This window comes from Streptomyces sp. NPDC042102, assembly GCF_055582305.1.
In genome coordinates this window covers 1-54830 of record NZ_JBVJDL010000003.1, presented here as the reverse complement: position 1 = coordinate 54830, position 54830 = coordinate 1, and the positions used below count along the sequence as shown (strand labels likewise).

The window sequence follows — 54830 nt, the reverse complement described above, 5'->3', positions numbered from 1 at the left end:
CGCCGCGAGGCGTTCGCCCGCAAGACCTACCGCTTCTACGAGGGCGGCAAGGTCACCCGCGACGACCTGCTCGAACTGCTCGCCGCCCCGGGCCGGGTGCCGGCGTACGCGCGGGGCGTCGAGGAACTGACGTACGCCGAACTCGGCACGATCCTGCGCTGGTTCGGCCCCTTCCGGAGCCCCGAGCGGCTGCTGCCGAAGTACGCGTACGCCTCCCCCGGCGCCCTGTACGCCACCCAGCTGTACCTGGAGACGGACGGCTCCGTCGCCGGAGTCCCCGCCGGCGTCCACTACTTCCACCCCGTCGAGCACACCCTCGTCCGCGTCGGGGACGGCACCGGCACGGGCGCCGGACTGCACGTGCACTTCCTGGGCAAGCGGCGCGCGATCGAGCCCGTCTACAGCAACAACATCCTGGAGGTCCTGGAGTTCGAGACCGGCCACATGCTGGGCGTCTTCGACGAGGTGCTCCCCGCGTACGGGCTCACGATCCGCCCCCGCGCCCACGAGGAGGCCGTCAAGGCCGCCCTCGACGTGGCCGCCGAGGACCACTACCTCGGCACGTTCGCGATCGTGCCCCACACCGCCCCGGCCGGCGGCCCGGCCACCGACCCCGTCGAGCTGTACGTCCAGGCCCACCCCGGCCACGTGGTCGGCCTGCCCGGCGGCCTGTACCGCCACGAGGCCGGCGCACCGGGCGGCGACGGGGACACGGGCGCCGAAGGGGGCGGGGTCGGGGACACGGGCGTCGACGGGGACACGGGCGGCCGGGGCGACTTCGTCCGGATCTCCTCCGACATCGTCGAGAAGCGCCACGTCATCGCCATCAACCAGGGCGTGTACGAGGACGCCGCCTTCGGCATCACCGCCGTCAGCCGCGCCGCCGACGAGGACGGCTGGCTGGAGTACATCCACCTCGGCCGCACCCTGCACCGGCTCCAGCGCAACGCCCTGCGCCTGGGCCTGATGTCGTCCGGCTACTCCTCCAAGACCGGCAACCCGCTGCCGTCCGCCCGCCGCGCCGACCACCTCCTCGCGGCCGCCGGCATCGCGCCCGGACCCTCGTACTTCTTCCTCGGCGGCAAGGTCAGCGAGGAGCAGGTCTCCTCCACCGGCATGCGCGAGGACTCCGTCCACATGCGCGGCCCGACGGAGATGATCCGCGACGACCTCGCCCGGCTGCTGCCCGACTACATGATCCCCAACCGGGTGGTCGTGCTCGACACGCTGCCCCTGACCGCCAACGGGAAGATCGACTACGCGGCGCTGGCCGCCCGCGAGGACCTCACCGGCCCCGCCTCCCCGGGCACCGCCCTCGTGCCGCCGAAGACCCCCCTCGAAGAACGGCTCGCGGAGGCCTGGGGCAAAGCCCTCAAGTACGAGGCCGTCTCGATGGACGACAGCTTCTTCGCCTCCGGCGGCAACTCGCTGATCGCGATGACCCTGACCCGCTGGATCAACCGCGAGTTCGCCGTCACGCTGCCCATGCAGACCCTCTTCGACCACCCGCGCCTGGCCGACCTCGCCGGCCGCCTCGCCGACGGCGACGCCGCCGCCCGGCCCGCCTCCCGCCTGGTACGCCTGCACGACGGCGGCCCCGGCGCCCCCGTCTTCTGCTGGCCGGGCCTGGGCGGCTACCCCATGAACCTGCGGTCGCTGGCGCGCGAGGCGGCCACCGGCGGGCCGTTCTACGGGATCCAGGCGGGCGGCATCAACGCCGGCGAGACCCCCTTCGCCACCATCGGCGCCATGGCCGCCGCCGACATCGCCGAGATCCGCCGGATCCAGCCCGAGGGCCCGTACACGCTGTGGGGCTACTCCTTCGGCGCGCGCGTCGCCTTCGAGACCGCCTGGCAGCTGGAGCAGGCCGGGCAGCGGGTCGCGGACCTGCTGCTGATCTGCCCCGGCAACCCCGAGGTGCGCGCCGCCGACGGCAGCGCCTACGGCCGGCGGTCCTCGTACGACAACCCCGGCTACCTGACGATCCTGTACTCGGTGTTCGCGGGCGCCCTCTCCGGCCCCGGACTGGAGCGCTGCCTGGCGACCGTCCGGGACGAGGACGGCTTCGTGGACTTCGTCGCCGGCCGCTACCCGGACCTGGACCCGGAAGTGATCCGCCGCATCACGCGGATCGTCGGGGAGACGTACGAATTCGACTACACCTTCCACGAACTGGCCGAACGCCGGCTGTCCGCCCCCGTGACCCTGGTCCGCGCGGCGGGCGACGACTACTCCTTCATCGAAGGCAGCTCCGGCTACAGCGCCGAGCCGCCCCTCGTCCTCGACCTGTCCGCCGACCACTACCAGGTACTGAAGGAGGGCCAGGGCCTGGCGGAACTGGTGACGGCGATCAGCACCCGCACGAACACCCGTGAGATCTCTTCGGACTGACCGATGAAAGGAAACCCGCTCATGCCGCACGTCCACGTCCAGCACTACCCGAAGGACGACCTGACGCCCGAGCGCCTGAAGGCCTTCGACGACGCGGTCACCGCTGCCGTCACCGACACCTTCGGCGTCACCGAGGACAAGGTGTCCATCGCGCTCGAAACGGTGGCGCCGCAGGACTGGCGCGACCAGGTCGTGGCCGTGTTCGCCGCGCGCCGGGAGCTGCTCATCAAGGCCCCCGGTTACTGGAAAGAGGCGTGAGCCCGTTGAGCCCGTCGAGCCCGTTGAGCCCGCGCATGAGCCGTGTCGCGCCTCCGGTGGAGTACACCGAGGAGGTCCACGAGGCCCTCCACGAGGGCCGGGCGGTCGTGGCCCTGGAGTCCAACGTCATCACGCACGGCCTGCCGTACCCGGACAACGCCGCCACGGCCCGCAAGGTCGAGGACGCCGTCCGGGCCGGCGGGGCCGTGCCCGCGACCGTCCATGTCGACGGCGGCGCGATCCGCGTGGGCATGACGGACGCGGACATCGAACGGTTCGCCGCCCTGCCGGGCATCCCGAAGGTCTCCAGCCGGGACCTTCCGGTGGTGCTCGCCCGGGGCGGCCCCGGCGCCACCACCGTGGCCTCCTCGGTGGCGGCCGCCGAACTCGCCGGGATCCGCTGGTTCTCCTCGGCCGGCATCGGCGGCGTCCACCGGGGCGCGCAGGAGACGTTCGACATCTCCTCGGACCTCGTCCAGTTCACGCGCTCGCGGGTGGCGGTGGTCTGCGCCGGCGCGAAGATGATCCTGGACCTGGGCCTGACCCTGGAGTTCCTGGAGACCCACTGCGTGCCGGTGGTCGCCCACCGCTCCGACGACTTCCCCGCCTTCTACTGCCGTACGAGCGGCCACCGCGCGCCGCACCGGATCGACGACGAGGCCGTCCTGGCCCGGGCGGTGGCCACCCACTGGGCGCTGGGCAGCCCGACCTCGTTCCTGATCACGACCCCGGTCCGGGAGGCCGACGCCATCGACGCGGCCGAGGTCGAGGCCGCGATCGGCGAGGCGGTGATGGCCGCCGACCGCGACGGCGTCGCCGGCCAGGGCCTGACGAAGTACCTTATGCGCGCGGTCGACGCGGCCACCGGTGGGCGCTCCGCCCGCGCCAACATGGCGGTGCTGGCGACCTGCGCCGAGACGGCGGGCCGCCTGGCCGCCGCGTACAGCACGGCAGGGACGGACTCATGACGAGCACGGCACGCACCCCTCTCACCCCCCTCACCCTCACCGCGGACGAGATCACGGCCACCGCCGACATCCGCCTGGCGGTCTTCGACCTGGACGGCACCCTGGTCGACACCCCGCGGGCGATCGTGAACACCTTCGAGGCGGCCTTCGCCGAACTGCTGCCGGCCGGAGAGGCGCCGGCCGGGAAGAGGCCTTCCCCCCTGGCCATCCGCGCGACGATCGGCCTGCCCCTGCCCCGGGCCTGGTCCACGCTGCTGGAGCTGCCCGAGTCCGACCCGCTCGTCACCGCCGGCGTCGAGGCGTACCTGCGGCTGTTCCGCGAGCTCGTGCTGCCGCGCTCGCGCGAACTGCTCTTCCCCGGTGTCGAGTCGGGACTGGCGCGGCTGCGGGCGCGCGGGGTCGTCCTCGCCGTCGCCACCAGCAAGCTCCAGGCCAGTGCGGAGGCACTGCTGGAGGCGGCCGGGCTGCGCGGGCTGTTCGCGGTCGTGGTCGGCGCGGACCGGGTCAGCCGCCCCAAGCCAGACCCGGAGTCCGGCCAGGTGATCCTGGACCGCCTCGGCCTGCCGGCCGCGCGCGCCGTGATGGTCGGCGACACCACGCACGACCTGCTGATGGCGCGGGCGGCGGGGATGCGGTCGGTCGCGGTGACGTACGGCATCCACCCGGCGGACCGGCTCGCGCAGGCGGAACCGACGTGGGTGGCCCACACGTTCGACGAGGTGATCGGCGCGATCGTGTCGGCACGTTGAGGTACGGCAACGGGGGCGGGGCCATGGTGACGGTGGACGTCGACCTGCGGAAGCTGACGGAGCGGGACCTTCCGGCCGTCTGGGAGATGTCGACCGACCCGGTCGCCCTGCGGATGGCGGCGTTCACCGCCCCGGATCCGTACGACCGGGCCGCCTTCGACGCGTTCTGGACGCGGATCCTGGGTGACCCGGCCGTGGGCGCGCACGCGATCGTGCTCGACGGCTCGATGGTGGGCTCGCTCATGCTCTTCGGCCCGCCCGAGCGGCGGACGGTGGGCTACTGGGTCGCCCGCGCCCACTGGGGCCGGGGCATCGCCACGGCGGCCCTGCGCGAACTGCTCGCGCGGGAGCCGCACCGGCCGCTGTACGCGCGGGTGGCGACGGACAACGCGGCATCGCTGCGGGTTCTGACCGAGTGCGGCTTCGTAGTGACAGGTACGGAAACGAACTGGGCGCACGGACGGGGCGCGGACACGGAGGAATACATGCTGAGTCTTGGAGCGGTGACCCTGACCCCGTGGTCGGACGCCGACTTCCCGCTGCTGGAGCGCCTGAACGCGCCCGACATGACCGTCCACCTGGGCGGCCCGGAACCGGCGGACCGCCTCGCCGACCGCCAGCGGCGCTACGTCGCCCTGAGCGCGGCGGCTCCGGCCGCGGGCCGGATGTTCCGGGTGTCGCTGACGGAGACGGGCGAGGACATCGGGTCGGTCGGCTACTGGGAGCGGGAGTGGCGCGACGAGGAGGTGTACGAGACGGGGTGGGGCGTGCTGCCGGCGTTCCAGGGACAGGGGCTGGCGGTGGCGGCGGTCGCCGCGGCGGCGGCCCACGCGGCCACCCACGGCACACGGCCGGCGCTGCACGCCTTCCCGGGCGTGGACCACGCGGCGTCGAACGCGGTGTGCCGCAGGGCGGGCTTCACGCTGCTGGGCGAGACCCAGTTCGAGTACCCCCCGGGCATCTTCCACACCAGCCACGACTGGCGCCTCCCCCTCACCCCCTGACCACCACCGGCCCCGGGCCCCCCGCGCCTCAATCGCCGGCGGGGCTCAAAGATGCGGGGGGCTCCGCCCCCGAACCCCCATACGTGCGCTCCGCGCCCGTGCGCTCAAACGCCGCGCGGGCTGGAAATGCCGCTGCGCGGCATCCCATCCGCGGGGCACCCGATCCAGCCTCGCCGGCGATTGAGGCGCGGGGTCCGGGGCGGAGCCCCGAAGCCTGCCCCGCTGGGCAACCATCAGCGCCGCCGGGCAACCCCACCCAGCCCCGCCGGCGATTGAGGCGCGGGGGCGGAGCCCCCGGGGCCGGCCCCGCCGGGGGGACCTGCCGGCCCACCCGGAGGGTCACGGCGTCAGGACCAGCCGGCCCCGAACCCCCGGCTTCGAAAGGTGCGCGTGCGCCTCCACCGCCGCCGTCAGCGGATACGTCTGCCCGACCCGCAGGGTCAGCACGCCGGAATCCACCAGCCGCGCCAGCCGCCCCAGCAGCTCCCCGTCGGCCGCGACCTCCTGCTCGATCACCCGCACGCCCCGCACCGCCGCCGGCCCGCCCCCCGGGCGCAGCCCCACGTACAACCCGCCGTCCCGCACGAAGCCCAGCGCCGCCTCCCCCAGCACCGCCGCGTCCAGCACCCCGTCCACCACCGGCGCGTCCTTCTCCTCGCCCCGCGCCACGAACCCGACGGCCCCCAGCGACCGCACCAGCTCCTCGTCCTCCGCGCCCGCCAGCCCCGTCACCACCAGCCCGGCCGCCGCCGCGAGCTGGACCGCCAGCCCGCCCACGACCCCCGCCGCCCCGGTGACCAGCACCGACGCCCCGGCCGGCAGCCCCAGCAGGTCCACCGCGCGGGCCGCCGTCAGCCCGCTCAGCGGCAGCACCGCCGCCTCCTCCACGCCCACCGACTCCGGCGCCGCCGCCACCGCCGAGGCGTCCAGGACGACGTACTCCGCGTGCGATCCCAGCGGCTTCACCGGCCCGTAGTGCAGGCCCACCACCCGCTGCCCGGCCGTCCAGCCCGTGACGCCCTCGCCCACCGCGTCGATGTCGCCGGCGACGTCCCAGCCCAGCCCGAGCGGACCGGCGTCGCCGCCGCCGAAGACCCCGGCGCGCACCGCCCCGTCCACGGGGTTGAGCCCCGCCGCCCGTACCCGGATCCGCACCTGCCCCGCCGCCGGCACCGGCACCGCGACCTCCGCGATCCGCACCTGCTCCGGGCCGCCGAAACCCTCGATCACGACCGCCTTCATCATGGAATTCTCCCTCTCACACGCTTCGTTCGTTCCGATGCGCACTAACTTAGGGAGAGGTACTTTCCTTTCGTAAGTACGCACTCCAAAGTGCGTACCCCACCCCGGCGTTCGCCGGGCCGTGCCACAGAAAGCAGGCCGCCGCCCATGCCCACCCGCACCGCCGCCGCCCGCCGCGAAGAGGCCCGCAGCGCCTACGACGCCTTCCTCAAGGACTGCCCCACCAGCCAGCTCCTCGCCCGCATCAGCGACAAGTGGGTCAGCCTCATCGTCCCCGCCCTCCAGCAGGCCCCCGGCCCCCTGCGCTACAGCGACCTCGGCCGCCGCATCCCCGGCGTCAGCCAGAAGATGCTCACCCAGACCCTCCGCTCCCTCGAACGCGACGGCATCGTCACCCGTACCGTCACCCCCACCGTCCCGGTCCGCGTCGACTACGCCCTCACCCCGCTCGGCTCCAGCCTCGGCTGCCTGCTCTCCTCCGTGAAGCTCTGGGCCGAGAACCACTTCGACGAGGTCAGCGCCCACCGCGCCACGTACGACGCGTCCGAGACCGAGTCCGGGTCCGCCCCCTGAAAACCCCGCCCCCGGCCCCACCCCCCAATGGCATGCTGAACGGGTGAACGGTCCCGACATCCACCTCACCCTCGCCCCCGAGCTGCGCCTGTTCGCCCCGCCGAGCCGCCGCGCCGACCGCGTGCCGACGCCCACCGACGGCTCGTCCAGCCTCGGCCACGTCGTCGAGTCCGCCGGAGTCCCACTCACCGAGGTCGGCCGGCTGCTCGTCGACGGCGAGGAGGTCCCGGTCAGCTACGTCCCCACCGGCGGCCAGTCGGTCGAGGTGCTCAGCGTCAGCCGCCCCCAGGAGGTGCCCGGCGCGCCGCTCCGTTTCCTCCTCGACGTCCACCTCGGCACCCTCGCCCGCCGCCTGCGCCTGCTCGGCGTCGACGCCGCGTACGACAACGAGGACCCGGGCGACCCCGCCCTCGCCGCCCGCTCCGCCGCCGAGCAGCGCGTCCTGCTCTCCCGCGACCGCGGCCTGCTGCGCCGCCGCGAGATCTGGGCCGGCGCGTACATCTACAGCGACAACCCCGACGAGCAACTGCGCGACGTGCTCAGCCGGTTCGCCCCCGCCCTGACCCCGTGGACCCGCTGCACCGCCTGCAACGGCCCGCTGCACGACGCCGACAAGGACAGCGTCGGCGACCGCCTCCAGGGCGGCACCCACCGCTCGTACGACGTCTTCGCCCAGTGCTCCGCGTGCGAGCGCGTCTACTGGCGCGGCGCCCACCACGCCCGCCTGGAGCGCATCGTCGACGCGTCCGTGGCCGAGTTCGGCGGCGCCCGCGCCTGACCCGGGCCGCCGGGCCCCGGCCGGGCCGGACCAAGCCCGGCCCGGCCCGGCCCATGCCTCTTCAGAAGGCGTACGCGTCGCCCGTGTCCAGCGCCAGCACCACGTGCTCGTTGTTGCCCAGGTTGCGGTCGGTCGCCCCGCCGTTCCACCACGTGTCCACCCGGACCACCACCTCCGAGGGCCGGTCCGCCAGCGCCAGGACCAGCCCGATGTGCCGGCCCTGCCCGTGCAGCGGCATCGCGCCCGTCTCGCACAGCACCTCGCGCAGCCCGGCCCGGGCGCAGCCCTCCGTCAGCCGCTGCTCGGGGGCCAGGTCCGCCGACAGGCGCAGGCGCAGCGTGGCGCCCGGCACCGCCGCCGGCCCGTTGTTCTCGGGGACCAGCCAGACCGCCAGCCGGCCCCGCGTCAGCGACACCCGGCCGTGGTACGCCACATCGGCCTCGGCATCGGCCTCCGCCGGCCCGGCCGCCCCGGCCACTCCGGCCGCCCCGGCCACCCCGGCCAGCCCGAGGACCAGCGACGCGACCACACTTCGTACGACGACGGCTGCTGCACATGCACGCACCGTGACCACCTCCACGCGCGGACGCTAGCCCCACCCGCACCCCAAAAATCGGACCATCACACGAACGAGGGCGCGCCCACCCCCATCCGCACGCACACTCCTCACCCCGCCCCCTCACCCCCCTCATGCCACCCTTGGCCGCATGCTGATCACCCGCTCCGTCGCCCTCTTCGCCCTCGCCGCCGTCCTGGAGATCGGCGGCGCCTGGCTGGTCTGGCAAGGCGTCAAGGAGCACAAGGGCTGGATCTGGATCGGCGCCGGGGTCATCGCCCTCGGCCTCTACGGCTTCGTCGCCACCCTCCAGCCCCAGGGCGACTTCGCCCGCGTCCTCGCGGCGTACGGCGGCGTCTTCGTCGCCGGCTCACTGGCCTGGGGCGTCGTCGCCGACGGCTACCGCCCCGACCGCTGGGACGTCATCGGCGCCCTGGTCTGCCTGGCCGGCATGGCCCTGATCATGTACGCGCCCCGCGGCCGCTGAGGCCCGCCCGGACGGCGTCCTATGCTGACCGGGTATCGATCGCCTGACCGAGGAGAGCGCCCCCCATGACCAGCCGTACCGCCGTCGTCACCGGGGCCAGCAGCGGAATCGGCGCCGCCACCGCCCGGCAACTCGCCGCCGCCGGCTACCACGTCGTCCTCACCGCCCGCCGCAAGGACCGGATCGAGAACCTCGCCGCCGAGCTCACCGCCGCCGGCCACGCCGCCACCGCCCACGCCCTCGACGTGACCGACCGCGCCGCCGTCGACGCCTTCGCGGCCTCCCTCTCCCGCTGTGACGTCCTCGTCAACAACGCCGGCGGGGCCATCGGCGCCGAGCCCGTCGCCACCGGCGACCCGGCCGACTGGCGCACCATGTACGAGGTCAACGTCATCGGCACCCTCAACACCACCCAGGCCCTGCTGCCCGCCCTGGTCGAGAGCGGCGACGGCACGGTGGTCGTCCTGTCCTCCACCGCCGGCCACGCCACGTACGAGGGCGGCGCGGGCTACGTCGCCGCCAAGAACGGCGCCCGCGTCCTCGCCGAGACCCTCCGCCTGGAGATCGTCGGACAGCCCGTACGCGTGATCGAGATCGCCCCCGGCATGGTCCGCACCGAGGAGTTCGCCACCACCCGCTTCCGCGGCGACAAGGAGAAGGCCGCCAAGGTCTACGCGGGCGTCGCCGAGCCCCTCACCGCCGACGACGTGGCCGACACCATCACCTGGGCCGTGACCCGCCCCAGCCACGTCAACATCGACCTCCTGGTGGTCCGCCCGCGCGCCCAGGCCTCGAACACCAAGGTCCACCGCGACCTCTGACACCCCGCCCGGCCCGCCCCGCCCGGCCCCGCCCCGAAAGGTGCCGGGCGGGCCGGGCGCCGGGCGCCGTCAGTCGGCCTCCACCCCCACGGCCTCCAGCAGCTGCGGCTTGAGGCAGTTGCACCCCGCCACCTCGGCCGGCTGCCCGCCCGACGGACCCGCCGCCGGAACCTCGATCACGGCCGTCAGGCTCAGCGTCGCGTCCGTACTGCGCCACCGCTTGCCCTTGGCCCCCAGCAGCGTGCCCACGCCGCTCTTCTCGTCGACCGCGAACGACACCGACGCCCTCCTGCCCTCGGTCCGCTCCTTGCGCACCAGCGCGCAGGCGACCAGCGAGCCACCGCCCTCCAGCTTCAGCACGGGCAGTTCCGGACCGGTCGCCGCCCCATGCGTGAACGTGTACCCGACCAGCCCCGCCGCCCGCTCGTTCATGCGCCGGACCACCTCGTCCGTCAGCGGCCCCGGCGCGAACTCCGTGCTCTCCGGCTTCCCGTCCGGCGCCGTGAAGCTCAGGTAGTCCGCGAACCGGCCGCACACCCCCCGGTCCGCCGCCGCGGTCGGCGACAGCACCGCCGCCCCCGCCGCGTCCCGGCGCACCGCCGCCACCGGGGCCCCGCGCAGCCGCACCTTCACCCCGGCGAACGGCGAGACGTCCTCGGTGTCCAGCGGCACCGGCGCCGCCATGGGCAGCCAGCTCTCCACCGCCGCCTTCCACGGACCGCCGGCCGCCTCCTGCACGAAGTAGTCCACCGCCGTGGCCTGCCCGTCCTCCCGCCCGTCCGGCTTGCTGAACACCGCGAACGACCTCGGGTACGACGGCTGGTCCGCCACCGCCGGAATCGCGAACGACGGCGCCACCAGCCCCGCCACCCCGTCGCTGCGGTCCCCCATCGCCCTGCGCAGCGCGGCATCCGCCTTCCGCTCCGCCCACAGCGCGCCGGTCGTCACCGCGGCCAGGCCCTCGGCGTCCTTCCAGTCCGCGGCGGTACGGCGCTCCCACTCGTACGCGTTGAAGACCTTCTCGGCCTCCGCCTTCGTGATCACCAGCGCGGGAGCCGCCGCGGCCGACGGCTTCGCCGCCGCACCACCGCCCCCGCCACTCCCGCCACTCCCGCCACTCCCGCCACCGCACCCGGCCACCCCGGCCACGACCACGCACACGACAGCGGCCGCGACCGACCGCGCACCCCACCTCCGCAGACCCATCCGCCTGCCCCTCCCCCTCATACCGTGACCGGGACCTTAACCCCCCGCCCCCGGCCTCACCCCACCGGGTCGGGGCGCCCCACGGGCAGCAGCTGCGGCCGCTTGGCCGTACGTCCGTCGCCCGACGAACGGCCCCGCAGCCGCCGGCCCAGCCACGGCCCCAGGAACGACGCCACCCACCGGGCCTCGTCCACCGCCATCCGCCAGCCCGTGGGCACCGCCGCCGGCCCGCCGGGCAGCGGCAGGGTCCACGTGTCGTCGCTCCCCGGCAGCCCCAGGGCGTCCGCCAGCGCCGCCGCGATCCGCTCGTGCCCCAGCGGCGCCGCGTGCAGCCGGTCCGCCGCCCACAGCCGCCGGTCGGTGACCACCGGATGACCGGCGCACTCGGCCACGGCCACCCCGTGCCGGTCCGCCGCCTCCCGGATCCGCTCGTTCAGCGCGACCACGCGCGGGCCCAGCGGACGCGCCACCGGCGTGATCATCGCGATGTCGGGGAACGTCACCGTCGCGACCCGCGCCCCCTGCGCGGTCAGCGCCGCGAACATCGCCTCCAGGTGCCCGGCGACCTCGTCCGCGTCGAACCGCGGCCGCAGCACGTCGTTGACCCCCGCGACCACCGTCGCCAGACCGGGCCGCAGCGCCAGGGCCGGCGCGAGCTGCTCGGCCCGGACCTGCCCGGCCAGCCGGCCGCGCACGGCCAGATTGGCGTACCGCACGCCCGGCCGGTGCGCCGCGAGCCCCTCGGCCAGCCGGTCCGCGAACCCCCGCAGCCCCACCACGTCGTCGCCGTCGCCGACACCCTCGGTCTGGCTGTCCCCGAGCGCGACGTACCGCAGCTCCGCCTCACCCATGCCCGGCCCGCCGCTCCTCCAGAACCGCCACCGTGCGCACGTACCAGTCCCGGTTGGCCCGCTCGAACTCCAGCCCCCGCAGACACGTCAGGTACGGCCCGATCCGGTCACCGTGCCGCAGGAACTCCTCCTCGCCCCGCTCCCCGCGCATCGCCCGCAGCAGCCCGCCGAACAGCTCGACGCGCCCCTCGGCGAACGCGATCCGCTCCGTGAGCTGCGCGATCAGCGCCCCGGTGTCCACGTGGTCGGCCGCCTGCACCTTGACCAGCAGGTCGTCACGGATGAACACGGGCTTGGTGGCGGCGGCCGTGAACCGCTCCAGCTCCGCCAGCCCCGCCTCGGTGACCGTGAACAGCCGCTTGTTGGGCCGGGTGTCCTGCACCACCTCCCGCCCCGCGATCAGCCCCTCCTGCTCCAGCTTGGCCAGCTCGGCGTACAGCTGCTGCGGCAACGCGTGCCAGAAGTTCGCCACCCCCATGCCGAACGCCTTGGCCAGCTGATACCCGCTCAGCTCCTCGTCGAGCAGCGCCGCCAGCGCCGCATGGCGCAAAGCCATGGCCCGCCTCCTCCACCTCTACCCACGACCCTCACCCGCATGATAGTCAAGAATCTGACTATTCCCATGCATGACTATGCCAGGAGAAGCCATGACGACACCGACAGTGGCCCGCTTCCGCGCAGCCGTCGAAGCCCACGACCTCACCGCCGTCGGCGACCTGTTCACCGACGACGTCCGCCTCTACAGCCCCGTGAAGTTCACGCCCTTCGAGGGCAAGCCGATGGTGCTGGGCCTCTTCGGGGTCCTCCTGCGCACCTTCGAGGACTTCCGGTACGTCGGCCACTTCGACGGCGCCGCCGAAACCTGCACCGACGGCACCTCGACCCCGGCGGCGGGCCTGGTCTTCCGCGCCACGGTCGACGGCAAGCAGATCCACGGCATCGACCTGATCCACCTCGACCCGGAGGACCGCATCCGCGAGTTCACGGTGATGGTCCGCCCCCAGTCGGCGGTCCACACCCTCGGCGAAGCGGTCCTCAAGGGCCTCACCGAAGCCGGCCTGACCTGACCCCGCCCACCCGCCCCGGGGGCTGTCGCCGTGGACGCACCGCCTAGGGTGCGGACATGATCTCGTCCAGCTACCTCTCCGAACTGTTCTCACTGGACGGCCGGGTCGCCGTGGTGACGGGCGGCAGTTCCGGCATCGGCCGAGCCATCGCCGGGGCTCTCGCGCGAGCGGGGGCGAGCGTGGTGATCGTGGCGCGCAAGGAGTCGGAACTGGCCGCCACGGTCGACGAGCTGGCGGCGGACGGCTGCCGGGCGGCCTGGGTGAGCGCCGATCTGAGTACCCGTGACGGGGTGCGCGCTGCGGCGGAGCAGGCCACCGAGGCGTTCGGCGAGCCCGATGTTCTCGTCAACAGCGCCGGGATCAACGTGCGGCCGCCGATGGACGAGCTGGGCGAGGACGTATGGGACGCCACGATGGCGGTGAACCTGGAGGCGCCCTACTTGCTGGGCCAGCGGTTCGGACCCGGCATGGCCGAGCGGGGCTTCGGGCGGATCATCCACATCACCTCCCAGCAGGCACACCGGGCGTTCGTCCAGAGCGGTGCCTACGGGGTATCCAAGGGAGCGCTGGAGTCGCTGGCCCGCTCACAGGCTGAGGCGTGGTCGCCACACGGCGTCACCTGCAACACGCTGGTGCCCGGCTTCGTCATGACCCCGCTCAATGCGCGGTTGTCGTCCGACCCGGAGAAGGTGGCGGCGCTGGCCGCCCGCACGATGGTCGGGCGCAACGGCCTGGCCGAGGACTTCGCCGGAGCGGCGGTGTTCCTGGCCAGCCGCGCCTCCGGCTACGTCACCGGGCAGGCGATCTTCGTCGACGGCGGGTTGTCCGTTCACTGAGCCCGACTCGGAGCAGCACGAGGGGGGTGCCGCACACGCGGCACCCCCCTCGGCGGCTCAGCCCTTGACGCAGATGACCTGCCTGAGCTTGGCCACCACCGCCACCAGGTCCGTCTGCTGGTCGATGACCTGCTCGATCGACTTGTACGCACCCGGGATCTCGTCCACCACGCCCGCGTCCTTACGGCACTCCACGCCCCTGGTCTGTTCCACCAGATCGCGCGCCGAGAACCGCTTCTTCGCCGCGGTCCGGCTCATCTTCCGGCCCGCTCCGTGCGAGGCCGAGTTGAAGGACTTCTCGTTGCCGAGGCCCTTCACGATGTACGAGCCCGTACCCATCGACCCCGGGATGATCCCGTACTCGCCACTGCCGGCGCGGATCGCGCCCTTCCGCGTGACCAGCAGGTCCATACCGTCGTACCGCTCCTCCGCAACGTAGTTGTGGTGGCAGCTGATCTCCTGCTCGAAGGAGACCTTCGCCTTGCGGAACTCCCGCCGCAGGACCTCCTTGAACAGGCTCATCATCACGGCGCGGTTGTACTTGGCGTACTCCTGCGCCCAGAACAGGTCGTTGCGGTACGCCTCCATCTCCGGCGTCGCCGCGAGGAACACCGCGAGGTCGCGGTCGACCAGGTTCTGGTTGTGGCTGAGCCCGCGCGCCACGCCGATGTGGAAGTCGGCCAGCTGGTTGCCGATGTTCCGGGAACCCGAGTGCAGCATGAGCCAGACAGAATCGGACGTATCTATGCATACCTCCACAAAATGATTTCCCCCGCCCAGCGTCCCCATCTGCCTCAGCGCCCGGTCCCGCCGGAACTTCACCGCGTCCGCGACGTAGTCGAACCGTTCCCACAGGTCCCCGAAGCCCTTGCCCCCGAAGCCGTACAGCCGGTCCGGGTCCACCGCCTCGCGGTGCATGCCCGCACCCACCGGGATGGCTGCCTCGATCTTCGACCGCAGCTTCGACAGGTCGCCCGGCAGGTCGTCGGCCCTCAGGGAGGTCTTCACCGCCGACATCCCGCAGCCGATGTCCACCCCGACCGCCGCCGGACACACCGCGTCCTTCATCGCGATCACCGAGCCGACCGTCGCGCCCTTGCCGACGTGGACGTCCGGCATGACCGCCAGGCCCTTGATCCACGGGAGGGTGGCGACGCCGCGGAGCTGCTCCATGGCGCGGTCCTCGACCGTCGCCGGGTCCGTCCACATCCGGATCGGGACCTTCGCCCCGGGCACCTCTACATGCGACATATTGTCCCCACTACCCCGTAAACCACAGAAAAGTCTGAATACGCAAAAAGCCTCGCTCAACGTCCCAAATACGACAGGGGACCGGCGTCAGCACCAGCGTGTGCGATAGACATTGTGTCCATCTGCCGTCCAACCGCGGCAACGGATTTATCCCCACCGAAGGGAGCCACGCGACGTGCAGCGCAAGGCGGCGGTACGGCGGACAGCCCTGCCGGGCATCGCATTGGTGACGGCACTCATGGCCGCCGGATGCACCGGCGCGTCCGGAGGCGGCGGCGCCGGTGACGCGAAGGCGGGCGGCGCCACCAGCAACCCCGCGCCCGCGCCGCCGGGCAAGTACCGGAACCTGCCCTCCCCCTGCAAGGCCGTCGACCTCAAGCGGCTGAAGGCCATGCTGCCGGCCGCCGACACGCTGACCTCCCAGCAGCGCGACCAGATGTACGCGGGCGTCGCCGACACCTCCTACGACTCCGACCGCCGCGTCGGCTGCCGCTGGAACGCGCAGGGACCGGAGGAGAACCGCCTCCTCCACGTCGACTTCGAGCGCGTGGTGTCCTACGACCGGGCCCTCACCAGCGACGACGACAAGGCGAAGGGGGTCTACGAGCGCCTGCTCGCCGACGCCCACCTGCCCACCCCGGCCCCCGCCACGCCCACCGCCCCCACCGGCTCCGCCACCCCCGCCCCGACGGCGACACCGACTCCGACGCAGGCCCCCACCACCGCGCCCGCGGCCCCGCCCGCCGGCACCCCCGGTACCCCCAACCCCTCCGGCAGCCCGGCCGGCGCCACCGCCACCGGCTCCGCCCCGCCCCCCGAGCTCGGCTCCCGCGTCCTGGAGGGCCTCGGCGGCGCCGCGTTCCTCGACGACAAGCTGAGCGCGGCCGGCGCCATGGCCCAGTCCCGCAGCGTACGGATCGTGTTCCGTACCTCTAATGTGATTGTCACGCTGGAGTACGTCGTCCAGCCGTCCGTCCCCGGCGTGGTGCCCCCCAGCGGCGAAACCCAGGACCGCGCACGGCAGTTGGCGAAGGAACTGGCCGACCGTTTCAGCGACTGACGGCAGTCGGCCGGGCCCCGCGTGACGGCGCGCACAGCATGCCGCCGCCCGGTCGGGCTACCGTTGCCGGGTCCCGCTGCTCCCCTGGATGAAGGAACCATGCACCGATCAGCCTCGCGCCTCACCCGCGTTCTCGCTTGCGCAGCCGTCCCGGTGATCCTCACCGTCGCCGGCTGCTCGTCCGACTCCGGCAAGGGCTCGGGCTCCGGCTCGGGCTCCGGCGGCGACAAGAAGTCCGGTTCGTCGGCTTCCGGCGCCGCGCCGAGCGCGAAGCCCTCGGCGAAGGTGGAGAAGGCCGCGTTCGCGACGCTGCCCGACCCCTGCAAGTCCCTGGCGGCCAAGACCATCGAGTCGCTCGTCCCGGAGGCCAAGGACAAGAACGGTACGGCGACCAAGTCGAACGACCTGGCCAGCCGGGCGAGCTGCTCCTGGAACGGTCTGGACGAGGACGGTCTGAAGGGCTCGGACTACCGCTGGCTGGCGGTCTCGCTGGTCCGCTACGACTCCCACGAGACCCTCGGCAGCGGCAACAAGCGTGCCGAGGAGCAGTTCACCAAGCAGGTCGAGGCGTCGAAGGCCACCGAGGGCGCGCAGAACGTCAAGGCCGAGCAGGCCGGCGGCGTCGGCGACCAGGCGGTGACGGTCATGTACAACAAGAAGCAGGACGTCGACTTCTTCAACACCACCGTCGTGGTCCGCACCCAGAACGCCGTGATCACGCTCGACTACAACGGTGCCTCCTACGAGGGCCGGCAGGCTCCTGACCACGCGAAGCTGCTCGAAAGCGCCGTCGCGGCGGCGCGTGAGGCCGTGGCCTCGGTCGGCACCGCCAACCAGCAGCAGCCCCAGCAGTAGTTGGCCGTACGCTGTGCCTGCCATAGCTCGATAAGGGGAGGGGATCGCGGGTGGCCGCGATGCAGCTGACTCGTACGCACCGAATATTGATCGGTGTGGTGGTCGCGGGAGCCGTGATCATCGCCGCGATCGGTTTCGCGGGTTCGTACTCCGCGGTGCGGGCGCTTGCCCTGAAGAAGGGCTTCGGCGACTTCTCGCTGGTGTTCCCGATCGGTATCGACGCGGGCATCTGTGTGCTGCTCGCCCTCGATCTCCTCCTGACGTGGATCCGGATCCCGTTCCCGCTGCTGCGCCAGACGGCGTGGCTGCTGACGGCGGCGACGATCGCGTTCAACGGCGCGGCGGCCTGGCCGGACCCGCTGGGCGTGGGCATGCACGCCGTGATCCCGATCCTGTTCGTGGTCACGGTGGAGGCGGCCCGGCACGCGGTGGGGCGGATCGCCGACATCACGGCGGACCGCCACATGGAGGGCGTCCGCATGACGCGGTGGTTCCTCTCGCCGATCCCGACGTTCAAGCTGTGGCGCCGGATGAAGCTGTGGGAGCTGCGCAGTTACGAGCAGGCGGTCGTCATGGAGCAGGACCGCCTGATCTACCAGGCGCGGCTGCAGGCTCGTTACGGCCGGGCCTGGCGCCGCAAGGCTCCGGTGGAGGCCCTGATGCCGCTGCGGCTGGCGCGGATCGGTGTGCCGTTGTCGCAGACGGCTCCGGAAGGTCTGGCGGCGGCGGGCATCGACCCGGCGCTGCTGCCTCCGGCGGCTGCGGAGGTGGCGGGTCCGGGGGCGGTTCTGGGGGCCGTTCCGGGCGCCGTTCCGGTGGCGGCTCCGGTGGCGGGCGCGGCCGCCGTGCCGGCGCTGGCGCCGGGCGTGGCGGCCGCCGCGGTGCCGGGTCAGCCGGCTGCGGCGGTGCCTGGTCAGGCCGCTGCGGCGGTGCAGGCTCCGGTCGCGGCCGGGCAGCAGGCGCCGGTGGTGCAGGCCGTGCCGGGCCTCGTGGATCAGCGGGTGGCGGCGGGGCAGCAGGCTCCGGCGTTCGCGGTGGAGCCGACGGCCATGCCGGGCCCGCACCCGAGTTCGTGGTTCGCGGCGCACGCGGATCCGCAGACGGTGCGCGACGCGGCGTACAACCCGAGTTTCGTCGAGGGCCTGGAGCCCACTCCGGTGCTGGCCCCGACGGGCCCCGACGAGCAGGAGGCGGAGGTCCGCGGCGCGGTCCCGGCGCCGGCCCCGCACGCCGACGGCCAACCGCATCAGCCGGGCGAGCCGCGTCAGCCCGTCGCGCCCGGTGAGCCCGTACAGCAGCAGCTGCCGGCCGAGCCGGAGCACGCGGACGAGATCGAGTTCGCCGAGTCGGCGTACAAGGTGTTCTTCGCGTACGTGGAGGAGCACAACGACTTCCCCACGACCGAGGCGCTCGACATACACCTCGCCGACCGCTACGGCGTGACCCACCCGCGCAGCGCGTCGCTGCTGCGCCGTCTGATGCCGCAGCTGAAGCAGCGCTACCAGACGGACCTGGAGAACGAGCACATCGCCTGAGCCCGATCACAAGGCGGATGCGCGAAGAGGGCCGGTACCCCGCGGGGTACCGGCCCTCTCGTCATGCGCGGAAGGCGCGCCCGGTCGTCAGGCGGCCAGCAGCTTGCGCACCCGGTCGGCGCCCACGGCCAGCAGCAGCGTGGGCAGGCGGGGGCCGGTCTCGCGGGTGACCAGCAGGCGGTACAGCAGCGCGAAGAACGACCGCTGCGCGACCTTGAGCTCCGGCGTCGGCTTGGCGTCCGGCTCCAGTCCGGCCATCACCTTCGGTACGCCGTAGACGAGCGTGGTCAGGCCGTCGAGCGACCAGTGCGAGTCCAGGCCCTCCAGGAGCATCGCCAGGGAGCGGCGGCCCTCGTCGTCGAGCGAGGAGAGCAGCTCGGTGTCGGGCTCCTCGCGCACCAGCGTGCGCTGGTCGGCCGGGACCTGGGTGGTGATCCAGTTCTCGGCGCGGTCCAGGCGCGGGCGGACCTCGTCGAGGGAGGTCAGCGGCTGGGTGGGGTCGAGTTCGCTGAGGATGCGCAGCGTCTGCTCGTCGTGGCCGGCGGTGATGTCGACGACCGAGGCGAGCGTGCGGTACGGCATCGGGCGGGCGGTGCGCGGCAGCTCGTGCGAGGCGACGCGGACGGCGCGGGCGTGGGCGGCGGCGTCGGCGGGCAGCACGGAGCCGTCGGCGACCTTGGTCTCCAGCTTGTCCCACTCGTCGTAGAGGCGCTGGATCTCCTGGTCGAAGGCGATCTTGAAGGACTGGTTGGGCTTGCGGCGGGCGTAGAGCCAGCGCAGCAGCTGCGGCTCCATGATCTTCAGCGCGTCGCCGGGGGTGGGGACGCCGCCCTTGGAGGAGGACATCTTGGCCATGCCGCTGATACCGACGAAGGCGTACATCGGGCCGATGGGCTGCTCGCCGCCGAACAGCGGCACGATCTGCCCGCCGACCTGGAAGGAGGAGCCGGGCGAGGAGTGGTCGACGCCGGAGGGCTCGAAGACGACGCCCTCGCGGGCCCAGCGCATGGGCCAGTCGACCTTCCAGACGAGCTTGCCGCGGTTGAACTCGGACAGCTTGACCGTCTCGGTGAACTCGTCCTCGGTGCAGACGTAGGTCAGCTCGGTGGTCTCGTCGTCGTACGCCGTGACCTTGGTGAAGTCCTTGTTGCAGGAGCCGCAGTAGGGCTTGTACGGGAAGTACTCGGCGCCCTCGGCGCTGCCGTCGTCCTCGGCGGCCGCGCCGGAGCCCTCGGCGGCCTCCAGCTCGGCCTCGTCGACCGGCTTCTGGCCCTGCTTCTTGCCGGCCTTCGGCTTGGTGCGGTACTGCCCGAGGACGGCGTCGATGTCACCGCGGTGCTTCATCGCGAACAGCACCTGCTCGCGGTAGGCGCCGGAGGTGTACTGCTCGGTCTGGCTGATCGGGTCGTACTCGACGCCGAGCTCGGCGAGCGCCTCGACCATGGCGGCCTTGAAGTGCTCGGCCCAGTTCGGGTGGGCGGAGCCCTCGGGGGCGGGCACGGCGGTCAGGGGGCGGCCGATGTGCTGGGCGTGGGACTCCTCGCTGACGCCGGGGATGCCCTTGGGCACCTTGCGGTAGCGGTCGTAGTCGTCCCAGGACAGCACGTGGCGGACCTCGCGGCCGCGGCGGCGGATCTCGTCGGCGACCAGGTGCGGGGTCATGACCTCGCGGAGGTTGCCGAGGTGGATCGGGCCGGAGGGGGACAGGCCGGACGCGACGACGACAGGTTTGCCCGGCGCACGGCGGTCCGACTCGGCGATGACCTCGTCCGCGAAACGGGAGACCCAGTCGGTCTCGGTGCTGCTCTGGGCGCTCTGAGCCACGTCACGTCCTTCTATCTCGTCTGCCGGCCCGTATGCCGAATGCCGGATGCCGGCCTAGGCCATTCTCCCAGACGAAGGGGCCCGCTCCGGGGTTGCTTTTCTCCCGCGAAATGGGGAGGCCCCGCGTGGGATACTCGTCACTCGTAGGAACACCCAGTACGGGGAACACCCAGTACCCGGTACCCAGTCTCACAGGAACGGCAGCTCATGGCCTCGGTCCCTTCCCTCGCTTCCTCCGTCGACCAGCGTGTCTCGGCCGCCCTCGTCTCCGCCCTGCCGGAGGCCGGTGCCGCCGACCCGCTGCTGCGACGAAGCGACCGGGCCGACTTCCAGGCCAACGGCATCCTGGCGCTCGCGAAGAAGGCGAAGGCCAATCCGCGTGAGCTGGCGGCGACCGTGCTGGCGGGCCTGGACAAGGGCGGGGTGATCGAGGAGATCGAGGTCTCCGGCCCCGGCTTCCTCAACATCACCGTCTCCGACCGCGCCATCGTCGAGACCCTGGCCGCGCGGGCCGCCGACGACCGGCTGGGCGTACCGGTCAACCCGGCCGCCGGCACCACGGTGATCGACTACGCGCAGCCGAACGTGGCCAAGGAGATGCACGTCGGCCACCTGCGCTCGGCGGTCATCGGCGCGGCGATGGTCGGGATCCTGGAGTTCACGGGCGAGACGGTGGTCCGGCGCCACCACATCGGCGACTGGGGCACCCAGTTCGGCATGCTCATCCAGTACCTGCTGGAGCACCCGCACGAGCTGGACCACAAGGCGGCGGCGTCCGACGCGGAGGCCTCGGGCGAGGAGGCGATGTCGAACCTGAACCGCCTCTACAAGGCCTCGCGCGCGCTCTTCGACTCCGACGAGGAGTTCAAGACGCGGGCCCGGGCCCGGGTGGTGGACCTCCAGGCCGGCGATGCCGAGACCCTCGCCCTGTGGCAGCGGTTCGTGGACGAGTCGAAGATCTACTTCTACTCGGTCTTCGACAAGCTGGACATGGACATCCAGGACCCGGACATCGTGGGCGAGTCCGGCTACAACGACATGCTGGTGGAGACCTGCCGGCTGCTGGAGGAGTCGGGCGTGGCCGTCCGCTCCAACGGCGCGCTGTGCGTGTTCTTCGACGAGTACAAGGGCCCGGACGGCAACCCCACCCCCCTCATCGTCCAGAAGTCGGACGGCGGCTTCGGCTACGCGGCCACCGACCTGTCGGCGATCCGTGACCGGGTGGGTCACCTCAAGGCGAGCACCCTGCTGTACGTGGTGGACGCGCGCCAGTCCCTCCACTTCAAGATGGTCTTCGAGACCGCCCGCCGGGCCGGCTGGCTGAACGAGGACGTCCACGCCGAGCAGCTGGCCTTCGGCACGGTGCTGGGCGCGGACGGCAAGCCGTTCAAGACGCGTGAAGGCGAGACGGTGCGGCTGGTGGACCTCCTGGACGAGGCGGTGGACCGGGCGACGTCGGTCGTGCGCGGGAAGGCGGAGAAGGTCGGCCTGACGGAGCAGGAGATCGCCGAGAACGGCCGGTTCGTGGGCATCGGCGCGGTGAAGTACGCCGACCTGTCGACGTCGGCGGCGCGGGACTACAAGTTCGACCTGGACCAGATGGTCTCGCTCAACGGCGACACGTCCGTCTACCTCCAGTACGCGTACGCCCGGATCCGCTCGATCCAGCGCCGGCTGCCCGACGTGGCGCCCAAGGCCCACCCGGAGCTGCCGCTGGCCCCGGCGGAGCGCGCCATGGGCCTGCACCTGGACGGCTTCGGCGAGCTGGTGGCGGATGCGGCCAAGGAGTACGCGCCGCACAAGCTGGCCGCGTACCTGTACCAGCTGGCCTCGCACCTGACGGCGTTCTACGACCAGTGCCCGGTCGCCCAGGCCGAGACGGCGGAGCTGCGGGAGAACCGCCTCTTCCTGATCGACCTGACGGCCCGCACCCTGTCGAAGGGCATGGCCCTGCTGGGCATCCGCACCCCCGAGAAGCTCTGACCCCTCGGGGACGCGTCCCGTAGACCGCGAAGGCACCGCCGGCGATCACGCCGCCGGTGCCTTCGCGTTCTGCGGGCGGGGCGCCGTCCCTCGGATGGCGGGATTCCGCTCCCGGTGGCGGGGTAGGGGAGGTCCGTCCTTCCCCCACCACTGGAGGCCCCGTGCCCGAGAAGAACGGCCCCTACCTGCCCGGCACCCCCTGCTGGGTCGACCTGATGGTTCCCGACCAGCAGGCCGCGATCGACTTCTACTGCGACCTGTTCGGCTGGCAGGGCCAGGTCGGCCCCGCCGAGACCGGCGGCTACGCCGTCTGCTCGCTCAAGGGCAAGCCGGTGGCCGGGATCATGGCCGCCATGAACCCGGACGGCAGCGTGCCGGACCCGATGCCGCCGTCGGTGTGGACGACGTACCTGGCCACGGACGACGTGGACGCCACGCTGACCTCCGTCGGCGACCAGGGCGGCAAGGTGGTCATGCCGGCCATGGACATCACGACCATCGGCCGGATGGCGGTCGTGACCGACCCGCAGGGCGCGGTGTTCGGGCTGTGGCAGGCCGGGGAGTTCACCGGTGCGGGCATCGTCAACGAGCCGGGCGCGGTGATCTGGAACGAGCTGAGCACCAGCGACACGGACGCGGCGGGCGGCTTCTACCGCAAGGTCCTGCCGATCACGCCGGCCCCGGCGGAGATGGAAGGGGCCGAGGGGTACACCGAGCTCAAGGTCGGCGGCCGCGGGGTGGCCGGGATGATGAACCTGGACAAGGTGCCGCCGGGCACGCCGCCGAACTGGCTGACGTACTTCCAGGTGGACAGCGTGGACAGCGTGTCCGACGCGGCGGTACGGGCGGGCGCCACCCTGCTCCAGCCGCCGTTCGACATGGTGGCGGGCCGCATGGCGGTCCTGTCGGACCCCCAGGGCGGCGTCTTCGCCATCATCACGGCAACAACCCCGGAACAACCGGCCTGACCGCCAAGCCCGCCGGGCCCCCAATCCAGCCTCGCCGGCGTTTGAGGCGCGAGGGCCCGGGGGGCAGCGGCCCCCGAGACCTGGCGAGAGGCCGGCACAGCTCGGGGAACCCTGGGCCACTGAACCAGGCTGCCCTCGCGGGGCGCGGTCAGAGGGTGGGGTTACTGTGCTCCCCCATGAAGATCGAACGCCTTCTCGAGGACCTGCACAGCGACGACGCCGCGCGGGTGGAGGCCGCTGCCGCAGGGCTGGCGGAGCAGGCCGACAGCGTGCTGCCGACCCTGCTGCGGAATCCGGGCCATGCGCGGCGGACCTCTGATCTGAAGCCGGTCATGGATGTGTTGAGGCGTATCGGGCCGGCCGCCTTCGACGCCCTGCTGGCGGCCTGGCGCGCGAAGCAGGTGTCGGACTGGGAGGTGGGGCGACTCCTCACGGCGTTCGACGAGCGCTCTGCCGACCAGTACGCGGCCCTGGCGGCAGATCCGGACTTCGCGACGTCGGACAACGGCTTCTCCGGGCTCGCCAGGCTGAGGGTGGACTCCGAGGCCGGACTGACGGCCCTGGTGGGCTGCTTCGCCCGCGGCGGCCGCATCCCCTACAAGGCATCCGACTACGCCCGGCTGCTGCACGACTGCTTCCGACCGCGGCTGCGCTCCCTGCGCCGCGACCCGGCCGCGCCCCCGGGGACCCGGCGGGCCGCGAGGACCGCCCTGGTGGCGGGCGGCGGCGTCGACGCGCTCGACGACCGCGATCGGGCGGCGGTCGAGCGGCTGATACGGGTCAAGATCCTGGACGAGATCCCCGAGCTTCCGTCGACGACCCTGAGCGGCTGGTGGATGGCCGTGCCCGGGGCGTCGCACGAAGGGGTCTTCGAGGCCCTCGGCCTGCACGACCGGCGGCCGCTCACGGTCGCGGCTGGCATCGAGGCCGCGGAGGGCCGATGGATCCAGGTACCGGGGCCGGACGGCACCGACCGCACCGTGGGGCGGGTCTTCGTCACCCCGGAGCTGAACGGCTGGCGCCTGGTCTTCGGCGCCTTCGAGCTGCTCGTCGGCGACGATCTCTGGGAAGGCATGATCGAGACGGTCGAGCGGGTCAGTGTCCACTGCGGTCAGGCCCAGTTCTTCTTCCTGGACGACGCCGGTGGCTCCGACATATGGATGGTCGCCGAGAACGGCCGGCTGATCCGTCGGTACGCGGCCGAGGGCGACCCCGAATGGGAGGGCGACCCGCTGCCGTGGGAGACCCTCGGGGCCGACGAACCGGGCTTTGACCCCGAGTACGACGAGCCCAACGCGGGCACCACGGGCGCACGGTCCGCCTGCGGGCACCTCTCGGTCGACCCCGGCGAGGTCGGCCCGGACACCGAGCGGCGGGGTCACGGCTGGCTGGCCCTCACCGCACCGGGCGTCGGCCACAGCGCGTTCCCCGGGACGCTCCGCCTCTAGGGGCCGGACAGCCCCTAGGCCCCGCCACCCCCGGCCCGCCGCCGCACAAGGGCCTCCAGGCCGTCCAGGATCCGCTCCAGCCCAAAGCTGAACTCCGCATCCGGCGCCTCCGCCCCGCCCAGCACCCCCGACCGCAGCAACCGCGTCACGGCAGGGTGCCGGTCCGGATCCGTCAGCACGGTCAACGTGTTGATGTACCGCGCCATCACCTGGTCCGGCGACACCCCGCTCTTGATGATCGCGTCCACGATGTCGGCCATCAGCGTCGCCTCGTTCCGTACGAGGCCCCCGACCAGCATCAGCGCCGAGAGCTTCTCCCCCTCCTCCAGCCCCGAGTCCGCCAGCGACGCGAGCCCCCGCTCCATCCAGGCGACCTGGTTCGGCGTCGCGGGCGGCCCGGTGATCGGGATGCGCAGGATCCAGGTGTTCTGCTGGAGCATCGCCCGCTGCTGGTAGGCCCATTCGCCGAACGCCGCACGCCAGCCACCGGGCCCGCCCGGGTCCACCGAGGCCGGCGGCGGCTGCCCCACTCCCACGTCCGCCATCAGCACGTACAGCTCGTCCTTCGCCGCGACGTACCGGTACAACGACATGGTCGAGGCGCCCAGTTCCTTGGCGACCCGCCCCATCGACACGGCCTCCATGCCCTCGGTCGCCGCGAGCCGCACGGCCGCCGCCACGATCCGGTCGAGGGTGAGCGCGGGCCGCGGCCCCTTCGTACGGCGTTCCCGCAGCCCCCAGGCCACCTCCAGGCTCGCCGGAAGCCCAGTCTCCGGCTCCTCCGGCGGATCTCCCGGTGCTGCTGCCATCGCCATCCCCTCGGTGCCTTCGGTTGACCACATCCTAGTTCTGTGTATTACTTACGCAGTAGAGCGTAAGGCATACGCAGAAGAGCCGCAGAGGAAGGCGACGCCCCGTGACCACCACCGCGATGACCACCGCGACGACGCCCGTGACGACACCGGACGACCTCGGAATCCACGCCACCGCCCTGACCAAGTCGTACGGGGAGCTCCGCGTCCTCGACGGCCTCGACCTCGCCGTCCCCCGGGGCACGGTCTTCGCCCTGCTCGGCCCCAACGGCGCCGGCAAGACCACGACCGTCCGCGTCCTGGCCACCCTCACCGCCCCGGACTCCGGCACCGCCCGCGTCGCGGGCCACGACGTCACCGCCCAGCGCGCCGAGGTCCGCGCCCGGATCAGCCTCACCGGACAGTTCGCGGCCGTCGACGAGCTCCAGACCGGCGCCGAGACCCTGCGCATGATGGGCCGCCTGTCCGGACTCTCCAGCCGCGCCGCCCGGGCCCGCGCCGACGAACTCCTCGGCCGCTTCGGCCTCACCGAGGCCGCCGGGCGCGTCGCCAAGACCTACTCCGGCGGGATGCGCCGCCGCCTGGACCTCGCGGCGAGCCTCGTCCCCCGCCCCGAGGTGATCTTCCTGGACGAGCCGACCACCGGCCTGGACCCGCGCAGCCGCGCCGAACTCTGGGACATCGTCCGCGAACTGCGCGCCGACGGCACCACCGTGCTGCTCACCACCCAGTACCTGGAGGAGGCCGACCAGCTCGCCGACCGCGTGGCCGTTCTCGACGCCGGCCGCATCGTCGCCGAGGGCACGCCCGCCGAGCTCAAGTCCCGCGTCGCCGGCCACCGCCTGGACCTCACCCTGGCCTCGCGCACCGCGTACGACCGGCTGACCGACGGAGCCGTCCACCACGCGCCGGACGACCTCGTCCTCGGCTTCCCCACCGACGGCACCGCCGGCCACGTCCGCGCCCTGCTCGACGAACTCGACCCCGACCGCACCGCCGTGGACCGTTTCACGGTCCGCACCGCCACCCTCGACGACGTCTTCCTCGCCCTGACGGGAGCCCCGCGATGACCACCCCGACCGCCGCCGCAGCCCGCCCCGCCGCCGCAGCCCGCCCCGCCGCCGGTGCCGGTGCCGCCGCCCGCACCATGGCCGCGCGCAGTCTGAACATCAGCCGCCGCAGCCCGGACGCGCTGATCACCGCGCTGATGCTGCCCGTCATGCTGATGCTGATCTTCGTCTACTTCTTCGGCGGCGCCATCGACACCGGCACCGCGTACGTCACCTACGTGGTCCCCGGAGCGATGCTGCTCTGCGCCGGCTTCGGCGCCGCCTCGACCGCCGTCAGCGTCGCCGACGACATGAAGAACGGCATCATCGACCGCTTCCGCGCGCTCGACATCGGCGGCATCCCCATCCTCGCCGGCCACGTCACCGCCTCGGTGCTGCGCAACCTGCTCTCCACCACCCTGGTGCTGGCCGTCGCCCTCGCCATCGGCTTCCGCCCGCAGGCCGGCCCCCTGGCCCTGCTCGCCGCCGCCGGCCTCCTGACCGCGTACATCACGGCCATCTCCTGGCTCGCGGCCTCGCTGGGCCTGGCGGCCAAGTCGCCTGAGGCGGCGGGCGGGTTCACCTTCCTGATGATGTTCCTGCCCTACCCCTCCAGCGCCTTCGTCCCCATCCACACCATGCCCACCTGGCTCCACGGCTTCGCCGAGAACCAGCCGCTGACCCCGGTCATCGAGTCCCTGCGCGCCCTGCTCCTGGACCGGGACCCGGGCACCACCCCCTGGGTGGCCCTGGCCTGGTGCGCCGGCATCACGTTGGGCTCCTTGACCCTGACGGCGCTCCTCTTCCGCCGCCGCACGGCCTGAGGCTTCGGCAGGCGCTGAGACCCTGGTCCCCTCCACGTCGGGCGTTGGAGGGGTTCCGGGGTCATCCCGTCAGTCCTCACTGTCCTTCCGTGCCGGGCCGGCCTGTCAAGAGCGCTCCTTCGTCGCGTCGCTGCGCGATTCCGCTTCGCTCCACTCCTGACAGACCGTCCCGTCCCGGAAAGACAAGGACTGTCGGGACGCCCCCGAAAGAACGGGAGGTCGCAGCCTTTCCACGCCCGGGGGTTCCAAAGGCCCGCCCAGTGGCCCGGCCAGTCCGCTTCCCCGCACGCCACGTACGAAAGCCACCGGAGCCGAGGGGGCGCCCCCGATCGCTACGCGCTTCGGCCGGCATAGCGGCCCCGGCCCGGCCGTGGCTGGACATACCGGCAGGCTCCCGCCGGTCGCCCCACGGGTCGTGTCGCCATCGCGGTTCCTTGCGGCCGAGCGTCACCGCCGGCTGTAACGTCGTGATCAGCAGTCGTGGTTACGAAGTCCCGTTCGCCCGTGATCGCAATCGCGGGCGTTTGCTGTTCAACGCCTCGCCGAACCAGGGCGATCACCTACGGATCCGGAGACAGGCACATGGCTACAGGCACTGTGAAGTGGTTCAACTCGGAAAAGGGCTTCGGCTTCATCGAGCAGGACGGCGGCGGCCCGGACGTCTTCGCCCACTACTCGAACATCGCCAGCCAGGGCTTCCGCGAGCTGCTCGAGGGCCAGAAGGTCGAGTTCGACGTTACCCAGGGCCAGAAGGGCCTCCAGGCGGAGAACATCCGCCCCGCGTGAGAATCCGTCTGGCAGCCCCTCCCAGGCACTTCCTCCCGGCTGACTGCTCGCTGAGTAGCAGGAGACGGGGATCAGACGCCTGAAAGGGCAGCGCGTAGCGATCGATGGCGGCCTATGTCCGGCCACAGGCGGCCGGGGCCGCTATGCCCGCAGGAGCGCGTAGCGATCGGGCGCGCCTGCTCGCCAGGGGCCGGCTCCCGCACCTGTCGCTGGGGGGAACCTGCTGGCCGGGCCCCTGGGCAGGCCTTGGAACCCCCGGGCGTGGAAAGGCTGCGACCTTCCGTTCTTTCGGGGGCGTCCCGACAGTCCTTGTCTTTCCGGGACGGGGCGGGCTGTCAGGAGTGGAGCGAAGCGGAATCGCGCAGCGACGCGACGAAGGAGCGCTCTTGACAGGCCGGTCCGGCACGGAAGGACAGTCAAGGACTGACGGGATGCCCCCGGAACCCCTCCAACGCCCAACGTGGAGGGGACAAACGTCCTCAACGCCCGCCGAAGCGCCTGACCAGCCAGTCCCACGCCCGCCGCCACCACCTCCGGCGGCGGGCGGCCTCGTGCCGGGCGTCTTCGTACGCCACCGCGGCGAGAAGCGTCCGCTCCTCGTCACCGGCCTGCCGGAAGGCCTCCCCCGCGGCGAGGAAGCACTCGGCAGCCTGGCCGAAGTCCCCCATGAGAGCCCGCGTGCTGCCCAACCCGCCCAGCGCCGCTCCCAGATCGGACGGCTCACCGTCTTCCGCGCACAGGAGCACGGCCTCACTGACCACCGCCAGCGCCGCAGGAATCTCCCCCCTGTCCGCCAGAACCCCGCCCAGTTCGACCCGCCACCCCACCTCGGCACTGCGGGCACCGGCCCTGCGGGAGGCTTCGACAGCCTGCCGCAGGGCTTCGACCGCCTCCTCCGGCCTGCCCCTCTTCTCCAGCAGCAAGCCGAGCAGGCCCGCGGTCACGGCGGCCTCGTGCCAGTCCCGGACATCCCGGTACAGCGCCGCGGCCTGCCGGTACGCGGCGATCGCGTCGTCGGGACGCGCGGCATCGTCCAGCCCGACCCCGAGGTTGAACAGCGCATCGGCGGCCGCCAGGGGTGCCCCTTGCTCCAGCAGGAGACTGACCGACTCCTGCTGGGTCTCCATGGCCTCGTCCACCCGCCCCTGCTCCAGCAGGATCCCTGACAGGCTCGCCAGCACCGTGCCCTCGCGGCGTCGGTCGCCGAGCCGCCGCAGGATGGCGAGAGCCTGCCCGTTCGCCGACGCCGCCTCGGCCAGCCGGCCCGTCTCCCTCCTCATCTCCGCGAGATTGAGCAATGCGGCGGCCCTGTCCTGCGTGTCCCCCGCCTCACTGTGAAAAGCGGCGACCTGTTCCAGCAGTTCGGAAGCCTCCTCGAACCGGGAGGCCTGCCTCAACGCCACACCGATCCGGCTGAGGAAGGCATGCTCGGTTTCGCGGTCCCCGATCCGCCGCGTCTCGGCCAGGGCGGTCCGGCAGATCTCGATCGTGCTCTCGAACAGCCGCCTGCGGATGAGATGGTCGGCCAGGAATCCGACCATGAAGATGACTTCGTTCGGTCTGCGGATGGTGGCGCAGAGGGACACCACGGCGATCAGGTTGTCCCGCTCCACATCCAGCCAGCGCAACGCCGTCACGGCGTCCGTGAACAGCGCTGCATCGTCGTCGGACGGCTCCTCCACGCAGGTGTGCGCCGCGTACAGGAAACCGGCGTAGAGGCGCACGAGGCTGTTCACCGCCTCGTCCCAGCCGTCGGCCGCGGCTTCCCGCGCCGCGTGCTCGGCGGCGTAGAGCCGGACCAGATCGTGCATGCGCCAGCGGTTCGACCCCTGGGGGTGCTCCGCAATCAGCCCGGCACCGGCCAACGCGGCCAGCAGCCTCCTCGTCATCGCCGTCTCGGAGCGCGCCTCCTCCTGGTACGCAGCGGCGTCCCCCAGCCTCATCACCGTCACCACGACGGTCGACACGTCCGGCCCCGGATTCGCCGTCAGCAGCCGCAGCAGCCGCGCCTGATCGGCCGGCAGCCGCGCGTACGACAGGTCGAACGCGGCCCGGACCCCCGTCGGCACCCCGGCCCGGTCCTTCGGGCTCAGCGCCTCCAGCCGCGTCCGGGCATCGGCCAGTTGCCCGGCGAACTCGGCGCACCGCAGCCCCGGATCCCCCGCCAGTACGGCCGCCGCCACCGTCAGCGCCAGCGGCAGCCGCCCGCAGTGCCCCGCGATCTCCGCCAGCGCCCCGGATTCCGCGTCCGGACGCGGGTCCTCCGCCCACACCCTGCGCAGCGCGTCCGCCACCAGCTCCGCCGCCGCCCGCTCCGGCAGCCCGTCCAGGGCCAGCACCCGCGCCCCGAAGTCCGGCGCCACCAGCCGGTCCCGCGAGGTCACCAGCAACCGGTGCGCCTCGCCCGGCGGCACCAGGTCCCGGACCTGCCCGACCTCCCCCGCGTCGTCGGCGACGATCAGGACCCGCCGCCCCGCCTCCGCCCGCGCCGCCAGCTCCGACCGGTACCTCGCCAGCCGCCCCTCCGCCGTCGCGGGCAGCTCCGCGTCCCGTACGCCCAGCTCACCCAGCAGCGTGTCGACGGCCTGCCCGATGCCCACCGCCCCGCCCGGGTCGTACCCGCGCAGGGCCACGAACAGCACCCCGCCCTCGAACCACCCGAGCCCCGCGGCCCGCTCGGCCACGTGCACGGCCAGCGCGCTCTTGCCCACCCCGGCCAGCCCCGCCACCACCACGGCCCGCCGCGGGCTGTCCGGTGCCAGCACCCCGAGCAGTTCCTCGACCTGTGCGGTACGCCCGACCAGCGCGACCGGCCCCTCGGGCAGCGCCCGGGGCGCCACCCCCTCGGGCTCGGACCCGTAGTAGTCACGGCCGACGAAGTACTGGTTGACCTGCCCGCCCCAGTCGGCCGTGGCCTCCATATTCACCCGCCCGGGCTCCACTACGGCTCCTCAGGTCGCCCGGCACCCGGCGCCCGGCGCGTCCGTCCACCGGTCTGCCGGATCCACGCGTCCCCGGAGGCGTCGGCCCACTGGTCCACCCGGTCCGGGGCATCGGCCCCACCGCTCTGGGTGATCCGCGCACCGCCCGACGCCCGCGCCCGTTGCCGTACCGACCGGCCGCCCCCGCCCCCGGCGGCCCACCAGGCCCCGGCGGCCACGGCGGCGGCCGCCACGGCCCCGGCGAAGGCACCGGCGACCGCGACGGCGTCACTGTCCTTGTCCGGCAGCCAGCCGAACGGATCCGCGCGGGCGAGCGCGAAGCACACCCCGAACACCACGGCCGCCGCTGCCACGACGACCCCCCACCGCATCGATCGAGCCATACGCCCACGATCCCACCGGAGCCCTTGGCGCGATGCCCGAACGGCGCAGTCTCAGGTCATCCGGCGAACTCGCACCACACCACCTTCCCCGGCGACCTCGCGCCCACCCCCCACGCGTCCGCCACCGCCGCCACCAGCAGCAGCCCGCGCCCGCGTTCGTCCGACGCCCCCGCCCCGACCCCGACCCGGGGCAACCCGCCACCGCTGTCGTGCACTTCGACCCGCACCACGCCCTCGAAGCGCAGCAGCCGCAGGCGGTAGCCGCGGCCCGGGGGTACGCCGTGCAACAGGGCGTTGGTGGCGAGTTCGCTCACGCAGAGCAACATCTCGTCCCGGCGCGATGTGACACCCCACGCGTCAAGTGTCGCGACCGTGAACTCCCTGGCAGCGCCCACCGTTTGACGGCTGCGCGGGTAGAGTCGGTCCCGCATCAGAGCGGGTTGAATATTTACGTTCACGCCCTGATCGTCGCGATGCGTGACTAGCGTGGCTGAGACGAACAACCCGTACTCCTCGCCGAGTACGGGTTGGTACGGCCTAGTTCCACGTCTCCAGTGGGGAGCCCCCAGTCATGCCACCACGGAAGCGGCCACGGCCCAACGCCACAGCGATGAAGATGGTCGGCGCACTCGTCGCCACGGCCCGCATCGCCGCCAAACTCACCCAGCGCGCGCTCGCCGAACTCGTCCCCATGGACATCGAGACCCTGGCCTCCATCGAGCAGGGCCGGCGCGTCCTGATGCCGGACGTCGCCGAGAAACTCGACCGGATCCTGCGCCTGCCCGGCCTCCTGACGGTCGCCGCGAACGGTCTGCCCGAGGTCGACACGATCCCGGCCTGGGCGGAGGAGTACATGGAACGCGAGGCCGAGGCCCTCGCCCTGTCCTGGTACGACGCCCTGACCGTCCCGGGTCTGCTCCAGACCGAGGCGTATGCCCGCGCGGTCCTCCGCTGTCGCGTCCCCTACGTCGGGGAGGAGAAGATCGAGCTCCAGACCGCCCGCCGGATGAAGCGCCAGGAGATACTGCGCCGTCCGACCCCGCCCACCCTCAGCTTCATCATCGCGGAGGCGGCCATCCGCGACCGGATCGGCGGTGTGGAGGTCGCCCGTGAGCAACTCCGGCACCTGCGCGAATGCGCCGACCGACCCAGCATCTCCATCCAGGTACTGCCCTTGGGCGTCACCGCTCACGCGGGTCTCGATGGGTCGTTCATCCTCCTGGAGACCCCCGAGCACCAGCACTTGGCCTACTCCGAAACCCAGCGCGGCAGCATCCTCGTCAGGGACCCGAACGAGGTCAGCATCCTCCAGCAGAAGTATGCGATGCTGCGGTCACAGGCGCTCAACTTCGTAGCGACGAAGGACCTGTTCGACCAGCTGCTAGGAGAGCTATGAGCACCGAACTCACGTGGTTCAAGTCCAGCTACAGCGGCAGCGAGGGCGGCGCGTGCCTGGAAGTCGCCGTCGCCTGGCGCAAGTCGAGCTACAGCGGCGACGAGGGCGGCCAGTGCGTCGAAATGGCCGCCTGCCCCGCCGCCGACCAGGTGCACGTGCGGGACTCGAAGGTCCCGCACGGCCCCACTCTCACCCTTTCCCCTTCGACGTGGTCGCACCTCACTCAGTGGGTCAGCGGGTAGGAGTGCCTGCCCGTTGCCTCGTCGATCTCGGTGTGTGCCTTGCTGAGCAGCTGGGACGCGAGATCCATGAGCGCACGGGCGCCCGCGATCTCCTCTCCGACCCGTAGCTGCTCCGGGTCGGAGGGGTGGCGCATGGCATAGCCGCGCGCCTTGAGCTCGGTGTTGTCACCGAGTCTGAGCATGGCCGCCGCGCTGGTGCGGTGGCCCTCCTCGGAGAACTCCATTTCCACATGCCACCCGACGAGCGTGGGCATCGCGGATCACCTCCAGAGGTCGACCTCTATCCCTCCAGGGTGCGCCCACCCCTCCCCTACGGCCAGTCGATCAGACCCCAGAAGACGACGTAGTTGACCACCACGAAGCCCGGCGCCCACAGCGCGAGCGCCACGCGCCGGGCGGCGTACCGCCGCTGCCAGGGCAGCGCCCACGTCGCGATCAGCAGGACGAGGGCGATCACCAGCCCGCCGCCGAAGATCGGGAACGCGGTCGCGAAGCTGGCGTCGAACCGGTCGCTCTGCGCCTCGCCGCACGAGTCGCAGGCCATCGGGGACAGCCCGGCGATGAAGAGCGAGAGCAGGCCCATGGGCAGCGTCAGCAGCGTGCTGAGCAGCGGCGCGATGTAGGCCCGCCGGTCACGGGCGGTGTCAGGGGCGGTGTCACGGTCACGGGTGTCGGCGAGGTGCGTCGAGGTCATGGCCCCAGCAAACCGTTCCGCACGGCCCCGGGCATGAGTCGCGGTACTCATCCGACGTACTCACTCAGCCGCCTGCTCACTCACCCCGCACTCACTCACCCCCGCGCGACGGCCCCTCCGCGTTGCGCGAGATCCGGGTGAGCAGGTCCCGTACGGCGGCCACCTCGGCCTCGGACAGCCCCTCGGCGAGGCGGGCGTCGAGCTGTGCCACCAACGCGTCGGCCTGGGCGAAGACTTCCTTGCCGCGCTCGGTCATCCGGATCTCGATCAGCGTGCCGTGGATCGGGTGCGGGGTGCGCGCGACCAGGCCGCGGGCCTCCAGCCGGCCGAGCAGGCTGTTCATGGTCTGCGGGGTGACCGACAGCCGCCGCGCGAGCTCGGCGGCGTTGATCCCCGGGTTGTCGCTGAGCACGGCGAGCGCGCCCTGCTGCGCGGCGGTGATGCCCGCCTCGCGCACCGCTGCCTCCTTCGCGGCCTGGGTCACGCGCTCGGCCTGCTTGATGAAGACCAACAGTCGCTCGGAGTAGTGCATGCGCCGAGTGTAGGAGCGACGGGCAGCCACCACCAAGACAGCGGTGAGCTTGCGTAGACCTATTCGCATGCTGTTAGCTGCATGCGTACGAACACCAGCACGCACCACCCCGCACCAACACGCACAAGGAGTGCCTGATGACGGCTGCCCGGATCCGCCCCGCCCTCAGCAACGACCTCGCCCGCTCCATCGTCGACGCCGCCCTCGCCGCCGCCCGGGAGACCGACCTGCGCTTCGCCGTCGCGGTCGTCGACGAGTCCGGCCACCTGAGCGCCTTCGCCCGCCAGGACGGCTCGGGCCTGATGACCATCCAGATCGCCCAGGACAAGGCCTACACCGCGGCCGCCTTCGGGCTGAGCACCACCGACTGGCACGAGTTCGTCGAGAACGACGCCCAGCTGTCGGTGGGCGCCCGGACCGGGATCGACCGGCTCGTCACCTTCGGCGGCGGGCTGCCGATCGTCGTCGACGGACACCTCGTCGGCGGGATCGGGGTCTCGGGCGGGCACTGGTCGGACGACGTGAAGATCGCCGAGGCCGGCCTGGCCGCCATCCCCGCGTAACTCCCGGCGTAACTCCCCCTGGCCGCAACGGGCGTAAGACTTCCGTAACCGGCGAACCGGGAGGTGACGGGGGCGGTGCGTGATCGACTGTGAGGACCTTCCCGCAGCACTCACCCGCAGCACGCACCGAGAGGCGACACATGAAGCGCGACCGCGCACAGTCCGGACGTCTGGGCCGGGTGGCCACCACCGGGGCCCTCGGCGCCGCCCTCGCCCTGGCCTTCGTGAGCCCGGCGTCCGCCGTCGACGACGGGGGCGGCATGGCGATGCCCGCACAGCCCAAGACGAACAGCCCCGCCACCGCCTACGCCTCCATCTACGGGTCCACCCCGCAGAACCGCATGGGCACGATCTGGGCGGGCACCAAGGTGGACATGCGGTGCTGGGCGGACGGCGCCTGGGCCAACGGCACCAACCGCTGGTTCTTCGTCCACGCGCCCGGCGTCAGCACGAACGGCTCGTCGGTCCGGGTCTCCGGCTGGATCAACGCCAACAAGGTCGCGAACCAGAAGGTCGTCCCGCACTGCTAGGACACCGCTCCTAGGGCATCGCCCCACCCCCGTGACGTCGTGACCTGCGGGTCACGGCGTCACGGGCGTGCCACCGGCAGGGGACCGCGACAAATGACAGGACCGGGCCCGCCCCGCCCGCCTACGCTCACCCCATGCCCAGCCCCCACGCCCTCGCCGAGTACGCCAGGACCAACGCCTTCCAGTCCGCGTTCGCCCGCCGCGCGGCCGAGCGGACGGTCGACGTACCGGGCGGCTTCGCCGCGCTCGACGACACGTACGCCCACTCGCGCGCGAACAACCAGGTGTTCATCGACGGGGCCCCCGGCTCCCTGGATCCCCGCACCCTCCCCGCCGTCGTGGACGAGGCGCTCGCCCACCTCCCGCACCGGATGGTGTCGGTCCTGGACGACGCGACGGGCCGGGCCTGCGCGCCGTACCTCACGGAGGCGGGGTACACCCACTCCACGTACGTCGTCATGCTCCACGACGGACCCGTCCCCGCGGCGGGCGCGGCGGGTCCGGCCGGGCCGGTCGGCCTGGAGGCCCTGCGCCGGCCGCTCGCCCGCCGCTGGCGCGGCTTCCTGCCCGTCGCCGGCGACGAGGAGATCCACCACCTCGTCGAACGCCGGCAGACCCGCCTGCGCGGCGCCGATTCCGTCCGCTTCATCGGCGCCCCCACGCCGGACGGCGAGGTCGCCGCGTGGGCGGACCTCTACGCCGACCCGGTCACGGGCACCGCCCAGATCGAGGACCTGGTCACCTCCGAGGCCCACCTCGGGCAGGGCTACGGCACCGCGGTCCTGCACGCGGCGCTGCGGCTGGCCGCGCACCTCCCGACCCGCTTCCTGATCGCGGACGCGGACGACTGGCCGCGCCACTGGTACGCCCGCCACGGCTTCACCGTGATCGGCCACTGCCACAACTTCGACCGCTCATAGGCCCCGTGGGCGCGTGCTGTCGGTGCCAGGGGCGAAGATGGCCCACATGAGCCACGTGATCAGCATGAAGACCGCCACGATGAGCCGGATCCTCGCCTACCTCCCGGTGGCCGGCGAGCTGACGGACAACCAGGAGCGCGTCCTCGGCAACATCCGCGAGCACGCCCGCGCCAGCCAGGCCTCGCTGGACTACGAGGGCATCGACTGGGGCATCACCGTGCCCGAGGCCCTGGAGCACCTCCTGGCCGGCCGCCCGGAGGCGACGGGCCCGTACGTGGGCAACGCGTACTACACGGCCCTGCAGAACATCATCGAGTGCCACGGCTCGGACCCGACCGACGTGGGCGTCTACTCCAAGCCGTCCACGTTCTTCGGGCTCCTGGACGAGGAGCTGGCCGGCCTGGGCGTCCCGGCCGACCTGCTCCCGCACGGCTTCCTCTACGCGGGCGTCCCCGAGGAGATCCCCTTCCCCATCCCGTCCCCGCTGGACGGCTACCCGGCCATCGGGCGTCTGCCGATGGCCCGGCTGAAGGAAGTGATCGACGCGTACAGCGCGGTGCTGGACCGCCTGGACGGCTCCTTCACGTACGACACGAAGCAGCTGCTGGAGCTGCTCCGGTTCGAGTACGACGAGCTCCAGACGTCCCTGAAGTACGGCCACGCCCCGGACGCGATCCTGTTCTGGATCCAGGGCTAGACCCGGCCCGCGCCCAGCGGCCCGGCCCCCAGCCCTGTCTGCCTAGCGCTCCTGGCGCAGCCAGCCCGCCACCTCGGTCGCCCAGTACGTCAGGATCGTGTCCGCGCCCGCCCGCTTGATGCCCATCAGGGTCTCCATGACGGCCCGGTCGCGCTCGATCCAGCCCTTCTCCGCGGCCGCCTCGACCATCGCGTACTCGCCGCTGATCTGGTACGCCGCCACCGGCACGTCCACGGCCTGCGCGACCCGGTAGAGGATGTCGAGGTAGGGGCCGGCCGGCTTGACCATCACCATGTCGGCGCCCTCCTCCAGGTCGAGCGCCAGCTCCCGCAGCGACTCGCGCGCGTTCGCCGGGTCCTGCTGGTACGTCTTGCGGTCGCCCTGGAGGGAGGAGGCGACGGCCTCGCGGAAGGGCCCGTAGAAGGCCGACGAGTACTTCGCCGTGTAGGCCAGGATCGACACGTCCTCGTGCCCGGTCTCGTCCAGCGCGTCACGGATGACGCCGACCTGGCCGTCCATCATCCCGCTGGGCCCCACGACGTGGACGCCCGCGTCGGCCTGGACCTGCGCCATCTCCGCGTACCGCTCCAGCGTCGCGTCGTTGTCGACACGGCCTTCGGCGTCCAGCACCCCGCAGTGGCCGTGGTCGGTGTACTCGTCCAGGCACAGGTCCGACATGATGACCAGGTCGTCCCCGACCTCCGCCTTCACGTCACGGATCGCGACCTGGAGGATCCCGTCCGGCTCGGTGCCCGCCGTACCGAGGGCGTCCTTGTTCTCGTCCGCCGGGACCCCGAAGAGCATGATCCCCGCGACGCCCGCCTCGACCGCCTCGACCGCCGCCTTGCGCAGCGTGTCACGGGTGTGCTGGACCACGCCCGGCATCGCCGAGATCGCCAGCGGCTCGCTGATGCCCTCCCGTACGAAGGCCGGAAGGATCAGGTCCGAGGGGTGCAGCCGGGTCTCCGCGACCATGCGCCGCATCGCCGGGGTGGTGCGCAGCCGTCGCGGCCGCGAGCCGGGGAAGGATCCGTACGCGCTCATACTCAGTCGCCTCTTCGAGCCTCGAGAACAGTCGGCGTCCAGCGTAGGCCGTCCCCCTCGCCGTTCCCGAAAACGGGTCGGGGCCCGGACGCGCCGCGTCCGGGCCCCGCAACCCTCGGGGAGTGCCCGCTCAGGTGGTGCGCCGCCTGCGCGCACCCGGCCGGCGCTCGCTCGGCCGGGCGACCGGCTCCCCGGCCTCCCGCGCCGCGTCGCGGCGCGCCGCGCCGTACTCCGCCAGCGCCTCCGCGAGCTTGCTCACGCTCGGCTCCGGCGACAGCACGTCCACCCGCAGGCCGTGCTCCTCCGCCGTCTTGGCCGTCGCCGGCCCGATGCAGGCGATGACCGTCACGTTGTGCGGCTTGCCCGCGATCCCGACCAGGTTGCGCACGGTGCTCGACGACGTGAAGAGAACGGCGTCGAAACCGCCGCCCTTGATCGCCTCGCGGGTGTCCGCCGGCGGCGGCGACGCGCGCACCGTCCGGTAGGCGGTGACGTCGTCCACCTCCCAGCCCAGCTCTATCAGGCCCGCGACCAGCGTCTCCGTCGCGATGTCGGCGCGCGGCAGGAAGACGCGGTCGATCGGGTCGAAGACCGGGTCGTACGGCGGCCAGTCCTCCAGCAGCCCGGCCGCCGACTGCTCACCGCTGGGCACCAGGTCCGGCTTCACGCCGAACTCCACCAGCGCGGCCGCGGTCTGCTCGCCCACCGCCGCCACCTTGATCCCGGCGAAGGCGCGGGCGTCGAGCCCGTACTCCTCGAACTTCTCCCGCACCGCCTTCACGGCGTTGACCGAGGTGAAGGCGATCCACTCGTAGCGGCCCGTCACCAGGCCCTTGACCGCCCGCTCCATCTGCTGCGGGGTACGCGGCGGCTCCACGGCGATGGTCGGCACCTCGTGGGGCACCGCGCCGTACGAACGCAGCTGGTCGGAGAGCGACGCGGCCTGCTCCTTCGTCCGCGGCACCAGCACCCGCCAGCCGAACAGCGGCTTGGACTCGAACCACGACAGGTCCTCGCGGCGGGCGCAGGCGCTGTGCTCCCCGACCACGGCTATGACCGGGCGCGCGCCTTCGGGCGAGGGCAGGATCTTGCCCTGCTTGAAGACCTGGGCGATCGTCCCGAGCGTCGCCGACCACGTGCGCTGCCGGGTCGTCGTACCGGCGACGGTGACGGTGAGCGGCGTATCGGGCTTGCGCCCGGCCGACACCAGCTCCGCCGCCGCGGCCGCGACCGTCTCCAGGGTCGCCGAGACGACGAGGATGCCGTCGCTCGCGCCGGTCTCGGTCCAGCAGCGGGCCGAGGCGGTCCGGGCGTCGAGGAAACGGACGTCCGCGCCCTGCTTGTCGCGCAGCGGCACACCGGCGTACGCGGGCACGCCCACCGCCGTCGCGACACCGGGCACGACCTCGAAGGGGATCCCCTCCGTGGCGCACGCGAGCATCTCCTCGGCGGCGCTGCCGTCCAGCCCGGGGTCTCCGGTGACGGCACGCACGACCCGCCTGCCGGAGCGCGCGGCCTCCATGACAAGATTGGCGGCGTCCCGGATCACCGGCACCCCGGCGGCTGCTGACAGTTCGTCAGTGACCGTCAGCTGTGGCGTGTCGACGCCCGGGCGCGCGTGCGCGACGACGACTTCGAGCACCTCGGGCTCCGCGATCAGCACGTCCGCGGCGGCCAGGGCCTCCACGGCGCGCAGCGTGAGCAGTCCCGGGTCGCCCGGACCGGCACCGAGGAAGGTGACGCGTCCTTGGGCCACAGCGGCCGGAAACGCGGAGGTGGACGGACTTGAGGGGTTCAAAGCGCTCGCTCCCCCATCAGACCGGCCGCGCCCTTGGCCAGCATCTCGTCCGCGAGTTCGCGGCCGAGCGCCATCGCCTCGTCGTACGACTGGGGCACGGGACCGGTGGTGGACAGCTGCACCAGCGTCGAGCCGTCGAGGGTGCCGACGACGCCGCGCAGGCGCATTTCGTTGACAATCTGCCCGTCCCCCAGAAGGTCGGCGAACGCGCCAACGGGCGCGCTGCAGCCGGCCTCCAGGGCGGCGAGCAGGGACCGCTCGGCGGTCACGGCGGCCCGGGTGTGCGGGTCGTCGAGTTCACCGAGGGCGGCGATGAGCTCCGCGTCGGACGCGAGGCATTCCACTGCGAGTGCCCCTTGGCCGGGGGCGGGCAGAACCGTGTCGACCGACAGGTATTCGGTCACTTCGTCGCTGCGTCCGATCCGGTTGAGGCCGGCCGCGGCCAGGACGACCGCGTCCAGCTCGCCGTCGCGCACGTACCCGATGCGGGTGTCGACGTTGCCGCGGATGGCGACCGTCTCGATGCGCTTGCCCAGCGCGCGGGCGTAGTGGTTGAGCTGCGCCATGCGGCGCGGCGAACCGGTGCCCACGCGGGCGCCGTCGGGCAGCTGCTCGAAGGTCAGGCCGTCGCGCGCCACGAGCGCGTCCCGGGCGTCCTCGCGCGGCGGCATGGCCGCGACGACGAGCTCGGCGGGCTGGGCGGTGGGCAGGTCCTTCAGCGAGTGCACGGCGAAGTCGACCTCGCCGCGCACCAGGGCGTCGCGCAGCGCGGTGACGAACACGCCGGTGCCGCCGATCTGCGCGAGGTTCTCCCGGGAGACGTCCCCGTACGTCGTGATCTCCACGAGCTCGACGGGGCGACCGGTGACGGCCCGCACCGCCTCCGCGACATGGCCGGACTGGGACATGGCCAGCTTGCTTCGCCGCGTGCCGAGCCGGAGCGGCTGGTCGAGACGTGAATTCATGATGCCCGTCCTGGGTCGTCGTTCCTGTCGGCCTGGCTGACGGAGGCCACCGTCTGCGGGTCGAGATCGAAAAGTTCGCGCAGCGCCTCGGCGTACCCGGCGCCGCCGGGCTCGCTGGCGAGCTGCTTCACGCGCACGGTCGGTGCGTGCAGCAGCTTGTCGACGACACGGCGTACGGTCTGCGCCACCTCGGCGCGCTGCCGGTCGTCGAGGTCGGGGAGCCGTCCGTCGAGCCGGGCCACCTCGCCGGCCACGACCTCGGCGGCCATGGCCCGCAGGGCCACCACGGTCGGGGTGATGCGGGCGGCGCGCTGGGCGGCGCCGAAAGCCGCCACCTCGTCAGCGACGATCCCGCGCACGGCGTCGACGTCGGCGGCCATCGGGGCGTCGGCCGACGCCTCGGCCAGGCTCTCGATGTCCACGAGCCGTACGCCGGGGATCCGGTGGACGGCGGCGTCGATGTCGCGGGGCATGGCGAGGTCGAGCAGCGCCAGCCGTACGGGTGCGGCGGCACCGTCGGCGACGGCCCGTCCGGCCCGCCTGGGCTGCCGCTGCGCGGCGGCCTCGCCCTGGTCGGCCCAGGTCCCGTGCAGCTCCAGCGAACTGGCGTCCACCCCGGCCAGGGCGGCCCGCCCGTCGAAGTCGAGGGGGCAGTCGTCGGCGACGACACCTGCGGTGCGCTCGGCGCCGACGCTGATGGTCCGCGCGGCCCCCGCGTCGGCCAGCCGGCCCAGCGCCTGCGCGGCGGCGGCAAGCCGTGCGACGACCTCGTGCTCGCCGTCGGCGGGGCGCTGCCCCGCACCCCGCGCCTCAAACGCCGGCGAGGCTGAGTTTTGCTCCGCCAGCCGCGAGGCCACATCGAGCCGGAGGCCATCCTCCGACGCTCGAGGCGCCGGGGGTGCCCCCAGCGTCGTCCGAGGAAGGTCCAGGGCGGAGCCCTGCCCACCCAGCGGCGCGGAGTCCGGGGCGGAGCCCAGCCCACCCAGCCCCGCCGGCGTTTGAGGCGCGGGGTTCGGGGCGGAGCCCCGGGAGGGGGTCCGGGGCGCAGCCCCGGTTCCGGGAAGGGGCGGGGTGGGGAAAGAGCCGCCCGCAGGGCGCCCGGCCACCGCCACCGCCACCGCATCGGCGTCCAGCACCAGCCCAGTGGCCCCCGTGCAGGACACCACCACGTCGACTCGTGTCAGCTCGGACGGGACGTCCGCCATGGACACGGCCCGGGCGGAGACCCTCTCACCCAGCAGCTCGACCAGCCGCACCGCCCGCTCGGCGGTCCGGTTGGCCACCACGATCTCGGCCACGCCGACCCGCGCCAGCGTCGCCGCCGCCAGCGACGACATCGACCCGGCGCCGATCACCAGCGCCCGCTTGCCCGCCGCCCACTCGCCCACCGGCGTGTGCACCGCGAGCTGCTCCAGCCCGAACGTCACCAGCGACTGCCCGGCCCGGTCGATACCGGTCTCCGAGTGCGCCCGCTTGCCGACCCGCAGCGCCTGCTGGAAGAGGTCGTTGATCAGCCGGCCGGCGGTGTGCAGCTCCTGCCCCAGCGCCAGCGCGTCCTTGATCTGGCCGAGGATCTGCCCCTCGCCGATCACCATCGAGTCCAGTCCGCACGCCACCGAGAACAGGTGGTGCACCGCACGGTCCTCGTAGTGCACGTACAGGTACGGGGTGAGCTCCTCCAGAGCGACCCCGCTGTGCTGCGCGAGCAGCGTGGACAGCTCGGCCACGCCCGCGTGGAACTTGTCGACGTCCGCGTACAGCTCGATCCGGTTGCACGTGGCGAGTACCGCCGCCTCGGCCGCCGGCTCCGCCGCCAGCGTGTCGTGCAGCAGCTTCACCTTCGCGTCGGCGGACAGGGCGGCGCGCTCCAGCACGCTCACCGGCGCGCTGCGATGGCTCAGCCCTACGACCAGCAGACTCATGCCGGCATCACCGCCGGCACGTCACCGTCGGGACGGCCCTTGCGCGTCGCCGGCGGTACGGGGGCGGCCGCGGCGGCCGTCCCCGGCGCGGCCTGCGCAGCCGGAGCAGACGCCGCCGGGGCCGAAGCGGGCGCCGGAGCGGGCGCCGACGCGTCCTCGCCGGCCTTGCGCTGCTCGTGGAACGCCAGGATCTGCAGCTCGATGGAGAGGTCGACCTTGCGCACGTCGACGCCTTCCGGCACCGACAGCACCGTCGGCGCGAAGTTCAGGATGGAGGTGACCCCGGCCGCGATCAGCCGCTCGCTGACCTGCTGGGCCGCACCGGCCGGCGTGGCGATGACGCCGATCGAGACGCCGTTCTCCTCGATGATCTTCTCCAGATCATCGGTGTGCTGCACGGGCATGCCCGCGACCGGCTTCCCGGCCATCGCCGGGTCCGCGTCGATCAGCGCGGCGACCCGGAAACCGCGGGAGGCGAAGCCGCCGTAGTTGGCCAGGGCGGCGCCGAGGTTACCGATGCCGACGATGACGACCGGCCAGTCCTGGGTCAGGCCCAGCTCGCGGGAGATCTGGTAGACGAGGTACTCGACGTCGTAGCCGACGCCCCGGGTCCCGTAGGAGCCCAGGTAGGAGAAGTCCTTGCGCAGCTTCGCGGAGTTGACGCCGGCCGCGGCGGCGAGCTCCTCGGAGGACACCGTCGGGACCGATCGCTCGGAGAGCGCGGTGAGTGCCCGCAGGTACAGCGGGAGCCGGGCGACAGTGGCCTCGGGAATGCCTCGGCTGCGGGTCGCCGGTCGGTGAGTTCGGCCAGTTGCCACGATGCTCCTGCGGGATGAGCGGGGCTGCAGGCGGTCACTTGTCCCAAGACCGCCCCGTCGACAGCAGGCTATGTCTTTGTGAACGCGTGCACAAAGATTGTGTCCGCTTTGTCCGACCAAAGTGACCGGGGTCACGCACCTCCCTGCCATGGGGGTGGAACCGAGAACGGGCCGAACCCGTTCAAATCCCGAAGGGGGCAAAACCGCACACACTCCTCATCGATACGCCCCCGAGTCCCCATAAATCGCCCATGATGGTAACCGTGGAACGGGTCAGTCCTCCAACGCCCGCCGCAGCCGCTCGGGGTTCACCCTCCAGAAGGTGTGCTGTTCGCCGTCCACCAGCACCACCGGGATCTGCTCCCAGTACAGCCGGTAGAGCTCCTCGTCCTGCGCGATGTCCTTCTTCTCCCACCGCGCGCCCGTCTCGGCGCAGACCTTCTCGACCACCTTCTCCGCGTCCTCGCACAGATGGCACCCCTGCTTCCCGACGAGCGTGACCACCCGGTCCGCGGGCCTCTTCTTTTCCTTACGGCGCAGCAAAGGACTCATGCCCTCATTCTCCTCCGCCCGCGTAACACAGGGGCCCCACAGTGTTCACGCATCCGCATCCCCGCGGTTCGGGAACCACCGAACACAGTGGCTATGCTCGCGTCATGGCCGCTCCCGGATGGCTCACACCCCGTAGGCGCTCCGCGACCGCGCGGAGCGTACTGGCAGGCGAGGCCTCGGCGGAGGCAGCCCGCAAGACCGCGCTGACCGAACCCGCCGAGCCGGAGCCCGGGGCCGGACCCGAAGCCGCCGCCGCCCCCGAAGCCGCGCCGCAGGCCCCGCCCGAGCCGGAGTTCCCGGTCGCCGGCGACGACCTCGCCGCCGCCTTCTTCGACCTCGACAACACCGTCATGCAGGGCGCCGCGATCTTCCACTTCGGCCGCGGACTGTACAAACGCGAATTCTTCCGCCGCCGCGAACTCGCCCGCTTCGCCTGGCAGCAGGCCTGGTTCCGGCTCGCCGGCGTCGAGGACCCCGAGCACATGCAGGACGCCCGCGACAGCGCCCTGTCCATCGTCAAGGGACACAAGGTCTCCGAGCTGATGGCCATCGGCGAGGAGATCTACGACGAGTACATGGCCGAACGCATCTGGCCCGGCACCCGCGCCCTGGCCCAGGCCCACCTCGACGCCGGACAGAAGGTGTGGCTGGTCACGGCCGCCCCCGTGGAGACCGCCACGATCATCGCCCGCCGGCTGGGCCTGACCGGCGCCCTGGGCACCGTCGCCGAGTCCGTCGACGGCGTCTACACCGGCAAGCTCGTCGGCGAACCCCTGCACGGGCCCGCCAAGGCCGAGGCCGTACGGGCCCTGGCGACCGCCGAGGGCCTCGACCTCGAACGCTGCGCGGCGTACAGCGATTCGCACAACGACATCCCCATGCTGTCACTGGTCGGGCATCCGTACGCGATCAATCCCGACACAAAACTGCGCAAGCATGCCCGGGCGCACGACTGGCGGCTGCGCGACTATCGGACCGGCCGCAAGGCCGTGAAGGTCGGCGTCCCGGCAGCCGCCGGGGTCGGCGCCCTGGCCGGCGGCGCGGCCGCCGCGATCGCCCTGCACCGCCGCCGCCGCTAGGCGCACCCCGCGCGCGGCCCGCGCCACGGGCATTCCCGCAGGTCTACCCGTACCCCCGGTACGGCACTCCGGCCTGCCCGAATCGGTCGCGAGGCACCCCCGAAGCATCCATTCCGGAACCTCAAACGATCAGCAATCGATCACGGTCCGCGACTGAATATGCCCTCGACACGCAACAGAAGTGTCGGAATCGATGATTTGCGCAACTGGGTGTAGCGCTGCCTGTACGAAGCGTTATTCTCCTCAAACGCATGCCGCCGCCCATCTGTCGCCACGACGGGTGAACGGTCCCGCACTGCACGTGATGGAAGCTCTGCCTCTGGGAGTCCCGTGTACCCACCTGTCGGGGTTGACGCCTCGGGCCTGGCTACGCTGCGCGCAACGGTCCTCGACCACTTGCGCGGCTTCGTCCCCACCGCGTACGCCGTCCCTGCCTTCGCCGCCGCGGTCCCTGCCGGCCTCGGCCCTGCCGGTCCTTGCTACGCCCTGACCGACGGTGGAGCGACGGTGGGCAGACGCGGTCGTACCAGCGGCGGCGCAACCGCCGCCGGCGCGGCCACCACCACCCGCCGCCCCAGCGCGGACAGCGACAGCGCCCGCATGATGGACCTGGTCGAACGGGCCCAGGCCGGCGAGGCCGAGGCCTTCGGCCGCCTCTACGACCAGTACAGCGACACGGTGTACCGCTACATCTACTACCGCGTCGGCGGCAAGGCGACCGCGGAGGATCTCACCAGCGAGACCTTCCTGCGGGCCCTGCGCCGCATCTCCACCTTCACCTGGCAGGGCCGCGACTTCGGCGCCTGGCTGGTGACGATCGCGCGCAACCTGGTCGCCGACCACTTCAAGTCGAGCCGTTTCCGCCTGGAAGTGACCACGGGCGAAATGCTGGACGCCAACGAGGTGGAACGCTCCCCCGAGGACTCCGTCCTGGAGTCCCTCTCCAACGCGGCCCTGCTGGAGGCCGTACGGAAACTCAATCCGCAGCAGCAGGAGTGCGTGACCCTGCGCTTCCTGCAGGGCCTCTCGGTCGCCGAGACGGCCCGGGTGATGGGAAAGAACGAGGGTGCGATCAAGACCCTCCAGTACCGGGCGGTCCGCACCCTGGCCCGCCTGCTCCCGGACGACGCCCGCTGACCCTCCTCGACCCATGACACAACCGGTGACCCCTCGATGACGCTGTGGTCCGATCATCCTTCGTCCGTAACCCAAGTGCCGCGACGCTCGTTGTGCGGAATGCAGGCTCCCTGTGGACACGCCATGCCCGAAGCCGCTCACTCGAAAGAGTGGACGCGCTGGAGGAAGGCAACCTTCCGGACACCTTGGGGAGTCGATCGTCATGACGAGAGGAGGTGCCGCCAGTGATCGCGAACGTTTCTCCGCACCGGCGGGCGAACGCCTTCGCCCAGGCCCTGGAGGATCGGACCCCATCCGACCTTTCGGAACCGGACCCGGCGGCCGAGCAGTCCGAGGCACCTGCCGAACCTGCCGAGCACGACCGGCTGTTGGCCCTGGCGAGCGCGCTCGGCGAAATGCCGCGCCCGAAGCTGGACGCCGAGGTCAAAGTGGTGCAACGAGCCCAGCTCGTTGCCGCCATGGAGGCCATGGTGATGGAGGAGAGGGCCGGGGGCGGTGCCGCCCCGGACCCTCTGGTGCCCGAGCAGCGGACCGGCCGCGGCGCCCACCGGGCGACGACGCTCCGGAAAATGCGGCCCCGCTCCCGCTGGTCCAAGGGCATCGCGGCGGGGGGGCTCACGGTCGGAGTGGCCGCGGGGGCGTTCAGCGGTGTAGCCGCTGCCAGTACGGACGCGCTGCCCGGTGAAACGCTGTACCCGCTCAAGCGGGGCATGGAGGACCTCCAGCTCGGCATGGCCGACGACGAGTCGGACAAGGGCGAGCTGTACCTCGACCACGCGTCGAGGCGGCTGTCGGAGGCCCGGCGCCTGATGGAACGGGGCCGGTCCGGCCCGCTGGACCACGAGGTCCTCGGCGAGATCCGCAAGACGCTGTCCTTCATGAAGCGCGACGCGGCCGAAGCCCATCGGCTCCTCCACCTCGCCTACCAGCGGGACGGCTCGCTCGGCCCCATGCAGGCGCTGTCGTCGTTCTCCAGCTCGCACCGCGACGCGTGGGGACGGCTCCGGTCGAACCTGCCGCCCCAGCTCACCGACGTGGGCGACGAGGTGAGCTCGGTCTTCCAGGCCATAGACGATGACGTCGCGCCCCTGGCGAATCTGCTGCCGAAGCCCCCGGAGCAGACCCGCGGCGCGCCCCCGTCCAAGCCGGCCACCGGCACACCGCCGGGCAAGCAGCACGTCACGCCCCCGGCGGCCGCCCCCGGCGGCGGCCCCGCCCCGGCGGCCCCGACCACGCCCGCGGCGAACACGCCGCCGGGCAAGGACGGCGGCCTCCTCGGGGGCGCGGAAGGCCTGCTCCCCCAGCACCCGCCGGGCGGCACGGGCGGTCCCTCCGCCACCCCGCCCGACGCGGCGAAGCCGGAGATCACCCTGCCGCCCCTGCTCCCGGGCATCCTCCCGGGCCTGGGGCTGAAGGCGGAGGACGCGGGCGAATGACCGGACGGCCCGGTGGGACAGCGCACGAGCTGCCCCACCGGGCCGTTTCAGAAGAACACCGTCAGAACAACACCGTCAGAAGAACACCGAACGGCGCTGCACCAGCAGCTTGTACAGGGTGTGCTGTATCTGTTCGCGCACCTGGTCCGTCAGGTTGAACATCAGCATCGGATCCTCCGCCGCCTCCGGCGGATACCCGTCCGTCGGGATCGGCTCCCCGAACTGGATCGTCCACTTCGTCGGCAGCGGCACCGCACCCAGCGGCCCCAGCCACGGGAACGTCGGAGTGATCGGGAAGTACGGGATCCCCAGCAGCCGTGCCAGCGTCTTGGCGTTGCCGACCATCGGGTAGATCTCCTCCGCGCCCACGATCGAGCACGGCACGATCGGCGTGCCCGCCCGCAGCGCCGTGGACACGAAACCGCCCCGGCCGAAGCGCTGCAGCTTGTAGCGGTCCCCGAACGGCTTCCCTATCCCCTTGAAGCCCTCCGGCATCACCCCGACCAGCTCCCCGGCCTCCAGCAGCCGTTGCGCGTCCTCCGCGCACGCCAGCGTGTGTCCGGCCTTCCGCGCCAGCTCGTTGACCACCGGCAGCATGAACACCAGGTCCGCCGCCAGCAGCCGCAGGTGCCGCCGCGCCGGGTGGTGGTCGTGGACCGCCACCTGGAGCATCAGACCGTCCAGCGGCAGCGTCCCCGAGTGGTTGGCCACGATCAGCGCCCCGCCCTCCGACGGGACGTTCTCCAGGCCCTTCACCTCCACCCGGAAGTACTTGTCGTACAGCGGCCGGAGCAGCGACATGAGCACCTGATCGGTGAGCTCCTTGTCGTAGCCGAAGTCGTCGACCTCGTACTCCCCGGTGACCCGCCGCCGCAGGAACGCCAGCCCGCCCGCGATCCGCCGGTCCCAGCCACCGCCGGCCGCCGGAGCCGGCTCCGCCGCCGCCTCCCCGGGCCCGTCGGCCGGCCGTACCTCGTCGCCCGGCGGGGCCGCCGGCTCCGGAACCGCGCGTACCCGCCGCACCCGCCGGCGCGGCCGCCGCTCCTCGTCGAACGGAATGACCTTGGCGTCCGCCACTATCGCTTCGCTCCCTCGTCCACCAAGCCGCCGCCCGGGCCCTTGCCCGCGCCGTCCACTTCGATGTCCAACAGCTCCGCCATCCGGTCCACGGCCCGCGCCGCCCGCTCCGGCGGCAGCAGCCCGTTCCCCCGGCTGCGCGCGAAGTCCGCGAAGGTCTCCGCCGTCGTGTACACCGGTTCGAACCCGAGCACGTCACGCATCTGGGCCGTCTCCACCACCCGCCCGTGCGTGAGCAGCCGGATCTGCTCCGGCGAGAAGTCCGTCACCCCCACCGCCCGCAGCGCCGACCCCACCCACGTCACCGCCGGCAGCAGCAGCGGCACCGTCGGCCGCCCCAGCCGCCGCGCGCACTGCGACAGCAGCAGCACCCCGTCACCCGCGATGCTGAAGGTGCCGCTGTTCAGCGTGCCGCGCCGCGGCTCCGCCGCCGCCAGCCGCAACACGTCCAGCACGTCGTCCTCGTGCACGAACTGCAGCCGCGGGTCGTACCCGAGCACCGTCGGCAGCACCGGCATCGAGAAGTACTCCGCCAGCGCCGAGTCCGCGAACGGCCCCAGGATGTTCGCGAACCGCAGCACGCACACCGCCACGTCCGGCCGCCGGCGCGCGAAGCCCCGTACGTACCCCTCGACCTCGACCGCGTCCTTCGCGAACCCGGACGACGGCAGCGCCTTCGGCTGCGAGGTCTCGGTGAAGACGGCCGGATCCTTCGGCGAGCCGCCGTACACGCTGGTGCTCGACTTCACCACCAGCCGCCGTACCGTGGGCGACTTCTGGCACGCCCCGAGCAGCTGCATCGTCCCGATGACGTTGGTCTCCTTGACGGCGCTGCGGGCCCCGCCCGCCCCCGCGCTGCCCCCGGTGACCGCCAGATGGACCACCGTGTCGACCGCGTGCTCCGCCAGCACCCGCGCGATCGCCGACTGCCGGATGTCCGTACGCACGAACTGCGCCGCCCCCAACCGGTGCGGCGGCTGTACCGCGTCGACCGCGATCACCCGTTCGACATCCGGGTCGCGCTGGATCCGCCGCACGAAACGGCCCCCCAGCTGCCGCGCAGCCCCGGTCACCAGCACGACCTTGCCCACCGCTCAGCGCCTCCCTCGGTCAACACCGCGGACGAAGTACCCGGCTGCACCGCAGCCCCTCCACCAGGATGGTGGAGGGGCTGCGGAAAACACGTACAGCTGCCGTCTACTTCTTGTTACGGCGCTGAACGCGGGTGCGCTTGAGCAGCTTGCGGTGCTTCTTCTTAGCCATCCGCTTGCGCCGCTTCTTGATAACAGAGCCCACGACTACCCTCGCTCACTTCTCTTCACTCGGTGCGGGGCGTCTGGGCCCACACGACCTACGTCGGCCTAGCCTACCCGCCTGAGAGCCGAGCTTGTAATCCGAGGGCAACCCGGGGGTCAGACTCAGGCCGACTCCACCCCCACAAACGACTCCCGGAGGTACTCGTGGACCGCGTTCTCGGGGACCCGGAAGGACCGGCCCACCCGGATCGCGGGCAGATGGCCGTTGTGCACCAGGCGGTACACGGTCATCTTCGACACTCGCATCACCGAGGCGACCTCCGCCACGGTCAGGAACTGAACCTCACTGAGAGGCCTCTCGCCAGCAGCCATGACACACCTTGACCTTCCGCGCATGACGGGGCACCGGCTTCCCCTCCGGTTACTCCACGTCGTCGCACGCTCACTCCCCAGATTAGGGGCGCATGATACGAGTGGGGAAGAGGAGCTACGACTCCTCGTACCGCCCCGACAGCCGCGCCCGGTCGAGGACATAGCGCGTGAGGGGCACGTAGTAGTCCGAGCGGACCCCGTCATCCAGCGGAACGGCCACCGCCACCCGCCCCTCGGCCTCCCCCACGAACAGCGCGGGATCGTCCGTATCCGCCAGCCCGATGGCCTCAAAACCCAGCTGACCTGCTCCGCAGACCCATCCGTGATCCCCCACCACCAATTCCGGCAGCGGCCCGCCGGCCTCCGCCAGCGCCCCCAGGGCCACCCGGACCGGCAACGGCGAATGGGAGTGCGCGCCGGTGGCACTCCCGGACGGCCGCACGCCGGGTTCCCGCACCAGTGCGACCCCCCGTACGTAGTCGAGGCAGTACGTGCGTACGCCGAACCGGGTCGCCACGTCCATCAGGTACCCCTGCGCCGGAGTGAGCACAACACAGCCCGCCGCCGACAGGGCCCGCGCCAAAGTGGCGTAGAAGTCCAGGAGCCGGTGCGGGTGCCCGGTCCCCAGCAGTACGGCCGCCCGCACGCCCGCGGCGGCCCGCAGCCGCTCCGCGAACGCCTCCAGCGCCGCCACCGTCCGCTCCGGATCGATCACGTCCGGGCCGCTGACGTGCGCCGGATCCCCCGAGACCCCGCACTTGTCGGCCATCAGCCGCAGCAGATCACCCTCGCCCCACCGCCACTCCGGATCAAGCCCCAATAACACCCGCGGGTCGCGCGCCGCGAACAGCCGGTAGCTGCGCAGGCTTTCCTCGCGGGAGGTCGCGACGGGCCCGGCCAACCGGGCGGCCAGCAGATGCGCTCGCAGGGCGCCGGTGCTCAACACGCTCCGATGCTGCCGCACCCGCCCGGGCCGCTCGCCGATTCCCGCGAACAGCCCCACCGTTGGCCTAACCAGCCGCATCCGGGTGCAGCAACCGTGATAAGCGCCGTGCGGAGCACCGCGCCCGACCCGCCCGCCGAGCCGGCAGCGGGAGCCAGTGCCGTGACCGGAACTAGAGCAGCATCCCCCGCAGCGGGAACACCGCCCGCCGCGTCGCCAGCACCGCCTGGTCCGTCCGGTCCGCCGGGTCGTACCCCGCCTCCCAGTCCCGCCAGCCCACCGACCGCCCGTCCGTCATCCGCGCCGGCGCCAACTGCCGCGTGCGCGCGTACACCTCGTCGCGCCACGACGACGGCACCGCCGTCTCCGGATCGATCGGCCGGTGCGCCGCGATCGCCACCAGGTGCGTCCACGACCGCGGTACGACGTCCACCACCGCGTACCCGCCGCCGCCCAGCGCCAGCCACCGCCCGTCCGCGTGCTCGTGCGCCAGCGCGTGACAGGCCTCCTGGACGGCCCGCTGCGCGTCCAGCGACACCGCCAGGTGCGCCAGCGGGTCCTCGAAGTGCGTGTCGGCCCCGTGCTGCGTCACCAGCACCTGCGGCCGGAAGTCCGCCAGCAGCTCCGGCACGGTGGCGTGGAAGGCCCGCAGCCACCCCTCGTCCCCCGTGCCCGCCGGCAGCGCCACGTTCACGGCGCCGCCCTCGGCCCCCGGCCCCCCGGTCTCCTCGGGCCAGCCGGTCTGCGGGAACAGCGTCCGCGGATGCTCGTGCAGGGAGATCGTCAGCACCCGGGGGTCGTCCCAGAACGCCGTCTGCACCCCGTCCCCGTGGTGCACGTCGACGTCCACGTACGCCACCCGCTCGGCCCCCAGCTCCAGCAGCCGCGCGATGGCCAGCGACGCATCGTTGTACACGCAGAACCCGGCCGCGCCTCCCGGCATCGCGTGGTGCAGCCCGCCGGAGAAGTTCACGGCGTGCGCGGCCTCCCCGCGCCAGATCGCCTCCGCCGCCCCCACCGACTGCCCGGCGATCAGCGCCGACGCCTCGTGGATCCCGTGGAACGCCGGATCGTCCATGGTCCCCAGCCCGTACGAGCCGTCCGCCACCCCCGGGTCCGCGGACACCTCCCGTACGGCGGCCACGTAGTCCTCGCGGTGCACCAGCCGCAGCGTCGAGTCCCCGGCCGCCCGGGCCGAGCGCACCTCCATCTCCCGGTCCAGCCCGAAGGCGCGCACCAGGCCCATGGTCAGCGCCAGGCGCACCGGATCCATCGGATGGCTGGGCCCGAAGTCATACTTCGTTACCGCCTCGTCCCACATCAACAACCCGCGGCCGCTCATGCCCGACACCGTATCGGGCGCCCTGAGCACCGAACGAGCGGGCGTGGAACAGCGTCACCAGCACGAGCAGCATCGGCACGACCATGGCCCACCGGTAGCTCCAGGCGTCCCCGAGCGCCCCCACCAACGGCGACCCGATCAGGAACCCCACGTAGTTGAAGATGTTCAGCCGCGCGACGGCCACGTCGGAGGCGCCGGGGAACAGCCGCCCGGCGGCGGCGAAGGTCTGCGGCACGATCACGCACAGCCCGAGCCCCAGCAGCGTGAACCCGAGCATCCCCACCCACGCCCCGGGCGCCACCGCCACCACCGCGAATCCGCCGGCCGCCACCAGCGTCCCGCCGCGCACCACGGCCACCGCCCCGAACCGCCGCACCCCCAGGTCCCCGACGGCCCGCCCGAGCAGCGTGGTCACCATGTAGACGTTGTAGGGGACGGTGGCCAGTTGCTCGGAACTCCCCAGCACGTCCTGGAGGTACTTGGCACTCCAGTTCGCCACCGTCGAGTCCCCGATGTACGCGCACGCCATCACCAGGCACAGCGGCAGCAGCATCCGGAACCCGGCGCCGCCCGGCTCGCCCGGCTCCTGGCGCTGCCCGCCGACGCTATGGTCGACGTAGAACCGGCTCCCGAGGAGCGCGCCGGGCAGCAGCACGGCCACCGCCGGCAGGTACGACACGAACAGCCCCAGCTGCCAGTGCGCCCCCGCCCACGCCGCCGACGCCCCCACGATGCCGCCGAGGCTGTACGCGGCGTGGAAGCCGAGCATGATGCTCCGCCCGTACGCGTGCTGGAGGCTGACGCCCAGCATGTTCATGGACGCGTCCAGCGCCCCGACCGCGAGCCCGAACGCCCCCAGCGCGACCGCCACGTGCCACAGCTCGGTACCGGCGCCCACGGCCAGCAACGACAGCAGCACCAGCGGCTGCGCCCAGCGCAGGACGACGCTGGGCGGCACGCGCCGGACGAGCTTCTCGGTCCCCACACTCGCCACGCCGGCGAGGATGGGCACGGCGGCGAGGAAGGCGGGCAGCAACCCGTCGGATATCCCGTACCGGTCCTGGATGGCGGGGATCCGCGTCACCAGGAGCGCGAAGGTCACGCCCTGCACGAAGAAGCTGAACCCCAGCGCCCCGCGCCCGCGCCCGAGCCGCACGTCCGCCGTTCCCGTTGCCGTCATGGCGGCACAGCGTAGGGCGTTCCCCTACTCCCGGGTAGAGATCTCACACACCCAGTCCGGCACCCTGCCCGGCCCCGAGTCCGAGCAGCCCGGGAAGCGCCCTCATCTCCCCGAACAGCCCGGTGGACGCGCCCAGTCGGCCGGCGGGCGTCATGGCCGTGTACCCGTACACGTCCATACCGGCGGCGACGGCGGCCTCCACCCCGAGCGGGCTGTCCTCGACGACCGCGCACTGCTCCGGCTCGAACCCCATCCGCGCGGCGGCGTGCAGGAACAGGTCGGGGGCGGGCTTCCCCTTGCCCACGTCCTCGGCGCTGAAGAGGATCCGGTCCTCGAACCACTCGCTCAGCCCGGCCGCCCGGTGCCCGGCCCGGATCCGCTCATGGGTCGAGGAGGAGGCCACGCAGTACGGCACCCCCTGCTCCTGGAGCGTCCGGAGCACGTCCGCGATCCCCTCGACGGGCCGCAGCTCCCGCTCGAACGCGGCGAGCGTGCGCGTGAGCAGCCTCTGGTTGAACTCGTCCGGCAGCCGGCGCCCGGTCCGCTCGTGCACGAGGTCGTGGATCCGGTGCACGGCCGATCCCATGTAGTCCCGCAGCGAGTCCTCCAGCGAGGTGGGGTGCCCCAGCTCGGTGAGATAGGCGGCGAGCACGCCGTTGGCGAGCGGCTCGCTGTCCACCAGCACACCGTCGTTGTCGAAGATGATCAGCTCATAGGTCATACCCTGACCCTAAACGCAGAAAAGCCCCGCACCATAAGGTGCGGGGCTTTCCCACAATGATTGTTCGGCGGCGTCCTACTCTCCCACAGGGTCCCCCCTGCAGTACC

Annotated in this window: 57 protein-coding genes (1 of these 57 running past the window's edge); 29 read left to right on the top strand and 28 right to left on the bottom strand. The window is 72.5% G+C overall.

Features of this window, described 5'->3' with window-relative positions; genetic code table 11:
* The 5 genes in view from ACZ6KO_RS13475 to ACZ6KO_RS13455 are tightly spaced (at most 35 nt apart) and all read left to right on the top strand, a layout consistent with a single transcriptional unit that may run on beyond the window.
* A protein-coding gene (locus tag ACZ6KO_RS13475; RefSeq protein WP_469304964.1) for a non-ribosomal peptide synthetase family protein crosses the window boundary here: on the top strand, window positions 1–2391 show its 3' portion. It extends 1632 nt beyond the left edge of the window; only the last 2391 of its 4023 coding nucleotides appear in the window; its start codon lies off the left edge, out of view; it ends in the stop codon at window positions 2389–2391.
* A gap of 21 nt (window positions 2392–2412) precedes the next feature.
* A complete protein-coding gene (locus ACZ6KO_RS13470) occupies window positions 2413–2649 on the top strand; it encodes a tautomerase family protein (protein ID WP_401455843.1) in 237 nt (78 codons plus the stop codon).
* A gap of 35 nt (window positions 2650–2684) precedes the next feature.
* Window positions 2685–3617, top strand: coding sequence for a pseudouridine-5'-phosphate glycosidase (locus tag ACZ6KO_RS13465; RefSeq protein ID WP_469304065.1), 933 nt, complete (start codon window positions 2685–2687; stop codon window positions 3615–3617).
* On the top strand, window positions 3614–4366 hold the full coding sequence (locus ACZ6KO_RS13460) for an HAD family hydrolase (RefSeq protein WP_469304063.1): 753 nt from the start codon (window positions 3614–3616) through the stop codon (window positions 4364–4366). Before ACZ6KO_RS13465 ends, ACZ6KO_RS13460 begins: the two co-directional genes overlap by 4 nt.
* A gap of 23 nt (window positions 4367–4389) precedes the next feature.
* Entirely contained in the window at window positions 4390–5370 is a 981-nt protein-coding gene (locus ACZ6KO_RS13455; protein WP_469304061.1) for a GNAT family N-acetyltransferase, read from the top strand.
* 339 nt (window positions 5371–5709) lie between these two features.
* On the opposite strand, the gene ACZ6KO_RS13450 is transcribed toward ACZ6KO_RS13455, so the two are convergent.
* Window positions 5710–6612 (bottom strand): NADP-dependent oxidoreductase, encoded by a 903-nt coding sequence (locus ACZ6KO_RS13450; protein WP_469304963.1) that lies wholly within the window; start codon window positions 6610–6612, stop codon window positions 5710–5712.
* 147 nt (window positions 6613–6759) lie between these two features.
* On the opposite strand from ACZ6KO_RS13450, the gene ACZ6KO_RS13445 reads away from it, so the two are divergent.
* Together ACZ6KO_RS13445 and ACZ6KO_RS13440 are read left to right on the top strand one after the other, a co-directional pair.
* Window positions 6760–7185: a winged helix-turn-helix transcriptional regulator gene (locus ACZ6KO_RS13445; RefSeq protein WP_469304059.1), complete on the top strand. Its 426-nt coding sequence runs from the start codon at window positions 6760–6762 to the stop codon at window positions 7183–7185.
* A gap of 43 nt (window positions 7186–7228) precedes the next feature.
* Window positions 7229–7963 (top strand): Mut7-C RNAse domain-containing protein, encoded by a 735-nt coding sequence (locus ACZ6KO_RS13440; protein ID WP_401455837.1) that lies wholly within the window; start codon window positions 7229–7231, stop codon window positions 7961–7963.
* A gap of 61 nt (window positions 7964–8024) precedes the next feature.
* Here ACZ6KO_RS13440 and ACZ6KO_RS13435 read toward each other — a convergent pair whose 3' ends face one another.
* Entirely contained in the window at window positions 8025–8543 is a 519-nt protein-coding gene (locus ACZ6KO_RS13435) for a hypothetical protein (RefSeq protein ID WP_469304057.1), read from the bottom strand.
* A 127-nt stretch (window positions 8544–8670) separates the two neighbouring features.
* Between ACZ6KO_RS13435 and ACZ6KO_RS13430 the strand changes: the two genes are divergently transcribed.
* The gene (locus tag ACZ6KO_RS13430; protein ID WP_401455833.1) at window positions 8671–9006 is read left to right on the top strand and encodes a YnfA family protein; all 336 of its coding nucleotides are present in this window, start codon (window positions 8671–8673) and stop codon (window positions 9004–9006) included.
* Between the two features lie 65 nt (window positions 9007–9071).
* On the top strand, window positions 9072–9827 hold the full coding sequence (locus ACZ6KO_RS13425; RefSeq protein WP_469304054.1) for an SDR family NAD(P)-dependent oxidoreductase: 756 nt from the start codon (window positions 9072–9074) through the stop codon (window positions 9825–9827).
* Between the two features lie 69 nt (window positions 9828–9896).
* Here ACZ6KO_RS13425 and ACZ6KO_RS13420 read toward each other — a convergent pair whose 3' ends face one another.
* From ACZ6KO_RS13420 to ACZ6KO_RS13410, 3 genes are read right to left on the bottom strand one after another with little or no spacing between them, the layout of a single operon-like run.
* A complete protein-coding gene (locus ACZ6KO_RS13420) occupies window positions 9897–11033 on the bottom strand; it encodes a DUF8094 domain-containing protein (protein WP_469304052.1) in 1137 nt (378 codons plus the stop codon).
* 56 nt (window positions 11034–11089) lie between these two features.
* The gene (locus ACZ6KO_RS13415; protein WP_469304050.1) at window positions 11090–11884 is read right to left on the bottom strand and encodes an SGNH/GDSL hydrolase family protein; all 795 of its coding nucleotides are present in this window, start codon (window positions 11882–11884) and stop codon (window positions 11090–11092) included.
* A complete protein-coding gene (locus tag ACZ6KO_RS13410; RefSeq protein WP_469304047.1) occupies window positions 11877–12440 on the bottom strand; it encodes a PadR family transcriptional regulator in 564 nt (187 codons plus the stop codon). The genes ACZ6KO_RS13415 and ACZ6KO_RS13410 overlap by 8 nt, the downstream gene beginning before the upstream one ends.
* A gap of 91 nt (window positions 12441–12531) precedes the next feature.
* On the opposite strand from ACZ6KO_RS13410, the gene ACZ6KO_RS13405 reads away from it, so the two are divergent.
* Both ACZ6KO_RS13405 and ACZ6KO_RS13400 read left to right on the top strand, forming a co-directional pair.
* Window positions 12532–12951: a nuclear transport factor 2 family protein gene (locus ACZ6KO_RS13405; RefSeq protein ID WP_469304045.1), complete on the top strand. Its 420-nt coding sequence runs from the start codon at window positions 12532–12534 to the stop codon at window positions 12949–12951.
* A 56-nt stretch (window positions 12952–13007) separates the two neighbouring features.
* Window positions 13008–13787 carry an SDR family NAD(P)-dependent oxidoreductase gene (locus tag ACZ6KO_RS13400; RefSeq protein ID WP_469304043.1) on the top strand — a complete coding sequence of 260 codons (780 nt, stop codon included), beginning with the start codon at window positions 13008–13010 and terminating at the stop codon, window positions 13785–13787.
* A 57-nt stretch (window positions 13788–13844) separates the two neighbouring features.
* Here the strand turns inward: ACZ6KO_RS13400 and ACZ6KO_RS13395 are convergent, their stop codons facing one another.
* Window positions 13845–15038, bottom strand: coding sequence for an RtcB family protein (locus ACZ6KO_RS13395; RefSeq protein ID WP_469304040.1), 1194 nt, complete (start codon window positions 15036–15038; stop codon window positions 13845–13847).
* Window positions 15039–15213: 175 nt separating this feature from the next.
* Between ACZ6KO_RS13395 and ACZ6KO_RS13390 the strand changes: the two genes are divergently transcribed.
* The 3 genes from ACZ6KO_RS13390 (at window position 15214) to ACZ6KO_RS13380 (ending at window position 18488) form a co-directional block, all read left to right on the top strand.
* The gene (locus tag ACZ6KO_RS13390; RefSeq protein ID WP_469304038.1) at window positions 15214–16098 is read left to right on the top strand and encodes a DUF3558 domain-containing protein; all 885 of its coding nucleotides are present in this window, start codon (window positions 15214–15216) and stop codon (window positions 16096–16098) included.
* 99 nt (window positions 16099–16197) lie between these two features.
* On the top strand, window positions 16198–16953 hold the full coding sequence (locus ACZ6KO_RS13385; protein WP_469304034.1) for a DUF3558 family protein: 756 nt from the start codon (window positions 16198–16200) through the stop codon (window positions 16951–16953).
* Window positions 16954–17003: 50 nt separating this feature from the next.
* On the top strand, window positions 17004–18488 hold the full coding sequence (locus tag ACZ6KO_RS13380) for a DUF2637 domain-containing protein (protein WP_469304031.1): 1485 nt from the start codon (window positions 17004–17006) through the stop codon (window positions 18486–18488).
* An 87-nt stretch (window positions 18489–18575) separates the two neighbouring features.
* Here ACZ6KO_RS13380 and lysS read toward each other — a convergent pair whose 3' ends face one another.
* Window positions 18576–20312, bottom strand: coding sequence for a lysine--tRNA ligase (lysS, locus tag ACZ6KO_RS13375; RefSeq protein WP_469304029.1), 1737 nt, complete (start codon window positions 20310–20312; stop codon window positions 18576–18578).
* Window positions 20313–20519: 207 nt separating this feature from the next.
* Here lysS and argS point away from each other — a divergent pair, with 207 nt between their 5' ends.
* The 3 genes from argS to ACZ6KO_RS13360 all read left to right on the top strand — a co-directional run bounded on the left by argS (window position 20520) and on the right by ACZ6KO_RS13360 (window position 24711).
* A complete protein-coding gene (gene argS / locus ACZ6KO_RS13370; RefSeq protein ID WP_469304026.1) occupies window positions 20520–22295 on the top strand; it encodes an arginine--tRNA ligase in 1776 nt (591 codons plus the stop codon).
* A gap of 161 nt (window positions 22296–22456) precedes the next feature.
* Window positions 22457–23263 (top strand): VOC family protein, encoded by an 807-nt coding sequence (locus ACZ6KO_RS13365; protein WP_469304024.1) that lies wholly within the window; start codon window positions 22457–22459, stop codon window positions 23261–23263.
* A 176-nt stretch (window positions 23264–23439) separates the two neighbouring features.
* Window positions 23440–24711, top strand: a complete 1272-nt coding sequence (locus ACZ6KO_RS13360) for a hypothetical protein (RefSeq protein WP_469304020.1) — start codon at window positions 23440–23442, stop codon at window positions 24709–24711.
* A gap of 14 nt (window positions 24712–24725) precedes the next feature.
* Here the strand turns inward: ACZ6KO_RS13360 and ACZ6KO_RS13355 are convergent, their stop codons facing one another.
* Window positions 24726–25520, bottom strand: a complete 795-nt coding sequence (locus ACZ6KO_RS13355) for a TetR/AcrR family transcriptional regulator (RefSeq protein ID WP_469304017.1) — start codon at window positions 25518–25520, stop codon at window positions 24726–24728.
* A gap of 122 nt (window positions 25521–25642) precedes the next feature.
* Between ACZ6KO_RS13355 and ACZ6KO_RS13350 the strand changes: the two genes are divergently transcribed.
* From ACZ6KO_RS13350 to ACZ6KO_RS13340, 3 genes are all read left to right on the top strand, one after another.
* Window positions 25643–26593, top strand: coding sequence for an ATP-binding cassette domain-containing protein (locus tag ACZ6KO_RS13350; RefSeq protein WP_469304962.1), 951 nt, complete (start codon window positions 25643–25645; stop codon window positions 26591–26593).
* A 77-nt stretch (window positions 26594–26670) separates the two neighbouring features.
* On the top strand, window positions 26671–27396 hold the full coding sequence (locus ACZ6KO_RS13345) for an ABC transporter permease (protein ID WP_469304961.1): 726 nt from the start codon (window positions 26671–26673) through the stop codon (window positions 27394–27396).
* A 582-nt stretch (window positions 27397–27978) separates the two neighbouring features.
* Window positions 27979–28182, top strand: coding sequence for a cold-shock protein (locus ACZ6KO_RS13340; RefSeq protein ID WP_469304015.1), 204 nt, complete (start codon window positions 27979–27981; stop codon window positions 28180–28182).
* A gap of 479 nt (window positions 28183–28661) precedes the next feature.
* Here ACZ6KO_RS13340 and ACZ6KO_RS13335 read toward each other — a convergent pair whose 3' ends face one another.
* Genes ACZ6KO_RS13335 through ACZ6KO_RS13325 form a run of 3 tightly spaced genes read right to left on the bottom strand, consistent with a single transcriptional unit; the run spans window position 28662 to window position 31938 of the window.
* A complete protein-coding gene (locus ACZ6KO_RS13335; protein ID WP_469304960.1) occupies window positions 28662–31103 on the bottom strand; it encodes a tetratricopeptide repeat protein in 2442 nt (813 codons plus the stop codon).
* Window positions 31104–31123: 20 nt separating this feature from the next.
* Window positions 31124–31507 (bottom strand): hypothetical protein, encoded by a 384-nt coding sequence (locus tag ACZ6KO_RS13330; RefSeq protein ID WP_469304013.1) that lies wholly within the window; start codon window positions 31505–31507, stop codon window positions 31124–31126.
* Window positions 31508–31563: 56 nt separating this feature from the next.
* Window positions 31564–31938, bottom strand: coding sequence for an ATP-binding protein (locus tag ACZ6KO_RS13325; protein WP_469304010.1), 375 nt, complete (start codon window positions 31936–31938; stop codon window positions 31564–31566).
* A 179-nt stretch (window positions 31939–32117) separates the two neighbouring features.
* Between ACZ6KO_RS13325 and ACZ6KO_RS13320 the strand changes: the two genes are divergently transcribed.
* A complete protein-coding gene (locus tag ACZ6KO_RS13320) occupies window positions 32118–32903 on the top strand; it encodes a helix-turn-helix domain-containing protein (RefSeq protein WP_469304006.1) in 786 nt (261 codons plus the stop codon).
* Window positions 32900–33145 (top strand): DUF397 domain-containing protein, encoded by a 246-nt coding sequence (locus ACZ6KO_RS13315; protein ID WP_469304004.1) that lies wholly within the window; start codon window positions 32900–32902, stop codon window positions 33143–33145. Before ACZ6KO_RS13320 ends, ACZ6KO_RS13315 begins: the two co-directional genes overlap by 4 nt.
* On the opposite strand, the gene ACZ6KO_RS13310 is transcribed toward ACZ6KO_RS13315, so the two are convergent.
* The 3 genes from ACZ6KO_RS13310 to ACZ6KO_RS13300 all read right to left on the bottom strand — a co-directional run bounded on the left by ACZ6KO_RS13310 (window position 33127) and on the right by ACZ6KO_RS13300 (window position 34371).
* Window positions 33127–33399: a DUF1876 domain-containing protein gene (locus ACZ6KO_RS13310; RefSeq protein ID WP_469304002.1), complete on the bottom strand. Its 273-nt coding sequence runs from the start codon at window positions 33397–33399 to the stop codon at window positions 33127–33129. The two genes, ACZ6KO_RS13315 and ACZ6KO_RS13310, sit on opposite strands and share 19 nt — an antisense overlap.
* Window positions 33400–33455: 56 nt before the next feature.
* Window positions 33456–33839 (bottom strand): hypothetical protein, encoded by a 384-nt coding sequence (locus ACZ6KO_RS13305; RefSeq protein WP_469304000.1) that lies wholly within the window; start codon window positions 33837–33839, stop codon window positions 33456–33458.
* 91 nt (window positions 33840–33930) lie between these two features.
* The gene (locus ACZ6KO_RS13300; protein WP_469303998.1) at window positions 33931–34371 is read right to left on the bottom strand and encodes a MarR family winged helix-turn-helix transcriptional regulator; all 441 of its coding nucleotides are present in this window, start codon (window positions 34369–34371) and stop codon (window positions 33931–33933) included.
* A 137-nt stretch (window positions 34372–34508) separates the two neighbouring features.
* Between ACZ6KO_RS13300 and ACZ6KO_RS13295 the strand changes: the two genes are divergently transcribed.
* The 4 genes from ACZ6KO_RS13295 (at window position 34509) to ACZ6KO_RS13280 (ending at window position 37081) form a co-directional block, all read left to right on the top strand.
* Window positions 34509–34934, top strand: coding sequence for a GlcG/HbpS family heme-binding protein (locus ACZ6KO_RS13295; RefSeq protein ID WP_469303995.1), 426 nt, complete (start codon window positions 34509–34511; stop codon window positions 34932–34934).
* A 140-nt stretch (window positions 34935–35074) separates the two neighbouring features.
* On the top strand, window positions 35075–35464 hold the full coding sequence (locus tag ACZ6KO_RS13290) for a hypothetical protein (RefSeq protein ID WP_469303993.1): 390 nt from the start codon (window positions 35075–35077) through the stop codon (window positions 35462–35464).
* A 134-nt stretch (window positions 35465–35598) separates the two neighbouring features.
* Window positions 35599–36384, top strand: coding sequence for a GNAT family N-acetyltransferase (locus tag ACZ6KO_RS13285; protein ID WP_469303991.1), 786 nt, complete (start codon window positions 35599–35601; stop codon window positions 36382–36384).
* A gap of 46 nt (window positions 36385–36430) precedes the next feature.
* Window positions 36431–37081, top strand: coding sequence for a DUF7691 family protein (locus ACZ6KO_RS13280; RefSeq protein ID WP_469303989.1), 651 nt, complete (start codon window positions 36431–36433; stop codon window positions 37079–37081).
* A gap of 42 nt (window positions 37082–37123) precedes the next feature.
* Here ACZ6KO_RS13280 and hemB read toward each other — a convergent pair whose 3' ends face one another.
* From hemB to ACZ6KO_RS13250, 6 genes are all read right to left on the bottom strand, one after another.
* Window positions 37124–38125, bottom strand: coding sequence for a porphobilinogen synthase (hemB, locus tag ACZ6KO_RS13275; protein WP_469303985.1), 1002 nt, complete (start codon window positions 38123–38125; stop codon window positions 37124–37126).
* Window positions 38126–38255: 130 nt separating this feature from the next.
* Entirely contained in the window at window positions 38256–39923 is a 1668-nt protein-coding gene (locus tag ACZ6KO_RS13270; protein ID WP_469303983.1) for a bifunctional uroporphyrinogen-III C-methyltransferase/uroporphyrinogen-III synthase, read from the bottom strand.
* Window positions 39920–40888, bottom strand: coding sequence for a hydroxymethylbilane synthase (gene hemC / locus ACZ6KO_RS13265; protein WP_469303980.1), 969 nt, complete (start codon window positions 40886–40888; stop codon window positions 39920–39922). The genes ACZ6KO_RS13270 and hemC overlap by 4 nt, the downstream gene beginning before the upstream one ends.
* Entirely contained in the window at window positions 40885–42810 is a 1926-nt protein-coding gene (locus ACZ6KO_RS13260; protein WP_469303978.1) for a glutamyl-tRNA reductase, read from the bottom strand. The genes hemC and ACZ6KO_RS13260 overlap by 4 nt, the downstream gene beginning before the upstream one ends.
* Window positions 42807–43628, bottom strand: coding sequence for a redox-sensing transcriptional repressor Rex (locus ACZ6KO_RS13255; protein WP_469303976.1), 822 nt, complete (start codon window positions 43626–43628; stop codon window positions 42807–42809). Before ACZ6KO_RS13255 ends, ACZ6KO_RS13260 begins: the two co-directional genes overlap by 4 nt.
* A gap of 273 nt (window positions 43629–43901) precedes the next feature.
* On the bottom strand, window positions 43902–44180 hold the full coding sequence (locus ACZ6KO_RS13250; protein ID WP_469303975.1) for a glutaredoxin family protein: 279 nt from the start codon (window positions 44178–44180) through the stop codon (window positions 43902–43904).
* Between the two features lie 104 nt (window positions 44181–44284).
* Between ACZ6KO_RS13250 and ACZ6KO_RS13245 the strand changes: the two genes are divergently transcribed.
* From ACZ6KO_RS13245 to ACZ6KO_RS13235, 3 genes are all read left to right on the top strand, one after another.
* A complete protein-coding gene (locus ACZ6KO_RS13245; protein ID WP_469303973.1) occupies window positions 44285–45259 on the top strand; it encodes an HAD family hydrolase in 975 nt (324 codons plus the stop codon).
* A 330-nt stretch (window positions 45260–45589) separates the two neighbouring features.
* The gene (locus tag ACZ6KO_RS13240) at window positions 45590–46396 is read left to right on the top strand and encodes an ECF subfamily RNA polymerase sigma factor, BldN family (RefSeq protein WP_469303970.1); all 807 of its coding nucleotides are present in this window, start codon (window positions 45590–45592) and stop codon (window positions 46394–46396) included.
* 224 nt (window positions 46397–46620) lie between these two features.
* Window positions 46621–47832 carry a DUF5667 domain-containing protein gene (locus tag ACZ6KO_RS13235; RefSeq protein WP_469303966.1) on the top strand — a complete coding sequence of 404 codons (1212 nt, stop codon included), beginning with the start codon at window positions 46621–46623 and terminating at the stop codon, window positions 47830–47832.
* Window positions 47833–47907: 75 nt separating this feature from the next.
* Here the strand turns inward: ACZ6KO_RS13235 and ACZ6KO_RS13230 are convergent, their stop codons facing one another.
* From ACZ6KO_RS13230 to ACZ6KO_RS13195, 8 genes are all read right to left on the bottom strand, one after another.
* A complete protein-coding gene (locus tag ACZ6KO_RS13230) occupies window positions 47908–48909 on the bottom strand; it encodes a lysophospholipid acyltransferase family protein (protein WP_469303963.1) in 1002 nt (333 codons plus the stop codon).
* Window positions 48909–50000, bottom strand: a complete 1092-nt coding sequence (locus tag ACZ6KO_RS13225) for an NAD-dependent epimerase/dehydratase family protein (RefSeq protein WP_469303959.1) — start codon at window positions 49998–50000, stop codon at window positions 48909–48911. The genes ACZ6KO_RS13230 and ACZ6KO_RS13225 overlap by 1 nt, the downstream gene beginning before the upstream one ends.
* Before the next feature lie 106 nt (window positions 50001–50106).
* Window positions 50107–50205 (bottom strand): 30S ribosomal protein bS22, encoded by a 99-nt coding sequence (locus tag ACZ6KO_RS13220; protein ID WP_003948845.1) that lies wholly within the window; start codon window positions 50203–50205, stop codon window positions 50107–50109.
* Window positions 50206–50327: 122 nt separating this feature from the next.
* On the bottom strand, window positions 50328–50537 hold the full coding sequence (locus ACZ6KO_RS13215; protein ID WP_162688852.1) for a helix-turn-helix domain-containing protein: 210 nt from the start codon (window positions 50535–50537) through the stop codon (window positions 50328–50330).
* A 115-nt stretch (window positions 50538–50652) separates the two neighbouring features.
* Window positions 50653–51483 (bottom strand): phosphatase, encoded by an 831-nt coding sequence (locus tag ACZ6KO_RS13210; protein WP_469303956.1) that lies wholly within the window; start codon window positions 51481–51483, stop codon window positions 50653–50655.
* 169 nt (window positions 51484–51652) lie between these two features.
* Window positions 51653–52822: an acetoin utilization protein AcuC gene (locus ACZ6KO_RS13205; RefSeq protein WP_469303955.1), complete on the bottom strand. Its 1170-nt coding sequence runs from the start codon at window positions 52820–52822 to the stop codon at window positions 51653–51655.
* Window positions 52773–54002: an MFS transporter gene (locus ACZ6KO_RS13200; RefSeq protein WP_469303952.1), complete on the bottom strand. Its 1230-nt coding sequence runs from the start codon at window positions 54000–54002 to the stop codon at window positions 52773–52775. The genes ACZ6KO_RS13205 and ACZ6KO_RS13200 overlap by 50 nt, the downstream gene beginning before the upstream one ends.
* A 43-nt stretch (window positions 54003–54045) precedes the next feature.
* Window positions 54046–54723, bottom strand: coding sequence for an HAD family hydrolase (locus ACZ6KO_RS13195; protein ID WP_469303949.1), 678 nt, complete (start codon window positions 54721–54723; stop codon window positions 54046–54048).
* Between the last annotated feature and the right edge of the window lie 107 nt (window positions 54724–54830).

Excerpts from the sequence above, each read along its gene's own strand:
- ACZ6KO_RS13470 (WP_401455843.1), top strand. The coding sequence starts at position 2,413 with ATGCCGCACGTCCACGTCCAGCACTACCCGAAGGACGACCTGACGCCC.
- ACZ6KO_RS13465 (WP_469304065.1), top strand. The coding sequence starts at position 2,685 with ATGAGCCGTGTCGCGCCTCCGGTGGAGTACACCGAGGAGGTCCACGAG.
- ACZ6KO_RS13460 (WP_469304063.1), top strand. The coding sequence starts at position 3,614 with ATGACGAGCACGGCACGCACCCCTCTCACCCCCCTCACCCTCACCGCG.
- ACZ6KO_RS13455 (WP_469304061.1), top strand. The coding sequence starts at position 4,390 with ATGGTGACGGTGGACGTCGACCTGCGGAAGCTGACGGAGCGGGACCTT.
- ACZ6KO_RS13450 (WP_469304963.1), bottom strand. The coding sequence starts at position 6,612 with ATGAAGGCGGTCGTGATCGAGGGTTTCGGCGGCCCGGAGCAGGTGCGG.
- ACZ6KO_RS13445 (WP_469304059.1), top strand. The coding sequence starts at position 6,760 with ATGCCCACCCGCACCGCCGCCGCCCGCCGCGAAGAGGCCCGCAGCGCC.
- ACZ6KO_RS13430 (WP_401455833.1), top strand. The coding sequence starts at position 8,671 with ATGCTGATCACCCGCTCCGTCGCCCTCTTCGCCCTCGCCGCCGTCCTG.
- ACZ6KO_RS13425 (WP_469304054.1), top strand. The coding sequence starts at position 9,072 with ATGACCAGCCGTACCGCCGTCGTCACCGGGGCCAGCAGCGGAATCGGC.
- ACZ6KO_RS13420 (WP_469304052.1), bottom strand. The coding sequence starts at position 11,033 with ATGGGTCTGCGGAGGTGGGGTGCGCGGTCGGTCGCGGCCGCTGTCGTG.
- ACZ6KO_RS13415 (WP_469304050.1), bottom strand. The coding sequence starts at position 11,884 with ATGGGTGAGGCGGAGCTGCGGTACGTCGCGCTCGGGGACAGCCAGACC.
- ACZ6KO_RS13410 (WP_469304047.1), bottom strand. The coding sequence starts at position 12,440 with ATGGCTTTGCGCCATGCGGCGCTGGCGGCGCTGCTCGACGAGGAGCTG.
- ACZ6KO_RS13405 (WP_469304045.1), top strand. The coding sequence starts at position 12,532 with ATGACGACACCGACAGTGGCCCGCTTCCGCGCAGCCGTCGAAGCCCAC.
- ACZ6KO_RS13400 (WP_469304043.1), top strand. The coding sequence starts at position 13,008 with ATGATCTCGTCCAGCTACCTCTCCGAACTGTTCTCACTGGACGGCCGG.
- ACZ6KO_RS13395 (WP_469304040.1), bottom strand. The coding sequence starts at position 15,038 with ATGTCGCATGTAGAGGTGCCCGGGGCGAAGGTCCCGATCCGGATGTGG.
- ACZ6KO_RS13385 (WP_469304034.1), top strand. The coding sequence starts at position 16,198 with ATGCACCGATCAGCCTCGCGCCTCACCCGCGTTCTCGCTTGCGCAGCC.
- argS (WP_469304026.1), top strand. The coding sequence starts at position 20,520 with ATGGCCTCGGTCCCTTCCCTCGCTTCCTCCGTCGACCAGCGTGTCTCG.
- ACZ6KO_RS13360 (WP_469304020.1), top strand. The coding sequence starts at position 23,440 with ATGAAGATCGAACGCCTTCTCGAGGACCTGCACAGCGACGACGCCGCG.
- ACZ6KO_RS13355 (WP_469304017.1), bottom strand. The coding sequence starts at position 25,520 with ATGGCAGCAGCACCGGGAGATCCGCCGGAGGAGCCGGAGACTGGGCTT.
- ACZ6KO_RS13350 (WP_469304962.1), top strand. The coding sequence starts at position 25,643 with ATGACCACCGCGACGACGCCCGTGACGACACCGGACGACCTCGGAATC.
- ACZ6KO_RS13345 (WP_469304961.1), top strand. The coding sequence starts at position 26,671 with ATGGCCGCGCGCAGTCTGAACATCAGCCGCCGCAGCCCGGACGCGCTG.
- ACZ6KO_RS13340 (WP_469304015.1), top strand. The coding sequence starts at position 27,979 with ATGGCTACAGGCACTGTGAAGTGGTTCAACTCGGAAAAGGGCTTCGGC.
- ACZ6KO_RS13335 (WP_469304960.1), bottom strand. The coding sequence starts at position 31,103 with ATGGAGGCCACGGCCGACTGGGGCGGGCAGGTCAACCAGTACTTCGTC.
- ACZ6KO_RS13330 (WP_469304013.1), bottom strand. The coding sequence starts at position 31,507 with ATGGCTCGATCGATGCGGTGGGGGGTCGTCGTGGCAGCGGCGGCCGTG.
- ACZ6KO_RS13325 (WP_469304010.1), bottom strand. The coding sequence starts at position 31,938 with ATGCGGGACCGACTCTACCCGCGCAGCCGTCAAACGGTGGGCGCTGCC.
- ACZ6KO_RS13320 (WP_469304006.1), top strand. The coding sequence starts at position 32,118 with ATGAAGATGGTCGGCGCACTCGTCGCCACGGCCCGCATCGCCGCCAAA.
- ACZ6KO_RS13315 (WP_469304004.1), top strand. The coding sequence starts at position 32,900 with ATGAGCACCGAACTCACGTGGTTCAAGTCCAGCTACAGCGGCAGCGAG.
- ACZ6KO_RS13310 (WP_469304002.1), bottom strand. The coding sequence starts at position 33,399 with ATGCCCACGCTCGTCGGGTGGCATGTGGAAATGGAGTTCTCCGAGGAG.
- ACZ6KO_RS13305 (WP_469304000.1), bottom strand. The coding sequence starts at position 33,839 with ATGACCTCGACGCACCTCGCCGACACCCGTGACCGTGACACCGCCCCT.
- ACZ6KO_RS13300 (WP_469303998.1), bottom strand. The coding sequence starts at position 34,371 with ATGCACTACTCCGAGCGACTGTTGGTCTTCATCAAGCAGGCCGAGCGC.
- ACZ6KO_RS13295 (WP_469303995.1), top strand. The coding sequence starts at position 34,509 with ATGACGGCTGCCCGGATCCGCCCCGCCCTCAGCAACGACCTCGCCCGC.
- ACZ6KO_RS13290 (WP_469303993.1), top strand. The coding sequence starts at position 35,075 with ATGAAGCGCGACCGCGCACAGTCCGGACGTCTGGGCCGGGTGGCCACC.
- ACZ6KO_RS13285 (WP_469303991.1), top strand. The coding sequence starts at position 35,599 with ATGCCCAGCCCCCACGCCCTCGCCGAGTACGCCAGGACCAACGCCTTC.
- ACZ6KO_RS13280 (WP_469303989.1), top strand. The coding sequence starts at position 36,431 with ATGAGCCACGTGATCAGCATGAAGACCGCCACGATGAGCCGGATCCTC.
- hemB (WP_469303985.1), bottom strand. The coding sequence starts at position 38,125 with ATGAGCGCGTACGGATCCTTCCCCGGCTCGCGGCCGCGACGGCTGCGC.
- hemC (WP_469303980.1), bottom strand. The coding sequence starts at position 40,888 with ATGAATTCACGTCTCGACCAGCCGCTCCGGCTCGGCACGCGGCGAAGC.
- ACZ6KO_RS13260 (WP_469303978.1), bottom strand. The coding sequence starts at position 42,810 with ATGAGTCTGCTGGTCGTAGGGCTGAGCCATCGCAGCGCGCCGGTGAGC.
- ACZ6KO_RS13250 (WP_469303975.1), bottom strand. The coding sequence starts at position 44,180 with ATGAGTCCTTTGCTGCGCCGTAAGGAAAAGAAGAGGCCCGCGGACCGG.
- ACZ6KO_RS13245 (WP_469303973.1), top strand. The coding sequence starts at position 44,285 with ATGGCCGCTCCCGGATGGCTCACACCCCGTAGGCGCTCCGCGACCGCG.
- ACZ6KO_RS13215 (WP_162688852.1), bottom strand. The coding sequence starts at position 50,537 with ATGGCTGCTGGCGAGAGGCCTCTCAGTGAGGTTCAGTTCCTGACCGTG.
- ACZ6KO_RS13205 (WP_469303955.1), bottom strand. The coding sequence starts at position 52,822 with ATGAGCGGCCGCGGGTTGTTGATGTGGGACGAGGCGGTAACGAAGTAT.
- ACZ6KO_RS13200 (WP_469303952.1), bottom strand. The coding sequence starts at position 54,002 with ATGACGGCAACGGGAACGGCGGACGTGCGGCTCGGGCGCGGGCGCGGG.
- ACZ6KO_RS13195 (WP_469303949.1), bottom strand. The coding sequence starts at position 54,723 with ATGACCTATGAGCTGATCATCTTCGACAACGACGGTGTGCTGGTGGAC.